General features: G+C 47.3%; 62 protein-coding genes (1 of these 62 running past the window's edge). 53 read left to right on the top strand and 9 right to left on the bottom strand.

Annotated elements, in window-relative coordinates; genetic code table 11:
• The 9 genes from EFBL_RS17805 to EFBL_RS21990 all read left to right on the top strand — a co-directional run.
• Window positions 1-522, top strand: partial view of a response regulator transcription factor gene (locus EFBL_RS17805; RefSeq protein ID WP_096183665.1) — the 3' portion only. The gene continues 186 nt to the left of window position 1, outside the view; only the last 522 of its 708 coding nucleotides appear in the window; its start codon lies off the left edge, out of view; its stop codon occupies window positions 520-522.
• The gene (locus EFBL_RS17800) at window positions 519-1,943 is read left to right on the top strand and encodes a sensor histidine kinase (RefSeq protein WP_096183663.1); all 1,425 of its coding nucleotides are present in this window, start codon (window positions 519-521) and stop codon (window positions 1,941-1,943) included. Before EFBL_RS17805 ends, EFBL_RS17800 begins: the two co-directional genes overlap by 4 nt.
• Window positions 1,940-2,146, top strand: a complete 207-nt coding sequence (locus EFBL_RS17795) for a hypothetical protein (protein ID WP_096183661.1) — start codon at window positions 1,940-1,942, stop codon at window positions 2,144-2,146. The genes EFBL_RS17800 and EFBL_RS17795 overlap by 4 nt, the downstream gene beginning before the upstream one ends.
• A 108-nt stretch (window positions 2,147-2,254) precedes the next feature.
• Complete coding sequence (locus EFBL_RS17790) at window positions 2,255-2,506, top strand: hypothetical protein (RefSeq protein ID WP_131927703.1); 252 nt, start codon at window positions 2,255-2,257, stop codon at window positions 2,504-2,506.
• A 328-nt stretch (window positions 2,507-2,834) separates the two neighbouring features.
• Window positions 2,835-3,170, top strand: a complete 336-nt coding sequence (locus EFBL_RS17785) for an ArsR/SmtB family transcription factor (RefSeq protein WP_096183657.1) — start codon at window positions 2,835-2,837, stop codon at window positions 3,168-3,170.
• 340 nt (window positions 3,171-3,510) lie between these two features.
• Window positions 3,511-3,675 carry a hypothetical protein gene (locus EFBL_RS20730; protein WP_165912540.1) on the top strand — a complete coding sequence of 55 codons (165 nt, stop codon included), beginning with the start codon at window positions 3,511-3,513 and terminating at the stop codon, window positions 3,673-3,675.
• A 12-nt stretch (window positions 3,676-3,687) separates the two neighbouring features.
• Window positions 3,688-3,855 carry a cation transporter gene (locus EFBL_RS17775; protein ID WP_096183653.1) on the top strand — a complete coding sequence of 56 codons (168 nt, stop codon included), beginning with the start codon at window positions 3,688-3,690 and terminating at the stop codon, window positions 3,853-3,855.
• 20 nt (window positions 3,856-3,875) lie between these two features.
• Window positions 3,876-4,115, top strand: coding sequence for a glutaredoxin family protein (locus EFBL_RS17770; RefSeq protein ID WP_481779601.1), 240 nt, complete (start codon window positions 3,876-3,878; stop codon window positions 4,113-4,115).
• A 145-nt stretch (window positions 4,116-4,260) separates the two neighbouring features.
• Entirely contained in the window at window positions 4,261-4,410 is a 150-nt protein-coding gene (locus tag EFBL_RS21990; protein ID WP_103143252.1) for a sulfonate ABC transporter, read from the top strand.
• A gap of 88 nt (window positions 4,411-4,498) precedes the next feature.
• Here the strand turns inward: EFBL_RS21990 and EFBL_RS17765 are convergent, their stop codons facing one another.
• The gene (locus EFBL_RS17765; protein ID WP_096183648.1) at window positions 4,499-6,094 is read right to left on the bottom strand and encodes a multicopper oxidase family protein; all 1,596 of its coding nucleotides are present in this window, start codon (window positions 6,092-6,094) and stop codon (window positions 4,499-4,501) included.
• A gap of 60 nt (window positions 6,095-6,154) precedes the next feature.
• Here EFBL_RS17765 and EFBL_RS17760 point away from each other — a divergent pair, with 60 nt between their 5' ends.
• Window positions 6,155-6,751 carry a response regulator gene (locus tag EFBL_RS17760; RefSeq protein ID WP_231705865.1) on the top strand — a complete coding sequence of 199 codons (597 nt, stop codon included), beginning with the start codon at window positions 6,155-6,157 and terminating at the stop codon, window positions 6,749-6,751.
• 65 nt (window positions 6,752-6,816) lie between these two features.
• Here EFBL_RS17760 and EFBL_RS22135 read toward each other — a convergent pair whose 3' ends face one another.
• Window positions 6,817-7,158, bottom strand: coding sequence for a four-helix bundle copper-binding protein (locus EFBL_RS22135; protein ID WP_096183646.1), 342 nt, complete (start codon window positions 7,156-7,158; stop codon window positions 6,817-6,819).
• A 286-nt stretch (window positions 7,159-7,444) separates the two neighbouring features.
• On the opposite strand from EFBL_RS22135, the gene lepB reads away from it, so the two are divergent.
• From lepB to EFBL_RS17655, 20 genes are all read left to right on the top strand, one after another.
• The gene (lepB, locus tag EFBL_RS17750) at window positions 7,445-7,972 is read left to right on the top strand and encodes a signal peptidase I (protein WP_231705864.1); all 528 of its coding nucleotides are present in this window, start codon (window positions 7,445-7,447) and stop codon (window positions 7,970-7,972) included.
• Window positions 7,973-7,989: 17 nt separating this feature from the next.
• A complete protein-coding gene (lgt, locus tag EFBL_RS17745) occupies window positions 7,990-8,772 on the top strand; it encodes a prolipoprotein diacylglyceryl transferase (RefSeq protein WP_096183644.1) in 783 nt (260 codons plus the stop codon).
• Window positions 8,756-9,373, top strand: a complete 618-nt coding sequence (locus tag EFBL_RS17740) for a DUF1405 domain-containing protein (RefSeq protein WP_096183642.1) — start codon at window positions 8,756-8,758, stop codon at window positions 9,371-9,373. Before lgt ends, EFBL_RS17740 begins: the two co-directional genes overlap by 17 nt.
• 208 nt (window positions 9,374-9,581) lie before the next feature.
• Window positions 9,582-9,998, top strand: a complete 417-nt coding sequence (locus EFBL_RS17735; protein ID WP_096183640.1) for a rhodanese-like domain-containing protein — start codon at window positions 9,582-9,584, stop codon at window positions 9,996-9,998.
• 168 nt (window positions 9,999-10,166) lie between these two features.
• Complete coding sequence (locus tag EFBL_RS17730) at window positions 10,167-10,826, top strand: class I SAM-dependent methyltransferase (protein ID WP_096183638.1); 660 nt, start codon at window positions 10,167-10,169, stop codon at window positions 10,824-10,826.
• A 71-nt stretch (window positions 10,827-10,897) separates the two neighbouring features.
• A complete protein-coding gene (locus EFBL_RS17725; RefSeq protein WP_096183636.1) occupies window positions 10,898-11,518 on the top strand; it encodes an L-2-amino-thiazoline-4-carboxylic acid hydrolase in 621 nt (206 codons plus the stop codon).
• A 218-nt stretch (window positions 11,519-11,736) separates the two neighbouring features.
• Entirely contained in the window at window positions 11,737-11,949 is a 213-nt protein-coding gene (copZ, locus tag EFBL_RS17720; protein WP_096183634.1) for a copper chaperone CopZ, read from the top strand.
• Window positions 11,950-12,110: 161 nt separating this feature from the next.
• The gene (locus tag EFBL_RS17715) at window positions 12,111-14,351 is read left to right on the top strand and encodes a heavy metal translocating P-type ATPase (RefSeq protein ID WP_165912538.1); all 2,241 of its coding nucleotides are present in this window, start codon (window positions 12,111-12,113) and stop codon (window positions 14,349-14,351) included.
• A gap of 122 nt (window positions 14,352-14,473) precedes the next feature.
• On the top strand, window positions 14,474-14,758 hold the full coding sequence (locus EFBL_RS17710; protein WP_096183632.1) for a hypothetical protein: 285 nt from the start codon (window positions 14,474-14,476) through the stop codon (window positions 14,756-14,758).
• A 119-nt stretch (window positions 14,759-14,877) separates the two neighbouring features.
• Window positions 14,878-15,582: a response regulator gene (locus EFBL_RS17705; protein ID WP_096183630.1), complete on the top strand. Its 705-nt coding sequence runs from the start codon at window positions 14,878-14,880 to the stop codon at window positions 15,580-15,582.
• On the top strand, window positions 15,575-16,945 hold the full coding sequence (locus EFBL_RS17700; protein ID WP_096183628.1) for a sensor histidine kinase: 1,371 nt from the start codon (window positions 15,575-15,577) through the stop codon (window positions 16,943-16,945). Before EFBL_RS17705 ends, EFBL_RS17700 begins: the two co-directional genes overlap by 8 nt.
• Window positions 16,946-16,999: 54 nt before the next feature.
• Window positions 17,000-17,224, top strand: a complete 225-nt coding sequence (locus tag EFBL_RS17695; RefSeq protein WP_096183626.1) for an SHOCT domain-containing protein — start codon at window positions 17,000-17,002, stop codon at window positions 17,222-17,224.
• A gap of 162 nt (window positions 17,225-17,386) precedes the next feature.
• On the top strand, window positions 17,387-17,584 hold the full coding sequence (locus tag EFBL_RS17690) for a YHS domain-containing protein (protein WP_096183624.1): 198 nt from the start codon (window positions 17,387-17,389) through the stop codon (window positions 17,582-17,584).
• Window positions 17,585-17,622: 38 nt separating this feature from the next.
• Window positions 17,623-19,926, top strand: coding sequence for a heavy metal translocating P-type ATPase (locus EFBL_RS17685; protein ID WP_096183703.1), 2,304 nt, complete (start codon window positions 17,623-17,625; stop codon window positions 19,924-19,926).
• Window positions 19,927-19,929: 3 nt separating this feature from the next.
• Window positions 19,930-20,310, top strand: a complete 381-nt coding sequence (locus EFBL_RS17680) for a cupredoxin domain-containing protein (protein WP_096183622.1) — start codon at window positions 19,930-19,932, stop codon at window positions 20,308-20,310.
• A 31-nt stretch (window positions 20,311-20,341) separates the two neighbouring features.
• Entirely contained in the window at window positions 20,342-21,433 is a 1,092-nt protein-coding gene (locus EFBL_RS17675) for a multicopper oxidase family protein (RefSeq protein WP_207907583.1), read from the top strand.
• A 224-nt stretch (window positions 21,434-21,657) separates the two neighbouring features.
• Entirely contained in the window at window positions 21,658-22,608 is a 951-nt protein-coding gene (locus EFBL_RS17670) for a F510_1955 family glycosylhydrolase (RefSeq protein WP_096183620.1), read from the top strand.
• 68 nt (window positions 22,609-22,676) lie between these two features.
• Complete coding sequence (locus tag EFBL_RS17665; RefSeq protein WP_165912537.1) at window positions 22,677-23,447, top strand: urease accessory protein UreH domain-containing protein; 771 nt, start codon at window positions 22,677-22,679, stop codon at window positions 23,445-23,447.
• A 212-nt stretch (window positions 23,448-23,659) separates the two neighbouring features.
• The gene (locus tag EFBL_RS17660; protein WP_096183617.1) at window positions 23,660-24,070 is read left to right on the top strand and encodes a hypothetical protein; all 411 of its coding nucleotides are present in this window, start codon (window positions 23,660-23,662) and stop codon (window positions 24,068-24,070) included.
• A 2-nt stretch (window positions 24,071-24,072) separates the two neighbouring features.
• Complete coding sequence (locus tag EFBL_RS17655) at window positions 24,073-25,410, top strand: 4Fe-4S binding protein (RefSeq protein ID WP_231705862.1); 1,338 nt, start codon at window positions 24,073-24,075, stop codon at window positions 25,408-25,410.
• Between the two features lie 74 nt (window positions 25,411-25,484).
• On the opposite strand, the gene wrbA is transcribed toward EFBL_RS17655, so the two are convergent.
• The gene (wrbA, locus tag EFBL_RS17650; RefSeq protein WP_096183613.1) at window positions 25,485-26,099 is read right to left on the bottom strand and encodes an NAD(P)H:quinone oxidoreductase; all 615 of its coding nucleotides are present in this window, start codon (window positions 26,097-26,099) and stop codon (window positions 25,485-25,487) included.
• A gap of 214 nt (window positions 26,100-26,313) precedes the next feature.
• Between wrbA and EFBL_RS17645 the strand changes: the two genes are divergently transcribed.
• From EFBL_RS17645 to EFBL_RS17560, 18 genes are all read left to right on the top strand, one after another.
• The gene (locus EFBL_RS17645) at window positions 26,314-26,988 is read left to right on the top strand and encodes a response regulator transcription factor (RefSeq protein ID WP_096183611.1); all 675 of its coding nucleotides are present in this window, start codon (window positions 26,314-26,316) and stop codon (window positions 26,986-26,988) included.
• Window positions 26,985-28,373, top strand: a complete 1,389-nt coding sequence (locus EFBL_RS17640) for a sensor histidine kinase (RefSeq protein WP_096183609.1) — start codon at window positions 26,985-26,987, stop codon at window positions 28,371-28,373. The genes EFBL_RS17645 and EFBL_RS17640 overlap by 4 nt, the downstream gene beginning before the upstream one ends.
• Window positions 28,374-28,469: 96 nt before the next feature.
• Entirely contained in the window at window positions 28,470-28,661 is a 192-nt protein-coding gene (locus tag EFBL_RS21980) for a DUF2933 domain-containing protein (protein ID WP_096183607.1), read from the top strand.
• Window positions 28,662-28,708: 47 nt separating this feature from the next.
• A complete protein-coding gene (locus EFBL_RS17630; protein WP_096183699.1) occupies window positions 28,709-30,106 on the top strand; it encodes a YVTN family beta-propeller repeat protein in 1,398 nt (465 codons plus the stop codon).
• Window positions 30,107-30,284: 178 nt separating this feature from the next.
• Complete coding sequence (locus tag EFBL_RS17625) at window positions 30,285-30,710, top strand: DoxX family protein (RefSeq protein WP_096183605.1); 426 nt, start codon at window positions 30,285-30,287, stop codon at window positions 30,708-30,710.
• A gap of 162 nt (window positions 30,711-30,872) precedes the next feature.
• Window positions 30,873-31,400, top strand: coding sequence for a hypothetical protein (locus EFBL_RS17620; RefSeq protein WP_096183603.1), 528 nt, complete (start codon window positions 30,873-30,875; stop codon window positions 31,398-31,400).
• Window positions 31,401-31,473: 73 nt separating this feature from the next.
• Entirely contained in the window at window positions 31,474-32,163 is a 690-nt protein-coding gene (locus tag EFBL_RS17615) for a response regulator transcription factor (protein ID WP_096183601.1), read from the top strand.
• Window positions 32,144-33,556: a HAMP domain-containing sensor histidine kinase gene (locus EFBL_RS17610; RefSeq protein ID WP_096183598.1), complete on the top strand. Its 1,413-nt coding sequence runs from the start codon at window positions 32,144-32,146 to the stop codon at window positions 33,554-33,556. Before EFBL_RS17615 ends, EFBL_RS17610 begins: the two co-directional genes overlap by 20 nt.
• A 115-nt stretch (window positions 33,557-33,671) precedes the next feature.
• Window positions 33,672-35,030: an efflux RND transporter periplasmic adaptor subunit gene (locus EFBL_RS17605; protein ID WP_231705861.1), complete on the top strand. Its 1,359-nt coding sequence runs from the start codon at window positions 33,672-33,674 to the stop codon at window positions 35,028-35,030.
• A gap of 3 nt (window positions 35,031-35,033) precedes the next feature.
• A complete protein-coding gene (locus tag EFBL_RS17600; protein WP_096183594.1) occupies window positions 35,034-35,756 on the top strand; it encodes an ABC transporter ATP-binding protein in 723 nt (240 codons plus the stop codon).
• Window positions 35,753-36,970, top strand: coding sequence for an ABC transporter permease (locus EFBL_RS17595; RefSeq protein ID WP_096183592.1), 1,218 nt, complete (start codon window positions 35,753-35,755; stop codon window positions 36,968-36,970). Before EFBL_RS17600 ends, EFBL_RS17595 begins: the two co-directional genes overlap by 4 nt.
• A gap of 184 nt (window positions 36,971-37,154) precedes the next feature.
• Entirely contained in the window at window positions 37,155-38,198 is a 1,044-nt protein-coding gene (fni, locus tag EFBL_RS17590; RefSeq protein ID WP_096183590.1) for a type 2 isopentenyl-diphosphate Delta-isomerase, read from the top strand.
• Window positions 38,199-38,563: 365 nt separating this feature from the next.
• Window positions 38,564-39,001, top strand: a complete 438-nt coding sequence (locus EFBL_RS17585) for a DUF6385 domain-containing protein (RefSeq protein ID WP_165912535.1) — start codon at window positions 38,564-38,566, stop codon at window positions 38,999-39,001.
• A 187-nt stretch (window positions 39,002-39,188) separates the two neighbouring features.
• Entirely contained in the window at window positions 39,189-39,911 is a 723-nt protein-coding gene (locus tag EFBL_RS17580; RefSeq protein WP_096183587.1) for a DUF6385 domain-containing protein, read from the top strand.
• 129 nt (window positions 39,912-40,040) lie between these two features.
• Window positions 40,041-42,053, top strand: coding sequence for a tetratricopeptide repeat-containing glycosyltransferase family 2 protein (locus EFBL_RS17575; RefSeq protein WP_165912534.1), 2,013 nt, complete (start codon window positions 40,041-40,043; stop codon window positions 42,051-42,053).
• The gene (locus EFBL_RS17570; protein WP_096183583.1) at window positions 42,010-43,686 is read left to right on the top strand and encodes a glycosyltransferase; all 1,677 of its coding nucleotides are present in this window, start codon (window positions 42,010-42,012) and stop codon (window positions 43,684-43,686) included. The genes EFBL_RS17575 and EFBL_RS17570 overlap by 44 nt, the downstream gene beginning before the upstream one ends.
• Window positions 43,683-45,149: a tetratricopeptide repeat-containing glycosyltransferase family 2 protein gene (locus tag EFBL_RS17565; protein ID WP_096183581.1), complete on the top strand. Its 1,467-nt coding sequence runs from the start codon at window positions 43,683-43,685 to the stop codon at window positions 45,147-45,149. The genes EFBL_RS17570 and EFBL_RS17565 overlap by 4 nt, the downstream gene beginning before the upstream one ends.
• 14 nt (window positions 45,150-45,163) lie before the next feature.
• On the top strand, window positions 45,164-46,219 hold the full coding sequence (locus tag EFBL_RS17560; protein WP_165912533.1) for a glycosyltransferase: 1,056 nt from the start codon (window positions 45,164-45,166) through the stop codon (window positions 46,217-46,219).
• On the opposite strand, the gene EFBL_RS17555 is transcribed toward EFBL_RS17560, so the two are convergent.
• From EFBL_RS17555 to EFBL_RS17530, 6 genes are all read right to left on the bottom strand, one after another.
• Window positions 46,179-46,925: a class I SAM-dependent methyltransferase gene (locus tag EFBL_RS17555; RefSeq protein WP_096183577.1), complete on the bottom strand. Its 747-nt coding sequence runs from the start codon at window positions 46,923-46,925 to the stop codon at window positions 46,179-46,181. The two genes, EFBL_RS17560 and EFBL_RS17555, sit on opposite strands and share 41 nt — an antisense overlap.
• Window positions 46,922-48,046, bottom strand: coding sequence for a glycosyltransferase family 4 protein (locus EFBL_RS17550; protein ID WP_096183575.1), 1,125 nt, complete (start codon window positions 48,044-48,046; stop codon window positions 46,922-46,924). The genes EFBL_RS17555 and EFBL_RS17550 overlap by 4 nt, the downstream gene beginning before the upstream one ends.
• Before the next feature lies 1 nt (window position 48,047).
• Window positions 48,048-48,767, bottom strand: coding sequence for a glycosyltransferase (locus tag EFBL_RS17545; protein ID WP_096183573.1), 720 nt, complete (start codon window positions 48,765-48,767; stop codon window positions 48,048-48,050).
• Window positions 48,764-49,939, bottom strand: a complete 1,176-nt coding sequence (locus EFBL_RS17540; protein ID WP_096183571.1) for a hypothetical protein — start codon at window positions 49,937-49,939, stop codon at window positions 48,764-48,766. Before EFBL_RS17540 ends, EFBL_RS17545 begins: the two co-directional genes overlap by 4 nt.
• Window positions 49,936-51,189 carry a glycosyltransferase family protein gene (locus tag EFBL_RS17535; protein ID WP_096183569.1) on the bottom strand — a complete coding sequence of 418 codons (1,254 nt, stop codon included), beginning with the start codon at window positions 51,187-51,189 and terminating at the stop codon, window positions 49,936-49,938. The genes EFBL_RS17540 and EFBL_RS17535 overlap by 4 nt, the downstream gene beginning before the upstream one ends.
• Before the next feature lie 421 nt (window positions 51,190-51,610).
• The gene (locus tag EFBL_RS17530; RefSeq protein ID WP_096183567.1) at window positions 51,611-52,828 is read right to left on the bottom strand and encodes a hypothetical protein; all 1,218 of its coding nucleotides are present in this window, start codon (window positions 52,826-52,828) and stop codon (window positions 51,611-51,613) included.
• A gap of 129 nt (window positions 52,829-52,957) precedes the next feature.
• On the opposite strand from EFBL_RS17530, the gene EFBL_RS17525 reads away from it, so the two are divergent.
• The 5 genes from EFBL_RS17525 to EFBL_RS21975 all read left to right on the top strand — a co-directional run.
• Complete coding sequence (locus EFBL_RS17525) at window positions 52,958-53,638, top strand: L,D-transpeptidase family protein (RefSeq protein ID WP_231705860.1); 681 nt, start codon at window positions 52,958-52,960, stop codon at window positions 53,636-53,638.
• 152 nt (window positions 53,639-53,790) lie between these two features.
• On the top strand, window positions 53,791-55,512 hold the full coding sequence (locus EFBL_RS17520; protein ID WP_096183565.1) for a methyl-accepting chemotaxis protein: 1,722 nt from the start codon (window positions 53,791-53,793) through the stop codon (window positions 55,510-55,512).
• 240 nt (window positions 55,513-55,752) lie between these two features.
• Complete coding sequence (locus tag EFBL_RS17515; RefSeq protein ID WP_231705859.1) at window positions 55,753-56,556, top strand: lipid II flippase Amj family protein; 804 nt, start codon at window positions 55,753-55,755, stop codon at window positions 56,554-56,556.
• Window positions 56,557-56,671: 115 nt separating this feature from the next.
• Entirely contained in the window at window positions 56,672-57,502 is an 831-nt protein-coding gene (gene dat / locus EFBL_RS17510) for a D-amino-acid transaminase (protein WP_096183563.1), read from the top strand.
• A 22-nt stretch (window positions 57,503-57,524) separates the two neighbouring features.
• The coding region (locus EFBL_RS21975) for an RNA polymerase sigma factor (RefSeq protein ID WP_369690111.1) at window positions 57,525-57,671 on the top strand (147 nt) is incomplete at its 3' end.

Below are 57,671 nucleotides of genomic sequence, written 5' to 3'. Positions count from 1 at the left end.
TGGGAAGTTTGCGAAAGAATTCGTGAAACCAACCTGACGCCCATTTTGATGGTAACTGCGAGAACCGAAACCAAAGACAAGGTTTATGGATTAAATCTCGGGGCCGATGACTATCTGATCAAACCTTTTGATCCGGAGGAGTTAATCGCCCGTGTTTTCGCATTGATAAGAAGAGCCCATCTGTCCAAAAGAATCAGTACCGATAACAACATCATTGTACATCCTGGGATGACGATTGATCCTGAAAGGAGACAGGTCTTGATTCAAGAGCAATCCGTTGATTTTACTCCTAAGGAATTTGACCTTTTGTATCTGTTGGCGGTGAATCCGCAGAGAGTATTCAGCCGGGAAATTCTATTGGAAAGGGTTTGGGGACAGGACTATTTCGGGGATATTCGAACTGTGGATACCCATGTGAAAAATATCCGGGAGAAGTTTCGAAAGGCCGGGTTGTCCTATGTTCCCATTCAAACTGTCTGGGGAGTCGGCTATAAATTTCAGGGAACTGATGAGCGTACATGAGATGGAATCGGATTGTTGTTAAATTAATCGGCGCCATTCTTTTGCTGTTTCTTGTCGTCCTGCTGCCACTGGGGTTTGTCATCGACAGGATTTTTTCCGGATTTTATTACCGTCAGGTACAGGAAGAAATCGATGGACTGTCTTCCCGATATGCTCAATCAGTTGCAGTAACCCGGGACTTAATGACGGTTAACATGATTGAGATGATGGCCAATTTTTCCGATGTAAAACTGTACATTGCGGATGTAGATGGCAGAGTGATTGCAAGTTCCGGGGTACCGGGTATTTCTACAGGCTCCTTTATATCAGATGAGGAGATACAAGCTTTATACTCCGGAAATTCAATTTTCAAGGAATACAAAGCACCTGCTGCAGGAGAGCATTTTCTGGTGGCCGGCAAACCCATTTTAAATGGTAATGCTTTTTACGGCGGGGTATTTGTATTGTCTTCCATCGAAGGTATTAATCAATCTGTTGCCAAAATCCGTAAGTTATTGATTCTTTCCGGAATTGGCGCGTTTTTCCTTGCATTGGGGTTCACGTATGTGCTTTCAAGGAGGTTATCGGATCCCCTGCTTCAGATGGAGCGGGCAACACGACAAATCGCGAAAGGAGACCTGCATGCCAGAGTTAAGGTAGCGTCCGGGGATGAAATCGGTTCTTTGGCTAAAGCAATCAATGACCTTGCGAAGGATTTGCAAAGGTACCGTGACACCCGCAGCGAGTTTTTCGCCAACATCTCCCACGAACTCCGGACTCCCATCACCTATTTGGAAGGGTATGCAAAGGTTTTAAAAGAAGGGCTGTATCAAACAGAGAAAGAGAAGGAGCAATACCTGGATATAATTTATCAAGAATCACTGAGACTCTGCCGATTGATCCATGATTTGTTTGAACTCTCGAAAATGGAAGAAGGGAAAATCAGTCTGAATCTTGAGTGGATTGATCTTCGGGAAGTGTTGGAGAACTCCGTCCGAAAAGCATCTTTAAAGGTGAAGGCCAAAGGGATTGGAATTCACCTCACGACTGCGGAAGATTTGCCTCTGATTTGGGGAGATGGTCTGCGGATGGAGCAGATTTTTATAAATTTGATGGATAATGCAATCCGGTACACAAAACAGGGGAGGATTACTGTCGAAGCGGGGAGTGTCAATTCGGGATCCGTGCGGGTTTCAATAGAGGACACAGGAATAGGGATTCCGGAAACTGAACTTCCGTATATCTTTGAGCGCTTTTATCGTGTTGAAAAATCCCGATCCAGGGAACATGGAGGAACCGGGTTAGGACTCGCCATTGTCAAGAAGTTGGTGGAACTTCAGGGGGGAAGAATTCGGGTTATCAGTGAACTGGGAAAAGGCACCCGATTTGAAATCCAGTTTCCTGTTAAGCACGACGGAAATCCGGAGGAGGCGAGATTGTGAAATGGATTGAGTGGGTAATCGCTATATCGTTAGTGGTTATAGGTGTTTCCTGCTTGACAATGGCTGCAACCTCGATGACAAATCCAGATTCCCTTCGCTCCTATCTCACTACATTAGTAAAGATCTGTATTTGGACTGCCATTCCAGTTCTGGTTGCTGTTACGGCTTATTTGATTTTTAAGCAGAAGAGAGGTGATTCATAATTTCCTAAACTTCATAATTTCATCACAAATTCATCAAAGATTGAACAAAGTTTTTTTCTATACTGTCTTTGTCCTGATATCAGGATGAGGAAGAATGGAGTGATTCAGATGAAAAAGAAAACAATTTTCGGGGTATCATTAGCCCTTGCGGCAGCAGTGATTGCTGGACAGATGGCACTTGCTCAAGAAGAGGATAACAAATCCATCGGCAATATGAAGAAGATGATGGAAAACCAGAACATGACGAAAATGATGGAAGGCATGAACACCCCCGAAGGTCAGGAAATGATGAAAGCCTGCAGCAAATTCATGGAGTCCAATAGCAACAAAACGGGTACTAAAGAAGAACGGAAAAACTAACACTCTGGCTTAGGGGAGAGGGAAACCGGATGAAGAAATTGCTTGCACTCACTTTTGTGACAACAATGGCTTTTGGGGGAACAGCGTTTGCTGCGGGTTCGGACGTTGCGGAATGCGCTGCTTCCGATCAATGTCCCGTGATGAAGTAAAAAAATAAAGTGGCATGCTTTTAGTAATTAAGGCATGCCGTTTCTTTTTTATCTCTAAGAAAGTTGGTTTAAAGGTTGCATTAAAAAACAACATATTATAATATTTTGGTATGATATATATTAACAAATTAAAATATATAGATATTTTGATACTTTGATGAATTGGAAGGAGGACTTTTGTGACGGAACCCGGTAAAGAAATTCAACTGATTCAATCCGAATTATACGCCAAATTTTTTCACGGTTTATCAAATCCAACCCGATTCCGAATTGTAGAAAGTCTTCTTGACGGAGAGAAGAGCGTAAGTGAACTGGTAGAAATATTAGGGGCTAATCAAAGCCAGGTGTCAAATCAGTTGGCATGTTTGAAGTGGTGCGGTTATGTGACTTCCCGTCAGGAAGGCAAGTACATTTACTATCAGATTGCGGACGAGCGTGTCCGACAAATTCTGGAGTTGGCCCGCCAAGTGGTGGCCGATAACGCAGCCCATATAAACAGTTGTACAAGAATGTAACATAAGTCGCATCAGGGAGGGAGAAAATAGATGAAAGAAAAATTAGCCAGTATAGGTTCGGTACTTGCAGCTTTCTTTGCAGGTGTTTGCTGACTCGGTCCTTTAATTCTGATACCGCTTGGTCTAAGCGGTTTGGCTGGCACTTTGGCAGTAGCTTTTGCGCCGTATCGATGGTGGTTCATCGGGCTGACAATTGTTTTGCTTGGGATTGCCCATTTCATAAATTATCGCCGCAAATCAACAAGTCCGGGTTCCAAGCGACTTCTATGGATTTCAACCTATTTGGCACTTGGTATGGTACTTTTCACAATTTTAAACAAAGGGATCTAGGAGGATGTTCATGAGGGTTCCGTTTCGTACAAGCGTGTTGTTGGTGGCGGGAATCTTATTTTTTACGGGATGCAGTTCTTCATCCGGTCTGAAAAACTCCTCCCCTGTTCCCGCAACAAACGCATCAAACGCTCAACTGGCCAATACGACATTTACTGTAACGGGAATGACTTGAGCAAGCTGTCCGATCGCCGTGAAACAAGCGATCACTAAAGTGGCGGGTGTACAATCCGTAAATGTGGGTGAATTGCAAAAGGATGGAAGCGCTACTGTTGAGGTTTCCTATAACCCGGATCAAACAAAGATCGAACAGATCCATGAGGCAGTCAAGAAGCTGGGTTATGGAATTCAATAAAAACCGTGGAGGTAATGAAAATGGCAGAACAGAAAGTAAAAGTTTTCTCAAGCCCCGGCTGAGGACCTTGCAAAATGGCGAAAGAGTTTCTTTCGTCCAAAGGAGTCGAGTTTGAAGTTGTCGACGTTACGGAAGATCCGCAAGCAATGGATGAAATGCTTAAGATTTCAGGTGCCATGGCGACACCTGTGATAGTCATAGGGGATGAAGTGATTGTCGGATGGGACCGCGGCAAAGTGGAGAGAGCCTTAAAGTTATAAAGAAAGCGGTGCAAGGATGGAAACTATTTATTGTCCGGTTTGTGAGAGGAATATCCCGATTCCGCAGGGGAGTAAAGCAGGCGATATTGTACTTTGCCCAAACTGAGCGGGAGTCTCTCTCCGGCTCGTAGAGCAGGATAGCAAATTGCACGGAAAGATCATAAAAAAAGCGTCTTGTCCGATTTGCGATCAAGAGGTTGAGTTGCCTGATGATGTGCAACCGGGAAACAAAATAAACTGTTGCGGAAAAGAGTTTATCGTTACTTACGAATGGGGTTCGTACGCGTTGGAATAAAGAAAGTATGGTATGGAACAAGATTGTTAAAATACCCTTGCGTCAAAATGTACGCAAGGGTATTTTTAATGGTACGCCCAGTTTGCATTTATTCCGGTTTATCATTTGGGTCCGGAGTAAAGTTGGGTTTATATCCTTCATAGTTCACCAAGGTTACCATACCGGCAGCCGCGTGGTGCAGATCGTGGCAGTGGAACATCCAGTTCCCCTCATTGTCGGCCAAGAATTCCACCTCATATTCCTCACTGGGACGAATATTTAAGGTGTCCTTGGAGGGAATAGAACCTTTAACCGGTTGGCCGTTTTTCGTCAACACCTGGAAGAAGTGACCGTGTAAGTGCATCGGATGGTCAACTGTTCCGCGATTCACAAACTTCACCTTGACCCAGTCTCCTTTTTTGACAGAAAGGGGTTGGGTATTTGGGAATGTGAGTCCGTTGATTGTATAAATTTCATTACCCGATTTGTCTTTCACGTTATCCAGGACCATTGTGTATTCCAGATTATACTTGTGCTCAGCGGGTTGGGTTTTCTGACCGTATGCCATAATGTCAAAAGTCGGAAGATCCCCTTTGTTCTTGTGTTCCAGAGTTACAGAGTTTTTGCTGGACAGCACTTTAACCGGAATCTGAATGTCACCTGCAGCGGGGGAATCCGCATGGTCATCAATCAGAAAACCGCCTTCCGTTGCGATAAATTCCAAATCGTAGCGTTCACCCGGAGCCACAGCCACTAATTGATCCGTTACCAATACTGGATCTTGAACTGGCTGACCATCTGTATTTGTCACTATAAAAGGTTGATTGCCCAAATGGATTTTATGGGTTTGGAAACCGGCGTTCACCAACCGGAGTTTGATGCGTTCACCTGCTTTCACTTCAATAGGTTGAATCAGCTTGCCTGCGGTTCCGTTGACAGTAAACACATTGTACATTTGCTTCATCATGTCCTCATGGGATTCTTCCTTTTTATCAGAAGCGGTTTGATTGGAACCTCCCATGTTACTGTGGTCCATACCTGATATGTTGTTGTTTCCGTTGCCCATATTCATCTTGCTATGGTCCATTCCGGACATGCCGCCGCTTCCCATGTTCATGTTGCCGTGATCCATTCCCGCCATCCATTCGTCAAAGGCAAGTGTAATGTCACGGTCGTATTTAACGGTTGCATTTTTGGGTACTACAATGAAAGTGCCGTATAACCCCTTGTCAACCTGTTCCACACTCTTCTGATGCGAATGGTACCAGTAAGTTCCCGGTGTTGTTACAGTAAACTCATAGGTAAAGGATTCGCCCGGTTTGACGGCGTTCTGAGTAACTCCAGGAATTCCGTCCATTGCATTTGGAACGGGGAGTCCGTGCCAATGGATACTTGTCGGTTCGGGAAGCTTGTTAGCCAGTGTGATTCGTACTCTGTCGCCTTCCGTCACACGAATTTGGGTGCCCGGGACGCTTCCACCGAAAGTCCAAGCGTCAACCGAAGTCCCGTCCTTGAGTTTGATATTTTTCGTTTCAGCGGTAATCTCAAACTGTTTCACTGTTTGACCGTTTTCTTCGACCACTTTTGGTTGTGCCACAGTTTGTTTATTTGACGATGTCATGGAAGAACCGGCAAAGTAGTAGATGCCTCCGGCAATGGCTAATACGCCAAGTCCTCCAAGAATCAGCTTCGATTGTTTATTCATTCTCATTGACCTCCATGTTGTTATCTAATAGTAAGTTTAAAACACAATTATGGAGGTTTGATGAAGATAACGATGATTCCTTACGCTTCTTGGTTTGGCTGGACAATTGGAGTTGGGTATTTTGTATTCAAATTTCGCAAACATCCCATCCCTATTTTTACGTTGCTGGACGTTCTGGTACCGGCTGCCCTTGCCGGATGGGGCGCGTACTCCATACTAGTGGCGGACTATGGGACTAGAACTGAACTGATTTGGGGAACCAGTCTGTCGGATGGAACTTACCATCCTGTCAACATCTATAAAGCTGTCCTATTTGCCCTACACGTATGGATATTGGTTAGAAAAGTTAACGTAGAAAAAATTGCCGAAGTGGTACAATCGTATCTTCAGCGGGAAGGATATGAGGTTGACATCGTGGGCAGCGGAGAAGAAGGAATCAGTAGTCATGAGGAAAAACCGTATGACCTGATCCTCTTGGACCTTATGCTGCCTGGCATTCCGGGGGAAGAAACATGCAAACGCCTCCGTTCTCTGTCGCGTGTCAGCATTATCATGCTTACTGCCAAAACATCTGAGCAAGACAAAATAGAAGGTCTCTGCCTCGGAGCGGACGACTATGTTACAAAACCGTTCTCCCTAGGAAATACAATCATCTAATTTTTTGCATAGAAAAAGGGCAGGTAGAGGTTGACCTTTACCTACCCCAGTCACTTCGCTTTGGATTAGGCGACCATTTTGCGGCATTCTTCCGCACATTTACGACACATTTCTGCGCATTTTTGGCAGTGCTCATCCTTGAACATTTCGCAATGTTTGGCGCAAGCGTCACAAATGTTGGCGCAAAGCCCACAGATTTGTTTTGAGTACTCACTGGTTCGAGACATATAGCGGGAAGCGAGTGCGCAAATATCCCCGCAGTCCCGAAGAGTTTGAACACATTTTGTCCGGTCATGAACATCCGGTTCATGTAGACAAGCCGTTAGGCACTCCTCGCAGGCTTGCATACATCGGTTACAGGCTTCGATACAGGCTTGAAGTGCGGTTGTGGAAAGTGCTCCTATCATGTGAATCCCTCCTGCTATAAGTTGTAAAGTCATACAATTCTTGGGTTACTATTGCCGAAACGAAAAGCTTTTATTCGAAAAAGCTATTAGAGAACCGGGGAGAATCTTGGAACCAGTGGTAAGATACAGCAAACCGACCGCGTTGGAAGGCGCGGTTTTTCAATTTGGATTTCTTCAATGAAACTACACATTTCTCTGCTATGGTAAAAAAGAAATTCTTATTCTTCTGATAGGTCAAGTTCCTTTTTGCCAAACTGGCCAAGGAAAAGTCTTGTGGGGGATAATTGTGAGCAAAGTCCAGAAAGACAAAAGTACCACTTTGGGTTGGCTTCTGGATACAGCACTTGCGATTTCTATAGTATTTATCATTTATAAATTTTTTGCCTTACCGGTTGTTATAGAAGGTATATCCATGGTGCCCACATTGGAACACCGTGAACGCGCTTTGGTTAATCGGATTATTTATCAGTTCGGAATGCCCGAATCCGGTGACATCGTGGTGTTCAAATTTCCAGCGGATCCGAAAATGGATTTCATAAAACGCGTGATCGGTCTTCCGGGAGATGTCATCGAGATTAAAAACGAACAAGTTGTTCGAAACGGAGTTCCCCTTGAGGAGCCCTATGTTATGGGAACAACAAATGCAAATTTTGAAAAGGTGATAGTTCCAGAAGGTACAATTTTTGTATTGGGAGATAACCGCAATCTGAGCACGGACAGCCGTGATCAAAAGATTGGATTTATCGAATTAAATGACGTGGTGGGACGTGTGGATTTTGTGTGGTGGCCGCTGACAAAAATTCGTTCGCTATAGGTTGAGGAGGGGGAAATATGCGAGTTATATTGTTTGAGTTTTTGGGGTTTCCAGTTCGTTCATACGGATTGGTTGTAGCTTTGGCAATTTTGATTGGAATTGGCGTAACTTTGTATTTTGCTAAACAAGCCGGGAAAGACCGGGAACAGATACTGAATCTGTCTTTGTATTCCGTTATAGGCGGGTTAATAGGTGCCCGGCTTTGGGAAGTGCTGTTTTTCCAGCCAGGATATTATTTGCAGAACCCTGTTGATATATTTGCTGTCTGGAAGGGCGGTATGTCCATTCAAGGCGGCCTGGTCGGAGGGGTTGCAACAGCCATTTGGTACATGCGAAGGCTTAAGTGGAGCTTCTGGGAAACGGCCGACTTGTTTGCGCCCGGAATGATTCTGGGGCAAGCGGTGGGACGCGTCGCCTGTTTCCTAAATGGAGACGCGTATGGTTCTCCGACCGGCAGTTCATTTGGAATTGTTTACCCGCCCGGCACGAGTGCTTATGCCGAATATGGGGCTCAGCCCTTGTGGCCGGCAGAAGTGTGGGAAGGCCAGTGGAACCTGATTGTATTTGCTTTATTACTAATACTGAAAAACAGACCGCTCCCGCAAGGTACTCTCTTTTTGTCTTATGTTTCTTTGTATTCGGCGGGACGATTTGCCCTTGAATTTTTAAGAGGAGATACTCCTCAATACTTGTTTGGGTGGACGGCTGCCCAATGGACGAGTCTGGCTGTTGTAATCGTTACAGGTATCCTGTTGTTGGTGACCAGAAAGGGAGTCAAGAACCATGAGGCGACTGCTTGAGATCCTGACTCGTCCCCAAATATTGATGACCTTGATTTGGGTAAACGGATTGGGAACCTTATATGGCTACTACTGGTACAAAGATCAATTGCTCACCACTCCGCCAATTTTTTTACCTTTAGTGCCTGACAGTCCAACTTCCAGCCTGTTTTTTACTTTGTTTCTCATCCTTTTGTGGTACAACAAACGGAATCCATATATTGAGGCGTTTGGTGCTTTGCTGTCAGTGAAATATGGTTTTTGGGCAGTCGGTATTATCTTTTTCTTTGGATATCTGTACGGAGAGATTCACTGGTCGAGTTGGATGCTGGTAGTGTCCCATTTTGGGATGGCAATTGAAGCGTTCCTGTTCTTACGATTCTATACCTTTAAAGGCAAGCATTTACTGGCCGCCGGCAGCTGGATTCTCTTTAACGACTGGGTCGATTACACGTTCGACGTCCATCCTTGGCTGCAGAGCGACGAATTTGATATTCCAATCAGCTGGTTGACCGTGTTACTATCGATTATTGTTATTTCGATTTTTGCATTCCTTCGCAATAGAAAAAGTGAGAGCAACAAGTTTGTTGGGATTAAAAGTGAAACGGAATACATTCCGTAAATACGAATACCTGTTTCTGAGCTTGGCAATTGGAGCACTCGGCTTGGCCTATTTCATGGCGTGGAAGTCCAGGGCTTGGAGAACGGCATCAGGAGTTATCACATTAGGTGTGTCAACAGTCATGACTCTTTTTTCTGTTGTTTACCTTATCTACGTAAACTACGGATTCTAAGAAGACGAAGATCAAGACTGCTTAGGGGGTATTGGGATGAAACGTTGGTTGATTGTGCTTTCACTTACCCTTTTTCTCGCCGCGATAGCCGCGCTTTTGTGGAATAAATTAGGTGATCCTCGCGAAGCAACCGGCGGTACGGGGAAAGGGTATTCTCTGATTACTTCTTCACAAGTGACTGCTCTCTTAAAGGATCAGAAGGATCTTCAGATTGTCGACCTCCGGGAACCCTCACTCTTTAAAAAGGGTCATATACCCGGGGCGATTAACATCCCATTTGATGATTTTAAGAAGAGAATGAACGAGCTTTCCACGTCAAAAACGATCATCTTTGTTTGCCACACGGGTCCGATGGGAGATGTAACCAGCCAGATGATGGTCGAGAAAGGGGCCAAAAAAGTCTTCAATCTTGAAGGTGGAATGGGTAGATGGAATGGTCCTCTAACACAGTGATTTACCGAATACTATTTCAGCCCTGCAACCGCAATCTCTGTGATTTGGAGCCTCCCTTAAATTAAGCAAATAATTCTTGTGAAGTGGATTGCAAGATTTTGTAAACAGAAATATAATTACTGTAACTACCTTGGGGGGGTAAGGTATTTCTGATCTGGAGGTGTGGCGATGGAAAAGAACTCCGATAAGTATAAACCTGCGCTGAACTATGACTGGCTAACCAGATTTTATGATCCATTGATTCAGTGGACAATGCGGGAAGAAACCTTCAAATCTCAACTAATACGACAAGCACAGATTCAAACCGATCATCATGTCCTGGATCTTGCATGTGGCACCGCTACTTTGACAATTTTGATTAAAAACCGCTTTCCGGAAGCAACAGTCATCGGACTGGATGGAGATCCGAAAGTACTTGAAATAGCAAGAGCCAAACTGGCAAAAGAACAGCTTGACATCCCGCTTGATCTGGGTATGTCTTTCGACCTTCCTTATACAAACAATTCCTTCGACCGCGTCTTATCAAGTCTTTTCTTTCACCATTTGACTCGCGAAAACAAGAGTCGAACCTTGGCTGAAGTCCACCGGGTTCTCAAACCAGGGGGTGAAATTCATATAGCCGACTGGGGTAGACCTCGAAGTGCACTGATGCGGACAGCTTTTTTCCTTGTTCAAATGCTGGATGGTTTTGCTACGACAAAAGACAATGCAGACGGGTTAATTCCACAGTTGTTGCTTGAGTCCGGATTTATAGAGGTAAGTGAAACTGTCCAATATCCTACATTATTCGGCCCTTTATCTCTCTATAGCGCACGTAAGCCCGACTAGTATCCGCACTGCTCTCGATTCCATGTGTGCAACGCAGAAAATTCAACCTGTAGTCGCGGAGGCAACCATTTATGAGCAAAAAGAGACCGCCTGTTCTGTCCATTTTAAATAAACATCTTCTTCCGGCATTAGGATGGCGCAGATTTCTTTTTATTCCAAGTTTACTTGCAACCGTCCCCAAATATCGCCGTCAATTTGCCAGGTCGGATGACGATTACGGGCTTAGGGAATTTAAGAAAACATTTTTATTGGTTGGAGTTTTGTATCATGAACTGGTCAAAGTCACGGGAGAGGAAATTGCTCGCCAAACCACAAAGAACTTTTTGGCGGAAGTGGCTATTGCAGTCCAACGGAGCTGGTATATCCCTGCACCGGGCATCCTCCGTTCCTATGAAGCTTTCCATATCGAACACGAACATCAAATGCAACATGGGATAATTCGTCATAATGAGCATGATGAAATCATAGTCGAACCTAATCTGTACCGTTTTCACATTACACGCTGTTTGTTCCATGAAACCTTTGAGGATATGGGGATTCCATGGTTGACCGAAGTGTTTTGTCAATCCGACGAGGTAGTGTTTAACGAATATACACCGGATATGAAGTTTCACCGTGGGGATAATGAAGTGAATACAATTGCCCGAGGGGCCGCACAATGTACGTTTATTTTTGAAAAAATACAAGTGTAGCACCTTGACAGATAGAAGAGCTTATGAAATTATAATACTATAGGGGGGTAGGGTTTTGTAGGATATCGACTTTTCCCTGCTTGATTCCTATACGCGGGGATGTGTAAAGAAGGCCATTCAGGAGCAGGCTGATGGCGGAGGAAACCATATCGAAGAATTGATGAAGATTATCCGGATTTTTACGAAGTAACGAAATTAAGAGGGGAGGTGATTTGGAAATGGCAGCAACAACCGCGACCTTAAATGTAAAAGGGATGTCCTGTAATCACTGCGTGAACACGATCGAAAAGGCTCTCAAGGAACTGAAGGGTGTCCAAACGGTTAACGTTGATCTCAAAGGGAACAAGGTAACCGTATCCTTTGATGAAACAGTTGTCGGTTTGGAGATCGTAAAGGAAGCGATTGAAGAAGCAGGCTACGATGTAGCATAGTTAATGAACATTCGGAGCCGACAGTTTCCGGCTCCGAATACTTGTTTCTCCTGATATTTTGCAAAATTAATCCGATTTTGGCGCATTGCTATGCATACGCTAAGTTGCGAATTATACCTATTGAGGAATAATGATCAGCCCTTAGGGAGGGATTGAGATATATGGCAACGGAAACAAAAGTTCGTGAACAGTTGAATGCCCGAGCTAAGGAAGAACGAGTAACATTGGGGATTTCTGGAATGACCTGTGCCGCCTGTGCGACTCGGGTGGAAAAGTCGCTCAAGAAAGTAGAGGGTGTCCTCAACGCCAATGTCAACCTGGCCAATGAAAAGGCCACCGTTGAATATATTCCGGGAAAAACGAATATTGATCGACTGATTGCAGCCGTTCAAAAAGCAGGGTACGGCGCAAAATCAGCTCAGGATCTAGATGTAGATTCCGAAAAGGAAGCACGTCAACGTGACTATCAGGAACAAAAACGTATGTTTACCATCGGAGCCGTTCTCTCTTCCGTTTTCCTCTTGCAGATGATATCGGACTTTGTTATGGTTTCCTTCCCTGATTCAGCCTTCCGTTTTCATCTGCATCCCTATCTTCAGTTCCTTTTGGCATCCGTGGTTCAATTCTATGTGGGTTGGCGTTTTTACAAGGGAGCTTATAACGCGTTGCGTGGGGGAAGCGCCAATATGGATGTCCTTGTTTCCATGGGTACCTCGGCAGCATACTTCTACAGTGTAGTCAACGTGTTAACCGGGAATTGGCACCATCTTTATTTTGAAGCGGCAGCAATTATTATCACCCTGATTCTCCTCGGAAAAATGCTGGAGGCGAGGGCAAAGGGGCAAACTTCCGAGGCGATTAAGAAACTGATGGGGTTACAGGCGAAAACCGCCCGTGTCATTCGTGATGGACAGGAAATTGATATTCCTATTGAAGATGTCAGAGTGGGAGATATCATCTTTGTTCGCGCAGGGGAAAAGATCCCGGTAGATGGTGAAATTATTGAGGGAAGCAGTACCGTCGATGAATCCATGTTGACAGGGGAAAGTATGCCGGTCTCGAAAAATGTGGGGGATACAGTAATCGGCGCTACCATCAACAAACATGGTTCCTTTAAGTTTAAGGCTACCAAAGTTGGGAAAGACACCGCCTTAGCTCAGATCATCAAACTCGTTGAGGAGGCTCAAGGTTCAAAGGCACCGATTCAGCGTCTTGCTGATCAAATTTCCGGGATCTTTGTGCCCATCGTTATCGGAATTGCTCTCCTAACCTTTGCGATCAGTTACTTCCTACTTGGGTTTACTCCTGCTCTGATTAGCGCGGTTGCAGTGTTGGTCATTGCCTGCCCCTGTGCCTTGGGGCTGGCAACCCCGACGGCAGTGATGGTGGGAACCGGAAAAGGGGCAGAAAATGGAATCTTGATTAAAGGGGCTGAGCATTTGGAAAGTGCCCACCGTGTAACAACGATTGTACTGGATAAAACGGGAACCATCACCAAAGGAGAACCGGAAGTAACGGACATTGTAACGACTGGCGATTATTTTGAACTCGAATTACTCCAATTTGCTGCAATAGCTGAGAAGGGGTCTGAACATCCCTTAGGAGAAGCGATTGTAAACGCTGCAAAACAAAAGGGATTGAAACTAGGAGAGCCGTCTCGATTTACTGCCATTCCCGGCCATGGAATTGAAGCGGAAGTCACGGATAGGAAAATCATGATCGGGAATAAAAAACTGATGAGCGAAAAAGGAATTCCGATTGACCCGATCGTCAACCGGATGGAAGAGTTGGAGAGCCAAGGCAAGACAGCCATGTTGATGGCGCTTGACGGAAAATTGGCGGGGATCATTGCGGTAGCCGATACGGTAAAGGAGACTTCCGCCCAAGCCATTCGTCGGTTGAAGGATATGAACATTGAAGTGATTATGATTACGGGGGATAATCAACGAACAGCTGAAGCGATCGCCAAACAGGTAGGTGTAGACCGGGTACTGGCAGAGGTTCTGCCAGAGGACAAAGCAGTGGAAGTAGAGAAATTAAAACAAGAAGGAAAAATTGTTGCGATGGTGGGAGATGGGATCAATGACGCTCCAGCCTTAGTAGCGGCTCATATTGGGATCGCTATCGGTACGGGGACGGATGTGGCAATTGAAGCAGCGGACGTCACTTTGATGCGGGGGGATCTGATGGGAATCGTCGACAGTATTAAGCTGTCAAAGGCTACCATGCGTAAGATTCGGCAGAATCTGTTCTGGGCTTTTGCTTACAACATTGTCTTAATTCCTGTTGCTGCGTTTGGTTTTCTGACTCCGATCCTTGCCGGAGCCGCAATGGCTTTCAGTTCCGTATCCGTTGTAACTAACACCTTATTCTTGCGCCGTTGGAAACCGGTTCGAGTCTGATCCGAAAAATGCCGTACCTTTTTCAAAAGGATGGCTTACCCTTAACTTCACAACATCTTCATAACTTACAAACAGGTTTTTCATTTCGGTACTCTATCCTGTAGTCAAGGAGGTGAACCAAAATGAAAAAATGGATTGCAGGTTTGGTTGTTGCAGGATTGGCTGTTGGTGCAGGATCCATTGCGTTGGCTGCCGAGAACGGAAAGGCTGAGTTTCCTGGTGTTGAAAACTTCAAACAGATGTTGCCCTTTATGAAGAAAATGCACCCGAACCTTTCAGAGCAAGAACTCCAGGATATGTTTAACGCATGTCACGGTGCTGACAAATCAGGGAACATGATGAATCAGCAAGGACACATGATAAATCAGTCAAATAACATGATGTCAGGTAATATGATGAAGATGTAACCCCTCTGAAAGCCTCCTAAAACGGGAGGCTTTTGCATTGCACTTCGAATCTTCAATTAATCTTCATAATAATGGGTTACCCTTATACGAAGATGAGTCGGAAGAGAGAAGGTGTTAATGTGGTCAACGCAAAAATTCTTGTCGTAGACGATGAACCGGATATCCTTAATGTATTGCAGGCTTACCTTGAGAAAAACGGATATGTAGTATACGCGGCTGAGTCTGGTATGTCCGGGCTCCAGATGTTTGACATGTTAAAACCGGACCTTATAGTTTTGGATCTGATGTTACCGGACATTTCCGGAGAAGAAATATGCCGAACCATTCGGCGCAAGTCTGATGTGCCAATTCTGATGCTGACAGCCAAAAGCAACGAAGATGATAAGGTTAACGGGTTACTGATCGGGGCGGACGATTACGTTACCAAGCCCTTCAGTCCACGGGAACTGACTGCAAGAATAATAAGTCTGCTAAGACGTTCCCATGTGAATGACATCCAAGAACCGACTATACTCCGGTTTCATAATAACCGATTACTCATTGACCTGGAACGTCATGAGGTACTTCTTAACAACGAACAAGTCAGTTTGACTCCATTGGAGTTTAAATTGTTGGTGACACTAGCGAAACATCCGAAACGTGTGTTCAGCCGGATGGAGTTGATTAACCTGATTCAGGGATACACATATGAGGGGTATGAACGGACTGTGGACGTCCACATTAAGAATTTGCGCCACAAAATCGGAGATGACCCGAGAAATCCCCTGTTTATCGGCACCGTTTTTGGTGTGGGGTACAAGTTTCAGGTGGCCGCGGATGAATAAGGGCATACGCAGAAAATTACTTTTATCTTTCATGGGCGTCGCCCTGATCTCACTTCTGACTATAAATTTGCTAATGAATACTGCAATGTCTATCCTATTCTCCGATTATTTGGAAAACCAACAAACAGCGGATGCTCAAATCTTGAAGACAGAACTGGTTGCATCCTACACCTTCCACACTGGATGGACAGAAGAGTCACTTATGGTAATTTCCCATTTTGCGATGACCAGAAACCTTCAATTTCGGCTCTTTGGTTTGAACAGTGAACTGATTTGGGATTCCGGCAAAATGGTCGGAGACCAGAATAGGGGCTCTCGAACCGGAAGCAAGGTTCCTTTGCTAAAGAACGGGGTCAAGGTGGGGGAACTGGAGACTATTGCGGGCACCAGTCAATATTACGAACATGAACAACAGTTTTTGGCTCTCTTTAATAACTTGTTATGGGGTTCCTTGTTCTTTGTCCTTGTGGGGGTTTATTTCTTCAGCCGATACATTTCAAACGGGATCAGTGCTCCGTTGTTAAGTATCAAAGATGCTGCCATCCGAATCCAGAAAGGGAATTTGAAGCATCGGGTAAGCATTGAGGGAAACGACGAGGAGATCGTGGAAGTTGGAACAGCGTTAAATCATTTGGCGGAATCTTTACAGGAGCAGGAAAACCTAAGGAAGCATTTGACTGCAGACATTGCGCATGAATTGCGAACTCCTCTGGCAATTGTCCAAAGCCACATAGAAGCCATTCAGGATGGTGTGTGGGAACCGACTCCGGATAAATTGAAACTTTGTCATGAGCAGATTATGCGGCTGGTTCATCTGGTCAGTGACTTGGAAAAATTGGCTGATGCGGAAAACCCGATGCTAAAGTTAAAGCCGGAAGCTGTGGAAATCAGCCATGTAATTCATGAGGCTGCAATGTCAGTCGAGAAGCTATGGGCACACAAGAATATCCGGCTCGACCTGACAGGTGTGAAGCCTGTGATCCTTGTAGGAGATCCGAAACGACTATTGCAAGTGTTTGTCAACCTTCTGAATAACGCTTTCAAGTTCACACCAGAACCCGGGACAATTCGTGTCGCAGTATCTGAAGAAACAGATTGGGTTCTGACGGAAATTAGCGATACTGGGATCGGAATCTCCAGTGACGAATTACCCTTCATCTTTGAGCGGTTTTATCGGGGGGAGAAATCCAGGAATCGCAAAACCGGTGGCGCAGGGCTTGGATTGGCCATTGTAAAAGCGATTGTGGAGGCACATGGGGGACAAGTATCGGTAAAGAGTGAGATGCAGAAAGGTTCGACTTTTACGGTACGGCTCCCCAAAAGCTTGAAACAGTCAGCTTCTTATGTTCTTCAAAAGTCCTAAACAGGATCTTCACAAGTTCTTGCTACCCTAAAGTCAAGAAAGGAGTGATTCACCATGATGATGGGTTGGGGAATGGGCTGGATCAGTTTGTTGGTTCAATTGTTTCTGATTGCGGGAGTTATCTATTTTCTGGTCAATCTTCTGAAAAAAGACGGATACAGCAACAACAGGGGCAGTTTCCATAACGCGGAAATGATTCTAAGCGAACGGTACGCACGCGGGGAAATTTCGGAAGAAGAATACAAACGGATGAGAGAGGTTCTTCGGAATGGCAAATGAGTCGGGTGAACATCCCATTAGTAAAATCTCCTTCTTGCGGGAAGGGGATTTTTCGTATTTCAAGATTCTTATCTGATTCTCAGGTTTGACTCAGAAACAATTCAGTTGCATGCCCTACCATAAGTATGTCAAAAACAATTCGACTTTGAGGGAGGATCTCCTATGAACGCAAAAGTGAAAGACCCTGTATGCGGCATGGAAATTGAGGCACACTCTGATGCTCTGCAAAGTTCTTATGGCGGAACGGATTATTTCTTCTGTTCAGCCAATTGCAAGGATCAATTTGATAAGGATCCGGCCAAATATGCAAAGCCCAAATCGGGGTGCTGCGGTCATGGCGGGCACCGATGCTGTCACTAAATGCGGCACCAATCCAAGAGGAAGGAGGGATGATGGACATGAACAAAGCAAATGCACTCAAGCATTTTGAAACCCGTATTTGGTTAGATAACAGCTGTTCAGCTGTCATTGTGGAGAAAGCCCTCCTGTCAATGTCAGGTGTGTTGAAAGCCGTTGTCAATCCCGCCATTTCGAAGGCCTATGTTGTATTCGATCCGCAAAAGACATCTGAACAGGTAATTACCCAAAAGCTCGAGGCATTAGGGGCAAAAGTACTGGATTCTCACCAAGACCGCCAAGACTGCGAACATCATGCTCATCATCAGACACCATCCGAAGAGCAGAATCCAAACGAAGAAGGCTCCGAGTATCGGGAGCTTATGAGAAAATGGTGGTTTGCCGCAGCCATATCAATTCCCACCATTCTTGTTTCCTACCCGGATCTGTTCCCCGGCGTCAAAGATTGGCTGCCCATGGGTAGCCCAAAATTGTGGTGGGCAAGGTTCGTTGTGGCTTGGTTAACGATTCCGGTGATGGTTTGGAGTGGCGGACAGTTTTTTACCGGAATGTGGGAAGGCCTTAAACACCGTTCTGCTAACATGCACACATTGATTGCCACGGGGATCAGTGCTGCTTGGCTCTATTCCGCTGTCGCACTGTTGTGGCCCGGGATCTTCCCTGACCCCGCTATGGCAGAAGTCTACTATGATGTGACAACCGTGGTAACCGCTTTGGTAGTGTTGGGGATGGCGATGGAGGTTCGTGCCAAGGGTCGTTCGTCGGAAGCGATCAAGAAATTGATCGGCCTGCAACCGAAGACAGCCCACGTGTTGCGTGACGGACAAGAACTGGAAATCTCGGTTGATGATGTCGTAGTAGGGGATGTTGTGATTGTTCGGCCCGGCGAAAAAATTGCCGTGGACGGCATCGTGGTGGAAGGAACATCAGCGGTTGACGAATCGATGCTGACCGGGGAATCCCTGCCCGTGTCCAAAGAACCGGGTCAGGAAGTGTTCAGCGGCACATTGAACAAAACAGGAAGCTTTAAATTCAAAGCGACCAAAGTTCAACAGGATACCGCTTTGGCCAATATTGTGGAAATGGTGCGGCAAGCCCAGGGATCCAGGATCCCTGTCCAGCGCATCGTTGATAAAGTGTCTGCGATCTTTACACCAGGCGTGATCATCCTGGCAATTCTGGGATACGTGATCTGGTATGACTTCGGCCCGCAACCGTCCTATATTTACGCGATGATTGTTGCAGTCACCACACTCATTATTGCATGTCCCTGCGCATTGGGAATGGCTACTCCAATGTCATTAACCACGGGAATCGGCAAAGGGGCAGAAAACGGAATTCTCATCCGGTCGGGGGAAGCGCTGCAAATCGCGGAAAGATTGAACACGATCGTCCTTGACAAGACGGGAACCATAACGGAAGGGAAACCCTCGCTTACAGATGTGATTCCGTTGGGGCGGTTTACTGAAACCGAAATCTTGAGAATCGGTGCCTCGATTGAACAAGGTTCGGAACATCCACTGGCAGGTGCCATTTTGGACGGAGCCAAAGACCAAGGAGTCACTTTTGTTCAGGTGGTTGGATTCAATGCGATTCCCGGTCATGGTGTCGAAGGAGTGGTTGAAGGCAAACGGGTACTGTTCGGGAACTTGAAGCTGATGAGAAAAGAAGGAATCCCGTTGGCCGACTTGCAGACTCATGCAACCCGTCTGGCGGATGAAGGGAAAACTCCCATGTATTTGGCGATTGACGGAGAGGCTGCGGGGATTATCGCAGTTGCAGATACTGTCAAGGAAGATTCAGCGGATGCAATCACCCAATTGAAAAAAATGGGGCTGGAAGTCGTAATGCTTACCGGGGATAACGAGCGGACCGCCCGGGCCATAGCAAAGCAAGTTGGTGTCGACCGGGTGCTGGCAGACGTATTGCCCCAGGACAAAGCGGAAAATGTCCGCAAGTTGCAAGCGGAAGGCAAGAAAGTCGCCATGGTGGGAGACGGCATCAATGACGCTCCCGCGCTTACCCAGGCTGATGTGGGGATTGCAATCGGTACAGGTACCGACGTCGCAATTGAAGCAAGTGACATTACCTTGATCAAAGGCAGTTTGAAAGGTGTGGTAAGCGCTATTCAAATCAGCCGGGCTACGATGCGAAACGTCTATCAGAACCTGTTCGGGGCGTTCATTTACAATGCGGCGGGACTGCCGGTGGCGTTGGGAATTCTGTACCCGTTTCTTGGAATCCTGTTGTCGCCGCTGGTCGCAGCCGCAGCCATGGCTTTCAGTTCGGTAACCGTGGTGGCAAATGCCAACCGGCTGCGAAACTTCAAACCAAAGGAGTTGTAATCCATGGGGGTTTCACAATGGGTCGTAACAATTATCGGACTTCTTCTCAGTTTCGGAATTGCCTGGTTCTTCTGGGGGCCCAAAAAGGGAGGGAGTCAGGCGGAAGTGAAGGATTCCGGTTATCAAGAAGCGGACATTCTGGTCAAAGGGGGTTATACCCCTGATGTGATTGTGGTCCACAGGGGGAAACCCGTACGTCTGCAGTTTCTACGGGAAGACAAATCGTCCTGTTCCGAGATGGTGGTATTTCCTGATTTTGAGAAAAGCATGATGCTTCCTTTTGGAAAAAAAGTAACCGTAGAACTTTTGCCCAACGATGCAGGAAGTTATCCCTTTACCTGTCAGATGGGAATGTACAGAGGCACTTTGATTGTAAAGGAATGAATAAATACCCTTTTTTGAAGGAGAGAATTCTATGAAGCAAAAAGCGTTATGGATGGGACTTGCCGTTTCTGCAGCTGTTGCAGGTGTTATGGTGTATGGATGGAAGGCGGATAAAGAGGCCACGACCGCTGCTGCCAAAGAAGGTACTGAATCAATTTTGACAACTACTCAACTTCGAAATCTGCCGCCTTTAAAAGAAACCAACGAGATTAAACCGACTGGTGAAACAAAATCTTTTACACTCGAGATCAAACCGGGGAAGTGGGAGCTTGTAAAAGGGACCTCCATTGATGCCATAACCGTGAACGGTTCCATCCCGGGTCCGGAAATCCGGGTTAAAGAAGGAGACACTGTCAGGGTTACTGTAAAAAATAATTTGCAACAAGAAACTGCCATCCACTGGCACGGTCTGCACGTTCCAAACAATATGGATGGGGTTCCGCCTTTGACACAAAACGGCATCAAGCCGGGAGAATCTTTCACTTATGAGTTTCCTGCCAACCATGCGGGTACCTTTATGTATCACTCCCATTTAAACAGTGTGGAGCAGATTGACAAAGGGTTGTACGGTCCCTTTATCATTGATCCGCAAAAGCCGGAAGATCAACCAAAATACGACAAGGATATAACCTGGATGCTTAGCGGCTGGATCGTTAATGAAACGAACGGGATGGCCCATGGCGGTGGGGGAATGAATTACAATTATTGGACAATCAACGGCAAGGCGTTCCCTGACACAAAACCGTTAACAGTCAAAAAAGGTGAGAAAGTACGGATGCGCTTGATCAACATCAGCAACCTGGCACACCCCATGCACCTGCATGGACACGACTTTCGCGTGATTGCTGAGGATGGTCATCCGGTGGCACAACCTCAGGTCATGAATACAATTGATGTAGCGCCAGGAAAAATCTACGACATTGAGTTCATTGCCGATAACCCCGGAACATGGGTCTTCCACTGCCATGAATTGCATCACACAATGAATGGGGAAGTGGAACCGGGCGGTTTGATCGGAGTGATCCAGTATGAAGGGCAACCGGCTCCTTCTGCAACTGAACAGAAAGGTCAATCCCCAAACATGAACATGTCTGATCAAAACATGCCGGGTATGAAACATTAATTTGATTGTTTAAACATGATACCCTCTGCAGGTCTCAAATTTGCAGAGGGTATTTTCTGGTTACTGGTAACTATCCAATTTGACTAACAGTTCACTTTTCGGGAGAAATAAGTAACAAAACGGTCAAGTTTGAGTGCTCGTTTCTTCATTCTTTCTTCATAATCGATCTGTAAGATTACTGTATCTGATTCATATTTCAATCCATTTTTCAAAGGAGAATCCAAATGAAACTGCTTAAGTTAACAGCTGTGAGTGTTACTGTTGCATTGATTTTGACGGGGTGTGGTGCAGGCAATTCTTCGAATTCCGGGGGGGCAGCCCAGCCTTCCAACGAGCCTGTTGCAAAAATTGAACACATGCATGGATTGACGTATTCTTCGGATGGTAGTTCCTTGTATATTGCTACCCATGAAGGACTGTTAAACAGCAAAGACGGAAAGTCATGGAACAGGGTAGGAGAAAACTTGGACCTGATGGGATTTAACGTGATGCCTGATGGAACCATGATTACCAGCGGTCACCCCGGTAAGGGGGTAAGGATGCCGAATCCCCTCGGATTCATGAGCAGCAAAGATTCAGGGAAAACTTGGAAAGCCCTCTCCATGGATGGGAAAATTGATTTTCACATATTGGTCCCAAATCAGAAACAACCAAATATCATTTATGGCTTGAACCAAATGGGAGAAGGAAAGTACGGCGCAGGTATCTACAAAAGTACTGATGGAGGGAGCAAGTGGGAACAGATAAAACCCCAAGGACTGCCGAATGACCTTCATAAAGTAATAACGTTTATCTCCATGCCTGATAATCCGGACCAATTGTTGGCTGGTGTTGATGAAGCGGGCATATTGGCCTCACAAGACGGCGGAAAGACGTGGAAGTTACAGGATGACAAGGCATTGCTGACTGCATTACAAGTGATACCCGGCACAGATCAACTGATCGGCTACGTGATAGCTTCCAATAAGCAAGGGATTATGGTAAGCAAGGACAAAGGGAAAACTTGGGACAAGTTAGGATTGGATTTGGGGAATGACGCCGTTGCTTACATTACAGTTAACCCTAAAGATACAAACCAAATAGTGGCAGCTTCCTATGAAAATTCGGTGTATGAGACCCGTGATGGGGGTAAGACCTGGATTCCCTTGATGGAAAAGGGGAGTGCCAAGCAATAATCTTATCTTCACATTTGTTTGATACTCTCAATGGGAATCTAGAATTGTCTTCGTCCGGGGGAATGAGCATGCAATGGATAGATTTGTATTCCTGGTATGCACAATTGGCCAACTCATTGGCTGAGCCTATACACGAGCTGGCAAGAGGGACAGAGATTCCTATATTGGTAGCGTTGATACTTGGAGTCGCCGGTGCCACAGCTCCTTGCCAGATCTCGACTAATATGGGGGCTTTTGGGTATATTGCCCGCTATTCAGAAAACAGCGAAGCAACCTTTGGCCAAGCTTTGGGATTTGTGGCGGGTAAGATTCTGACTTACTCGATTCTTGGAGGGACTGTAATTTTCCTTGGTACACAAATGGAGTCGATATCTGAATACCTTATACCGGCGATAGAGGTTGTGCGAAAAGGAATAGGTCCTGTTTTTCTCATCAGCGGCTTGGCAATGCTGGGTGTATTTAAATTCCAATCCACAGTGGGGGAAGGACTTAAGAACCAGTTGTTAAGAATTGTACCCAAACGAGGTGCGTGGGGAGCATTTTTGTTAGGGATCGTGTTTTCTCTGGCCTTTTGCCCGACCCTTTTCCTGTTATTTTTTGGGACGCTTGTGCCCCTTGGCATGCAATCCACCGGCGGCATTTTCTTTCCTGCCGTATTTGCGGTTGGTACCGCGGTTCCCTTGCTGTTCCTGACTTACTTGTTGGTTACAGGGAGCGATGTGTTGAAGAAGAAGTTCATTCGGAGCGCAGGAAAATTTAACCGCATTGTAACCAAGGTTGTTGCAGTACTCTTTATTTTGTTGGGGATTAACGACACTTTTCTCTATTGGTTGTTATAAATCTGGAGGTGGTGAACATCCCATTTTGGCGGTGCTGTAAAGCATCGCTTTTTTGTGTTGATTTATAGAATCTCCTTCATCTTAGAATCGCTTTGTAAAGTCATTTATCCGACAAACTTTCGACACGGATTGTTTGTCGGTTTCTTCACCGGAAATCCATATTTTCTCCCTATTTTCTTAACTAAGGGCCGTAGTAGAAGGGAGTTGGATTTATGAGAAAGAGAATTGTGGCATTGACCTTTTCCATCTTGCTTTTGTCCCCTGGTTGGAGTTGGGCGGCAGAAAATGATCCGCATGGCAGCGGGCACGGAAGCGGAAGTGGGGAAAAACATGAACAGACGTCGACGGATTCTAATATGAGCCCGGATGAACATCAGAAGATGCAACCCACCGACAAACATGAACCCGATATGGAATCACACAACCCGGCAACAGAGGGGAATCACAAATCAGGCGGTAATGACCACGGCAGTGGCGATTCTGAAGGCGGGGGGCACGGAGATGGAAAAGAGGTTCGCGAAACCCCACCCAACTTTAAGGTTCTCGGGGCATTTGCCGCAGTCAATGCAGGATTTATCCTGGCAGGAATCTGGAACAAATGGATTCGGAGAAGAGGTGCTTGAGTATGCAGCAAACAAAGCGAATGAACTTGCTGGATTTTCCATTGATCAAGAAATTCATTCAAAGCCGGTGGTACCCGGGGATCTTCCAATGGATCGCCATGGCGGTGTTTGCCACGGTAGTGTACCAATTGGTGGCAGGAACCTCAAATCCCAGCAAGAACTTTGGTACATCCACCACATGGGTGTTGTGGTGGCCTATCATTCCAATTGTTTTTCTGGTTCTCGGTAGATTCTGGTGTGCTGTCTGTCCGTTCGGCAAACTCAGTGACTTGGTTCGGAAGTTTGTGGGCAGTGAACGGCCCGTTCCAAAATTCCTCAAGAAATATGGAATCTGGCTGATTGACCTTTTCTTTATTCTTATTACCTGGGCTGACCACATTTGGGGAATTGTTGAATCGCCGAGGGGATCCGGGTACCTTTTGTTGATACTGACAACGATGGTGGTCGCGACTTCCGTTTTTTATGAAAGAAGGACATTCTGCAAAACTTTATGCTTCCTGGGAGGGTTGGCCGGCAACTATTCCCGTTCCGGAATGCTCGAATTGCGCGGTACCCCTGACATATGCAAAACCTGTAAAACTCAATCCTGTTTCAAAGGGAATGAAAAAACGGAAGGATGTCCCATGTTCCAGTTTGTGCGAACGATGGACACCAGTGCGGACTGTAACCTATGCGGAAATTGTGTCAAGACTTGTCCCAACAACTCCATTCGCATATCACCACGCAAACCGACCAGTGAACTTTGGGGAATCAAAAACCCGAAGATGGAACACGCGTTTCTGGCTTCCGTGATCATGGGAATCGTGTTTGTCCAGAACATCACGATGCTTGAGATCTGGCAAGACATTTTGCAAATTATTGGCAGTCTTACAGGCACCCAAAATTACAATGTCAACTTTACGGTTGCTTTCATCATCTCCATGCTGCTTCCAATTGGAATGTTAATGCTCACCGCAAGACTGACAGCATCCAAATGGTCAAAAACAGCCATAATGGAGAATTTTGTCCGGTTTGGTTATGCAATCATTCCATTGGATCTGGCGGGGCACGTGGCGCACAACCTGTTCCACATGGTTACCGAAGGAAAAGCGGTCTGGTTCAATACTGTCTCTCTGTTTGGGGTCAATCTGACGGGTGATCCCAGCTTTGCTTCGGCAACAACCGTGCAGTTTATGCAATACGGACTGATCCTGCTCGGAATGGCAGGTTCCATTTACACCGTATATCGAATTGGCAACAAGGGTTCCTTTAGTAAACTGTTTCCCTATTATGCATTGATGGTACTGTTGGCGGCAATCAACATCTATCTGTTCTCGCTGCCAATGTCTCACCGGGTTTAGTCAAGCAAAAATTTCCTTTGAGTGAAACGAGCAGGAATTCGCCTTTGAATTCCTGCTCGTTTTATGATGCTCTCCTATCCTTGCAATCCTTGTTTTACCCATTGTGCGACTTGAACAGTCCGCTTCGCTTGATGGCGAACCGCTTCCAACGCTTCGTCCGGAATCTGTCCGTCTTCACGTGCCGTTACGCTGGTCCCGTATGGATTGCCGCCTGCCGCAAAGATCGACTGATCGGTATAACCTGGGGCTGCGATGATGGCACCCCAGTGGAACATGGTGGTGTAAAACGATAATATTGTCTGTTCCTGGCCGCCATGCGGATTGCTTGCGGTAGCCATTGCGCTTACGACTTTGTTTGCCAGTTTGCCCTGGAACCAGAGCCCGCCTGTCATATCAAGGAATTGTTTGACCTGAGATGGAACGTTTCCGAATCGGGTTGGCATGGAGAATATGTACGCGTCCGCCCATTCAAGATCTTCCAATGTGGCTACCGGGACGTCTTTGGTAGCTTCATAATGGGCTTTCCAAGCCGGATTTGCAGCAATTGCCGATTCCGGAGCCAGTTCTTGAATCCGCAGCACTTTCACTTCGGCCCCTGTGCCTTTTGCCGCTTCCGCAGCCGTTTGCGCCAGTTTGTAGTTGGTGCCGGTGGAACTGTAGTACAGAATCGCCAGTTTGACATTACTCATCTCAAATCCCCACTTTCTCATAATAGTTTTGGATCGTTGCGACGGATTCATTGTAACCGATAAACTAACTTTTGTAAAGTAACGAGAAAAATGTAGGGTCTCTATCTGGGAAATTTCTTCATAAGTTCTTCAAAACTTTTAGTTACGATAAATTCCCACGGAAAAATGCCTGAGAAGAATGAGACAAGATGAACCTTAGGAGAGGTGACCCCGAATGAGTCATAAAATCATCGTTATCGAGGACGATAAAAAAATCTCTGCGATGCTGCGAAGAGGGCTTACTTACGAAGGGTTTGACGTAATAACCGCCGAAAACGGGAGGAAAGGCCTGCTGATGGTTCTGGAGGAGATCCCGGATCTGGTTATTCTTGACGTGATGATGCCGGGAATTGACGGTTTGGAAGTATGCCGCAGGTTGCGAAAAGAGGGGAACATCCCCATACTTATGGTGACCGCCCGAGATACGGTAGAGGATCGGGTACGGGGACTTGAAACGGGAGCGGACGATTATTTGGTAAAGCCTTTTGCGTTTGAAGAATTGGTTGCACGAGTGAAGGCTCTATTAAGGCGTGCAAAGGGGGATGAAACAAAAGACAGGTTGCAATTTGCGGATTTGATTCTGGATTTAAACTCTCGTACGGCTTTTCGGGGAAAGCGATCTATTGAGCTATCGACAACCGAATTCGATCTTCTGTCCTTTTTCATGAACCATCCGCAGCGGGTTCTCACTCGGGAACTGATTATGGAAAAGGTCTGGGGATTTGATCATGAAGGGGAATCGAATGTCTTGGAAGTTTATGTTGGATATTTGCGCCGCAAACTGGAAGAACAAGGGGAATCACGCTTGATTCATACAGTTCGGGGAGCGGGGTATGTGATGAAAGAATGAAAACAATGCCGATACGCCTGCGTTTGACCCTTTGGTACTGCTTGATATTCGGATTGCTTCTGGTCACTGTAACTTCCAGCATTTATATTTCACACCGGACATCCCATTACAAAGAGATTGACCGTTCTCTGACCAGCGTCTCGACTCATTTCAAAGAAGAAGTGGAAGAAGAGATCAGGGGTGGAAAACCCTTGGAACAAATCCGTCTTTCCGCCGGGGAGTTCACATTGAGTGGCGTTTATACGGTGTTAAAAGATGCAAACGGCAAAAAGATAGTATCCAACCTCGAATCGAACCAACTTCCTCACAGTCCTTTTGCGGACATCAGCACCATGACCAAGGACACATTGCATACGGTCACTGATCCCGTTCTGGGCAGATACCGGATGTTGATCCAACCCATCCGCATCAATCAACAAATGATGGGGTATATCCAATCGGAAATATCTCTGCAGCAAATCGATATGTCTCTGAACAGACTTGGCTGGTTGATCGTCGGATTTACGTTGATTGGAATCGTTTTGGCGGCGCTTGTCGGATGGTTTCTGGCGAAGAAAGCATTAAGCAGGGTCGAATTGATCAGCGACACGGCGAAAGCGATTGCTGCTTCACAAGGGTTTCACCAACGGGTGATGCACGAAGGGCCCAAAGATGAACTGGGTGAACTGGCTGAAACATTCAACCGGATGTTGGAAAGTCTGGAAAACGCTTATGTCAGTCAGAAGAGATTTATCGCAGATGCTTCCCATGAACTTCGCGCTCCTCTCACAACAATCCGGGGAAATCTGGACATCTTGCAGAAAATGAAGGGATTGCCTGCTGCGGAGAAGGAGGAGATTCTGAGCGATATTCGCAATGAAGCGGTTCGAATGTCAAAGATGGTGGCCGATCTTCTTTCACTTGCACGTGCAGACGCCGGACAGGAAGTGAGGAAGCAGATTGCAGACCTGACCAAAATCGCCAAAGAAGTGGAAACGGAAATCCAGGCATGGAAAACAGAAGTCTCCATTAAAAGCAGATTGGAGAAGAAAGTTGCAACCTGGGGAGATCCGGATCTGCTCAAACAGCTATTGCTAATATTGGTGGAAAACGCTGTACGATATACCCGGGCTGGGGGAACGGTTACTTTAGCGATATCCGGGGATAAAGAGAATGCGACGGTTAAGGTCATTGACACCGGGATCGGTATCGATTCGAAGGATTTGCCGCATATATTTGACCGCTTTTACCGCAGTGAAGCGGCAAGAGCCCATTCGCCAGACGGAACGGGACTCGGTCTTTCCATCGCCAAATGGATCGTGGATCAACATGGAGGCAGCTTTGTTGTAACAAGCACACCGGGCAGGGGAACCGAGTTTCTCGTCAACTTTCCTAAGGTACAATGACACCTTTTCACACATGAAAAGGTGTTTTTTCTTATCCAATTCTCAGGTTTGATTCAGATTCCCTTCACGATTTCTCTGTACCATTAAGATATTAACATGGAGAAAAGGGTGGTTCGTATGTCAGTCTCATTGAAGAGACTGTTGTTGGTTGCAGTCCTGGCTGTACTTGTTGGATTTGCGATTGCAGGAAGATGGGATTGGCTCTTGTACGGTCTGTTTCTGATGTGCCCGTTAATGCATCTCTTTGGGCATAACAATCATTCAGGTCATTCCGGCCACAAACACTGAAGAAAACAACAATCCAGACCTACACTTGCAAAGGGAAGGGATGAATGATGAAAAAGAAATGGTTATTTTGGTTGGTGCCTGTGCTCGCACTTGCTGCAGCAGGAGGGTGGGGGTTCAACAAATGGTCAAACACGGGTGAGCCGGCCTCCGTATTTTACGTACCCAACGCAGGGGACGGGTCCATATCTGTTGTGAATCCAAACGATGGTAAAAAGGTCGATACGATTCCTCTTGGAACAAAACAAGCATCTCATGGAATCGCCATCAGTCCCGATGGGGGTATAATATACTCGGGTACCGGATTTGAAGGGAAATCTTTGCTTGCCATCGATACAAAAACCAAAAAGATTGTAAAGGAACTCAAGTTTACGGAAGGGGTACACGGGATTGACATTGGGCCTGACGGCAAGTACCTGTATGTTTCGTTGAATCCTGGACTCGGCAAAACCGGCGGTGGCTTGGCGGTTGTTGACACTGTCCATTTTGAACAAAAAGCGTTAATTCAAACAGGCGAGGGTCCTGCTCACGTGGCGGTCACCGCTGACGGTTCACAGGTTTGGGTCGCCAATGTGAATGGAAATACAGTTGCGGTAGTCGACGCCAGAAGCAACAAACTGTTGAAAGTTTTGCCCGTAGGTAAAGTGCCGAATGAAGTTGCCGTCAGCCCCGACGGGAAGCGGGCATTTGTTGCAAATGTCAATTCAAATACGGTATCCGTCATTGATACTCTCACATTTCAAACCGTGGCGGAGATTCAGGCCGGCGAAGCGCCGCACGGGGTTACCGTTTCGCCGGACGGCAAACAGATATGGGTAGCCAACAACAAATCAAACGATGTTTCGGTAATTGACGGCAATACCCTGAAAACAGTGGCAACCATTCCTACCGGTGCTTATGCAAACCACGTTGCCTTCTCCGTGGATGGAAAATGGGCGTTCGTGACAAACCGGCAATCAAACGACATCGTGAAGATCGATGTTGCCAAGCGAACGGTAACAGCGAGGATTCCTGTTGGCACGGAACCGCATGAAATCTCTCTTGAAGATTATGTGGCCAAGCCTTCTGAAAGCAGCAAAGCACCTCTTAATAAGATCAAGACCGGGCAATCCGGTCCCGTCCAAATCGATGCCGAAAAACTGGGGACAGAGGATCTGGATTCGAAGCAGCAGGTAAAAGACGTAACCAAAGCGGATTTCGAACAATATGAAGTGTTTCGAATCTCATTCACTACGCATTCGGGTGATTTGACTTCCTTGCCGATTGACCGGAATGTATTTCTGATTTCGGACAACAAAGCCAAAGTGGCACCGGCAAAATGGATCGTGCAAAGCAGTGATTCCCATCACCCTATATATCTGGCACTGTTTCCAAAATATCAGCCAGGCAAGGTTTCATTGGAAGTTGGAGGAATCGGAGACAAACCGGTAACTTTTACGTGGGAATAATATCCTTTCATCTTGAATTGAGGGGTAAGACTTCTAACAGAGTCTTACCCTTTAATTGATGTGTTTGATTATCTTGGTCTTTACTCACGAAATATTGCACACTTGATTTTTGTATATAACTATTATATATTTACTTACGAAACGTAATTAAAATAAAATAATATTGGAGGATGACAAGATGTCAAAAAAGAATGAATGGGGCGCACTGATTTTGCGTGTTGTGCTAGGTATTACATTTTTGGCCCATGGCATTTCCAAATTTCAGATGGGAGTCGGAAATATTGCAGGATGGTTTGGCAGCATTGGACTTCCGGGATTTCTGGCTTATGTAGTGGCCACTTTGGAATTGGTTGGAGGAATCGCCTTAATCATAGGTCTTGGCACTCGTTTTGTTTCAGCATTACTGGGAATTGTAATGATCGGGGCAATTTTTAAAGTGAAATTGTCTGCCGGCTTGTTGGGAAGTGGACAATCGGCAGGGTATGAACTGGATTTGGCCCTGTTAGCGATGGCGTCATATCTTTTCATGAACGGAAGCATCCTGTATTCATTCGATTCACTCTTTCATCGTTCCGGAAAAAACGAGATTGATGCGTCCGTTTGAAAAAATTCCGTTAAATCAACGGCCTTCTTGATCCGCTTGGACATCAGGAAGGCCTTTTCTTGTCTGAAAATGAAAGTATGATTTGGACATCCGCCTGACACATTCGGGAGCTAAGCTATTCTTGCAAGCAACGCAAAACATTTTTAACGGAGGAGATTGATAATGAAGAAAAAATCTTTTGGGCTTTTACTTGCAGGAGCGATGACAGTTGGTGTGTTGGGAGGGGTCCAGGCATTCGCGGCGAATGATACAACAGGGAATTCTTCTGTCGAAGACAAAACGCAAACTTTAGAAAGGCAAGGGAAACATAGTTGGGGACATCATGGCAAGCAATCTCAGGAACAACTCGTTCAAGAAGCTCAAGAACTGGGGATTGCAACAGACGGCAAAGATACCCGGACTTTACGCAAAGAAGTAATGGAAGCCAAAATCAAAAAAGAAGCGCAAGAACTCGGAATTGCCGCTGATGGGAAAGAGCTTCGCGATTTGGCAAAGGAAGTGCATGATACAAAGGTTTTAAACGCGGCCAAGGAACTTGGGATTTCGACTGAAAACAAAAGTACAAAAGAAATTAGGAAGGAAATCTTTGAGAACTACCCTGACAAAGCGAAAGAATTATTTTCTCGAAAAGGGTTCCCGGGTGGATTCGGGTTTGATTCGCATCATAAACATAGAGGCCCCAGCAGATAACACAGTCAAGTAAATCCTCGATTTAGTATCGGGGATTTTCGTTTATAATAACGGATAAGAAAGGAGTCCGGAGATGAAAACTATTTTAATTGTTGAAGACGAATTGGTGATTTCCCGGGTTCTTAAAGTCTATCTGCAGAAAGCAAATTTCAATGTGGAACAGGCTTTTACCGGGCAAGAAGCAATTGAAAAATTCGATTTCATAAAACCGTCCCTGGTGGTATTGGATGTCATGCTCCCGGACTTGGACGGATGGAGCATCCTGAAATATATTCGCGAAAGAAGTTCTTGTCCGGTGATCATGCTGACGGCTCTTGGGGAAATTGATCAAAAATTGTCCGGATTGAACCAGGGGGCTGACGATTATATGACGAAGCCCTTTATTGCAGATGAAGTTGTGGCAAGAGTAAATGCTGTGCTAAGGAGATCTGCCCAGATTATTGAAAGCAATGAAACCATATACTATGGCAGTTTAAAGATTGATTTCAAAGGACACTCCGTCTCACTGAATGGAATAGAACTCAACTTTACTCCCCGCGACCTTTCTTTGTTTTTGTTTCTCGCTCAGCATCCAAATCAAACGTTTACCAGAGAACAATTGATTGAACACATTTGGGGGTATGATTATGAAGGAAGTGACCGGGCTGTTGACCTGGCAATCAAAAGAATCAGAAAGATGTTGAAAAACTGGCCATCATCCGAAGGGGAAATAAAAACATTACGAGGATTGGGGTATCAATTCTGTGTCTCCGAAAAGCGATAAGCGGATCTCTTTGCTTAGGTATTGGACGACCCGTTATCTTGTCACTCTTTTTATCGGACTGCTGATCATCGGAATCATCTCTACGCTTTGGATAAGATATTCAACCATCGAAAACCGGTTGGATACGATAAGATTGATGGCGGAAGAAATCACTGACAGGGTTGTTGACACCGAGGGCAATCTCCATATTGGTCCTTTCTTGCCAAGAATTATCGAGAAGAGGCAGAGGTTCTTGCACTTGGAAGGTGAATTGCTGCTCATTATTACCGATAAATATGGAATACCGCTATACAGCAGGCCCGACTTGCCACCAACCGCACTAAGGCAAATTCTTTCTTTCTCAAAAGCGAATGGAGAGACTGTAGACAAGATTACCATAGGACCTGATCAAAAACTGTACCTTGTCAAGAACAGGATTGAATACAATCAAGAAACTCTCGGATGGGTTCATCTCGTGTATCCTGAAAAAGACATACCCAGGAATACAGAGGAGCTGCAGTTGCTGGGGATTATGCTGGGAAGCCTGGCATTGCTCGGATGGGCTGTCATCTATCTGCTTACAAGTAAACTCTCAAAACCGATCCAAGAGGTAGCAGGCGCAGCCAAACAGATTGTGGCCGGGAACTACGAGATTCGTTTGGAAAAAACCGTAAAGGAAAAGGAAGTCTACGAGTTAATCCACTCCTTTAAAGAAATGGCCGAACGTCTGCAGCAATTGGAATCCTTGCGTACAGAACTTTTGGCTGGAGTCACGCACGAATTGAAAACCCCTGTTGCCTCTATCAGCGGCCTTATTCAAGCGGTCAAGGATGGGGTTGTGACGGGAGAAGAAGCTAAAGAATTTTTGAATATATCTTTAAATGAAACAGGCAGACTGCAGAAAATGGTGGAAGACTTACTCCATTTCAACTCGTTTGCGGTAGGAGCCATGACGGTTCAAAAAGATACGCAAAACATGAATCGATTGATACAAGAAATCATTCACCAGTGGTTAGTCGTACAAGATGACAATGGGATCGACCTTCATACATGGGTGCCGGAAAATACTATTTATGCAACCACTGATGCCATGCGTATTCAGCAGATCTTGATCAATTTGTTGAATAACGCCAAGCAGGCGACCGGCATCGGAGGAAAAATCGATGTTATCTTATATCAAGAAGGTGAAGAAATCAGGATTGATGTAAAGGACAATGGCATTGGAATACCGGAAGAGGAACAACCCTTAATATTTGAGCGTTTCTTTAGGGGAAAGGACAAAAAATACAAAGTGCGGGGCTTGGGTCTGGGCTTGCCGTTAAGCAAAATGATTGCCAAAACCCTGGGCGGCGACCTTGTGTTAAAAGAAAGCTCAGAGACAGGAACCACATTTTCATTCAGCTTGCCAAAATAAAAATGTATTGCCTGACTGTCTTGGACATATGCCTGACACATTCAACAGCCATAATATTTTGGATGAAACGCAATGGACGTGTCCAAATCAGGAAACGGGTCAGGAGGAAAGAAACGTGAGCGAAATCGTTCTAAACGAAACTAAGCCTTCGTTTGGCAGAAAGAACAGAAAAAAAACTGCGATTCTCTCAATCGTCGGGTTGCTGCTTGCCGGGACCGGGTATTGGATGTATCAAAAATCTGCAGCCCAGCCTAACGCATCCCCCATGATCCAATGGGTGGCTGTAAAACGGGGAGATGTGACGGAAACCGTTTCTGCGTCGGGCATCGTGCAGGCGCCAAAACAGATTTCGTTAAATTTCTCGGGGACTGGCAACGAAGTTGTTACATCGGTCAATGTTAAAATCGGAGATCAGGTTAATGCGGGCCAAGTGCTGGCAACGGTTGAAGATGCCAACGCCAGAGCTGAGGTCGCTAACGCGAAAGCCAACCTTCTGGCGGCACAAGCACGTTTGTCGGAAGTGAAGCAGGGGGCGACTCAGGAAGAGATTGCGATACAGGAAGAAAACCTGAACAAAGCCAAGTTAACTCTTGAAGGAGCCAAGACTACATACGAATACACAAAAAAGCAATTCGATTTCGGCGGCGTACCCAAGATGCAATTGGATCAGGCCAAGCTCGACCTGGATCAGGCACAGGCCTCATACAATGTGGCTGTGGCACAGTACAATCAGGTTAAGGCCCCGCCGCAAGCGTCTTCGATTCAATCGGCCGAGGCGGCGGTTCTGCAGGCAGAAGCCCAATTGCAGAAACAAGAAGTTGCACTGCAAAAATACACGCTAAAAGCACCGATGGATGGGGTAATTGTGCAGGTCAATGGTAACGTGGGCGAAATACCCGACAACAATTCCGCATTTATCGTTATGGACAATTCGAATACGGAAGGACTGGAGGTCTTGGCGCAGGTCAGCCAAAGTGACATCGGAAAAATCAAAGTGGGCATGCAGGCGACAGTTACTTCCAGTTCTTTTGCGGACAAAAAATTTCAGGCTAAGGTGACAACCATTTATCCGGAAGCTACCACGGAATCCGGGGTTACCTCCTATAAGGTGCTTCTTTCCGTTGATAATCAGGAGAATCTGTTGAAAACCGGAATGACTACAAATGTTACCATTGAAATAGGAACTCATAAAAATGTCCTTTATGTTCCGGTTGCCGCGTTAAAATATCAAAACGGATCCGATGGCGTTTACGTTGCAGGTCAAGCGCCGCAAGAAAAGTCTCCACTTCGCTTCCAGCCGGTAAAAGTCGGTTATTATAGTTCGGATCGGGTTGAAATCGTCTCCGGACTGCAGGAAGGAGAGCAAGTTGCATTGCAGATGGGTACTTCTGGCTCCTCTGCAACGAGACCCGCCGGTGGACTTGGCATCCCGGGGATGGGTGGGCCCGGTGGCGGCGTGAGGGGAGTCCGGTAACCCATGAAGTCGGTCATTCAAATTGAGAACCTGAGAAAGATTTATCAAGTTGGAGACCAAGAGATTCAAGCGCTTCGCGGGGTTAACCTGACGATCGACGAAGGAGACTTCGTAGCCATCATGGGCCCCTCAGGATCGGGAAAGTCAACCATGATGAATGTGATCGGGTGTTTGGATCAACCCACTTCCGGTGAATTTTATTTGGATGGATACCCGATTTCAAAGGCGCATGATGACGAATTGGCTTTCATCCGAAACCAGAAGATCGGGTTCGTCTTTCAAAATTTCAATCTGCTTCCTCGAACAACGGCATTGGAAAACGTGGAGCTGCCATTATTATATGCGGGAGTTTCTGGAAAAGAGCGGCGTCAAAAAGCCATTGAAGCCCTGAAAAGTGTGGGCTTGGGAAACCGTTTGAACAACAAGCCGAACGAATTGTCCGGTGGACAGCAGCAACGGGTCTCCATAGCCCGGGCCTTGGTGAACCAGCCGGTGATCCTGTTGGCCGATGAACCGACAGGGGCGCTGGACACCCAGACCAGCATCGAAATTATGAGTATCTTCCAAAAGCTTAATGACGAAGGAAAAACAGTCATACTGGTTACGCACGAACCCGATATTGCCAACTATGCAAAACGGATTGTCCGTTTCCGGGACGGACAGGTGATTTCAAATGAACCGGTCATGCAGCGAAAAACGGCGAATTCGGAGGACATGGTGTTATGAAATTGTGGGAAAGTATGCGGGTCGCTTTGCGGAGTATCAAAGCCAATACCCTGCGGGCCATTTTGACCATGCTTGGCATTATCATTGGTGTTTCCGCAGTGATTGTGATGGTAGCCATTGGGGAAGGGGCATCCACCAGTGTGGCATCCCAGATCAACAGCCTGGGCAGCAACCTGTTAATTGTCTCCCCGGGACAGGCCAGACAAGGCGGTGTCAGTCTGGGGGCGGGCTCCTTAAATACCTTGACCCTTGAGGACGCCCAAGCCATTTCCACGCGGGAGTCCATCGCCCGTGTGGCGCCCTCCCTGAGCAGGCAGGCCCAGATTGTGTGGGGGAACCAGAACTACTCTACTTCAGTGGAAGGTACGAACGATGCCTATCCGGAAGTCCGAAACATAAACATTACCCAAGGACGGTTCTTTAACCGGTTTGAAGTAGAGGGACAAGCAAATGTGGCTGTTGTGGGACCTCAAGTGGTCAGCAACCTGTTTGGGAGTCGAATCTCAAATCCTGTGGGGCAAACGATTCAAATCAACCAGCTTCCCTTTACGATAATTGGAATCTTGCCAAGCCAGGGAAGTTCCGGCCCGAACAACAACGATGACAAAATTATGATTCCTGTAACCACGGCCATGAACCGGTTGTTCGGGCAGACAAGAGTCAGAACGATTTACGTGTCGGCCAAATCGGCTGCTGTCATGAACCAGGCCCAATTTGAAATTCAGCAGACGCTTCGCTCTCAACATCGTCTGTCTCCGCGGGATCAGGACGATTTTCAGATCAGTTCCCAGGCGCAAATTCTTAGTACGGCCCAGGGAGTGACCGATGTCATGACGACCTTGCTTACAGGGATTGCAGCCATTTCCCTGGTGGTTGGGGGAATCGGGATTATGAACATCATGTTGGTGTCTGTGACGGAACGAACACGGGAGATTGGGATCCGGAAAGCGCTTGGGGCAACACGCGGAGCCATCTTGCAGCAATTTCTGATAGAGTCTGTGGTGTTGAGCTTATTGGGGGGAATCATCGGGATCTTTCTGGGAATCGGGGGAACCAAGCTGATAAGCCAGTTGTCCAGTATAACGACAACCATCAGTCTGACACCGATTTTGTACGCTTTTTTGTCTTCGATGTTTGTTGGTATTGTGTTTGGGGTGTATCCTGCCCGGAAGGCGGCGCGATTAAAGCCCATCGATGCATTGCGCTACGAATAATACAGCTAATTTGGTGCTTCTCCAAACGTTTGCTGGAGAGGCTTTTTTGTCTTTGTTTCGTCCGGCAGGAAGATTGTTGGCACAGGGGTTGTATCCTCAATAGGACTATCAAGTACAGGACTAAGGACATAATAAGGAGATAGGGTATTCTGGAAAAAGATACTGGAACATAACGGGGGAACCAATGAAGGACATTAAATTTTCAACTGAAGCAAGAAAAGCGGAACACATTGAGATCTGTCTGAACGAAAAAGTTACCGGGGATCAGATTACCACCGGTTTTGAACGCTATAGATTCAAGCATTTGGCCCTGCCGGAAGTGGATTTCTCAGAAATTTCCACAGTCACTGAGTTCCTAAGGAAGCGTCTGAAGGGACCATTTCTGGTCAGCTCCATGACCGGCGGTACCGAAACGGCTCATGGAATCAACAGCCGCTTGGCGTCCGTTGCCGAGAGGCGGGGCTGGGCCATCGGGGTGGGATCGGTAAGGGCAGCTCTGGAGAACCCTGATCTGGCCTATTCCTTCCAGATTCGAAAGTCGGCTCCTTCCGTTCCCATTATAGCCAACCTGGGAGCGGTACAGTTCAACTATGGGATCGGTGCGGACCATTGTCGTCGGGCTGTGGACCTCCTGGAAGCGGATGGTCTGGTGCTTCATCTGAACAGCCTGCAGGAGATCTTCCAGACGGAGGGGAACATGAACTTCAAAGATCTTCTGGTCAAAATTGAAAAGGTGTGCCGGAGTCTGGAGGTTCCCGTGGGCGTGAAGGAAGTGGGTTGGGGGATTGACGGGGTGACTGCCCGACGATTGCAGGATGCAGGGGTGAGTTTCATAGATGTGGCGGGGGCTGGAGGAACGTCTTGGAGTCAGGTGGAAAAGCACCGGTCCAAAGACCCGATGAAGAAGCGGGCGGCGGAGGCATTCAGGGACTGGGGCAACCCGACGGCGGAATGCATACGGGAGGTTCATGAGTATGTTGAGAAAGTTGTCATTATTGCCAGCGGAGGCATTCAGAATGGACATGAAGCTGCCAAAGCGATGGCCTTGGGAGCAGACCTGGTTGGCTTCGGTCGTACACTGCTGAAAGCGGCAACCGAATCGGAAGAACAGTTGGACCTGCGGTTTGAGCAGGTTGAATATGAATTCCGGGCGGCCATGTTTGGGATCGGGGCCGGAACCCTGCAGGCGTTGAAAAACACCGACCGGTTGGTAGCGGTCCGAGCTTGAGGAATGAATTCATTACGGGTATCGCTGCAAATTTTGAAAAACCGGGCATCTCCGATGTGGGGATGCCCGGTTTCTTTTCTTGATACACCATGATAGGAGTCGTGTCAGCATGCATATCGGCAAACGTATATTATCCCAGTAGAAGGAGGTAAAGTCAGGTGAGCAAGCAACATAAAACCCAGATGTCGAAAAGAATGAAAGCGACCTGTTGTAAAAAACTCTCGGTGTCTTGCCAATCTCCGGCCCTTTGTATCTGTATGTGCAAAAGGACTGGCAAACGGAAAAAGAAAGGTATCGAACAAGTGATTATAAAAAAAGTTTTGAACCCTGTTCGTGTGAAAGGACACCGATTGGATATCCGTAGTTTGAAAGCAAAACGGGACGGCATTCAAATATTTGGTTTTGACGGAAAACATGTAAGACCTATTCGAACAGATGCTGAGGGAAGGGTAAAAGTGGTGCAAAGCAGTTCTTTCCCTGCACGAAAATTTCACGAGAAGAAATTTTTGGGTATTTTCACACAAGATGATTGGATCCTGTTGAAGCCGCAAAATACCTCGAGGCAAGTGACCTATTCCTACGCGATTGTCAACAGGGGACACAATCCTGTGATCGTGAAGGTCGAAGTGAGTCCCAATTCCCTTGATTTTGCAATCGACCGGGAAGAGGAGGTTATTTCTGACGAGACAGTTGTCATCGTCCCTACCCGATTTCTTCGTTATACCCGAATTTCTTTACGATCAAAAGAACCGGGCAAGCCAACCCTTGTAGATGTTTATTTTCAGTCACAATCGATTGGATAACCGAGTTCTTTTCCAAGATGGACAAGCATCCAATCTTAGGTAAACATATATTTTTTCCAACAGCGACTCGTGCACAGACAAACAGTGTAAGGCGTTCGTAATATGATTCAGGCAGTTGACAAGAAATCCGCCGCTGCCTGCAACGCCTTTTTTGGGTAGATCCATTTGATAAAAAGGGGAGAGTGGAATGCCAAATTTTGCGACGTTTAATACCAACCCCGACGACCTGCGCACCCTGATATTCGGCAGAGACAGCAGTGCCACAAGCCGTGCGCTGGCGACCGACACCAGCGGACGGTTGACAAACATCGCTTTGGACGGAACACTGACGAGTGTGCTGGGGGCCACCCTTACCGCCGGTACGTTGACCAACCTGTTGAACGGGACGATCACCAGCGTACTGGGAACCACAATCACCGCCGGTACGTTGACCAACCTGTTGAACGGGACGATCACCAGCGTATTGGGAACCACAATCACCGCCGGTACGTTGACCAACCTGTTGAACGGGACGATCACCAGCGTATTGGGAACCACGATAACAGCCGGTACCCTCAGCAGTGTTACCTCAATTTCACAGAAGAGTTTTCAGGAACAAGAAACACTCAATATCCTTACCGCTGACACATTTACTGCGCTGTCTGCCGTAACAACGAGTGTGTTCGGCACCTACTCCTTTTTTATCTATAACAAAGGTCCCGGCACAAACAAGGTAGACGCGCGGGTAGAAATCAGCGCCAACGGAACAAACTGGTTCGCCAACGTTGACACCGTAACCGGGATCGCTGTAGGTTCCGTCGATGTGTTGGTTCCGTCCAAGTTTTTGAAATATACGCGCCTGGCTTACCGATCCTCTGCGGCTGGAGCTGCCACCACCATTGACGTATTCTTTAACGGGCAAGGAACCTAGATTGTCCGGAGATGCCATTCCAAAAGTGTACATTCGCACATGAGTACATGGAATCCATGTACTCTTTTCTCTAGGGATACACCTGAGCCGGAGGTTTGGCGGAGCCAAGTTTTCTATAGGAGGAGTCATATGAGCGATTTGCTGCTTGGTGTACATGTGGTTGCCTGTAACGAAGAAGAACTGTTGTCGCGATGTCTGGAGAGCGTAAAGGACATTGCGGATGAAATCATTCTGGTGGATACGGGGTCTGTTGACCGCACCCTGGAAGTTGCAGCCTCTTATGGGGCAACCATCGTTCAAACAAATTGGGAGGATGACTTTTCAAAAATCAGAAATCTGGCTCTTTCCCATGCGCAAACCCAATGGGTGTTCTACCTGGATGCGGACGAAGCGCTGGTAAAGGGAAAAGATCAGATTCGTGAAATTTTGCGGACCACGAATGCGGAGGCATTTTTTGTAGAAATTGACAATATTCTGGGGAGCCGCACCGAAGAGCGGCTCAGGCATCAAACAGTCCGTATGTTCCGAAGAGATCCGGACTATCGATTCCGTGGTCGTATTCACGAGCAAATCATTCCTTGCATTTTGGAGAAGCATCCGATTGCAAAAATTGAAAATTCCCCACTGCAAATCGTTCACCGTGGATACCTTCCAGAGCTTCTTGGCCGGAAAGACAAAATTCGCCGCAATCTTCGAATCCTTGAACTTTCTTTGCAGGAAAACCCTGAGGACCCATTCCATCTCTACAATATGGGAGTCACCCATTGTCAGTTGGGAAACCTTCAGGAAGCTGAACGTTATATGAAAAGGGCTTTTGAACTGGCCCCGGCGGGGGCGGCCTACCGTCCCACTTTGATTCGCGACCGGACGAAAATTCTGATCGAACGGAAGGATTGGACAGCAGCGGAACAATTGCTTCGCTGTGAAATTGCCCGCTACGCGGATTATCCTGACCTGTACCATTTACTGGGTGAAACCTTGAAACAGAAAGGGTATTTGCGGGAAGCTTTGCAGACTTTTCAAAAGGCGGCGCATAATGGGGCTGCGCCAAGCAAATACGTGACCGAAGCGGGAATGGGAACGTTTCGTTCATATTATGAAATGGCGGCTTTGGCAAAAGAATTAGGGGCCCATGCGGAAGCTCTCCAGTTTTATCGGCAGGCCTTAGCGTTTCATCCGAGATATCTGCCGGCGCTGATCGGATGGGCGGAAACCCTGCACCTTTTGGGGCAATCTGATGAACAGATCCGCCAACAACTTCAATCACTGACCCGTGATGCGCTTCTGCTAGCTGCCGTTCTGTTCGGGATAGGTGCGTACGCCGAGGCATTGGCACTGATAAAAACGACAGAATCGTTATCGTTTGAAGGAGAACGGTTTCTGTGTGAGTGTTTGATGCAGACGGGGCAATTTCCCGAGGCGTATGAAAAATTGGGAAAATTGCTTGCATCGGCGGACCAATCCAGGAGAGAAACTTTCATTATGGAACAGGCGTTGTGCCGTTGGAGCGAAGAACGAAGTTTGCCGTTCAGTTTTTATAAGACTCTGACACGGGCGGAACAACAAATGTATGAACGGGTGGATCGTTGGCTGATTGAGAATGTTTGGCCGGATCCGGTTCCGTATGACCTTGTAGAAAGATTGATGGAACGTGCGATTCAACTCCGGTTGATTCGAATGGCCGAGAATTTTTCCCGATTGAGCTCCCATCTGTTCTTGAAGTATTCGAAAAGTCTGTACCGGAACGGATTTGTCCTCATGGCGGCGGATGGTTTGCTGCAGGCAATGAAAAATCAACAACTGGACAGCGAAGGACTGTTTATGCTTGCGGAAATTCTTTATGACAAGGGACATTTCAGACACGCTTGCGCATTGTTTGAGCCAATCTTAGCTGAAACGCCGGGGAATGAAAAAGCAAGAATTGCCGTTTCCCTGTGCTATTTGGAAATGGCACAAGATACGGCCATCGAAATCCTGAACCGGTTTCCGAGTCATCCGGTAATTCAAAAAGATCTGGAACGGATTCAAAACAGCAAACAATTGCTTGGCGGAATCAGATGGCACACAACGTGGAACAGTGCACAAAGGAGGAATCTCCATGCGTCAGCCCACGATTTCGCTGTGTATGATCGTCAAAAATGAAGAAGAACATCTTCCGCGATGCTTAAAAAGCGTCAAAGGAGCTGTGGACGAAATCATCGTGGTGGACACGGGGTCTACAGATGGCACGGTAGAGGTTGCCCGTCAATGGGGTGCGCATGTCATCCGTTCTTCCTGGCAAAATGACTTTGCCTATGCCCGCAATGTGGGGATTGAACAAGCCAAAGGAGACTGGATTCTGTGGCTGGATGCGGATGAAGAACTGGAGGCGGCGGATCGGAAAAAGCTTCGTGAATATGCCAAACATCAGGAATATGAAGCATTCCTGCTGCAGATTCACAACTATGTGGGCGACGGGTCCCAAGGAGCCACGATCAATCCGGTTCTTCGCATGTTCAGGAATCGTCCGACATACCGGTTTGAAGGACGGATTCATGAGCAGATTGCGGCCAGCATTTACAGACACAAACCGGAGGCCGCTTTTCACATTGCCGAGATCAAAATTCACCATTACGGGTACCAACAGGAAATTGTCACAAAAAAAGATAAAATTCGCCGCAATCTGAATCTGTTGCGACAAATGGCGGCCGAACAACCCGAAGATCCGTTCACCCAGTATAACCTTGGGGTTGAATACCTGCGAAGTTCAGATGTAAAGCAGGCGCTGGATGCCTTCAGGATGGCGAAATCCCTTCTGGACCCGGCGGCAACGAGTTATGCCCATTTGTTGTTTAAGTATGAAATCTGGTGTTTGCTGGCACTTGGCCGTGTTGAAGAAGCGAACCGGATTTGTGACGAGGGAATCGATCTTTACCCCCAATATACTGACTTGCATCATCTAAAAGGGGTCTGTTTGACACAATTGGGGAAACCGGAGGAAGCAAAAAACAGCTTTCTGCATGCCATTGAGCTGGGACCTGCTCCCAGCGGATACCACACGGAAGAAGGGATGGGCACTTATCAGACGTGTTATGCTCTGGGGATGCTTTATGAAGCGGTACGCGAGTACAACAACGCGGTGGAATGGTACTTGCAGGCCGTCCATTTTAAGTCAAGCCTGAATCCTCCCTTGTACCGGATTTTTCATCTTATGAGATGCACCGGAGCCCAGTCAAGAATCGTTTCATTTATCGACGAACGTTTTCATCTTCGAACAGAAAATGCCGTAGCGAAAATAATAGATATTTTGTTTGAAACAGATTGCCTGGAACCGATTCCGGCGCTGGCCGAGCAATTGCAAAAAGGAAATTTCAAGGAATTCAAATTGATGGTTCAAATCAAAAGCCTGTTATTGGCGGGAAATCTGAAAGGCGTCAGAAACGCGATGGGGCAGCTTCGTTTTAAGGATAAAGCAAAATTCAAGAAATGGCTGGCATGGGCGGAACACGGGAGCGATCCGGCAGAGGACGATTCCCTCTCTACCGAGGAACTCTCACTGGCTGTGAAAATTGCATTTAAAAACGGAAGATTTGACGATACATTAAGGATGATCAGTAAGTGGCTGCAACGGTTGGACGAACCGGAATCGGGCAAACGAATCATCCGAACTCTTTCAAGCCTGGCGGATTCCCATTTGGGAGTACTCGGCCAATCCCCCAGATTTGGTGATTTGGTGCGGGATGCAAGACTGGCTGCTCCCTGCGAGGATGGTTTTTCAGGAGGGACTTTACAATGAAGTTAAACCTGTCGTTATGCATGCTCGTCCAAAATGAAGAGGATTGTCTTGAACGATGTCTCTCCTCTGTCGTCAACATTGTTTCGGAGATCATTGTTGTGGACGCCGGATCCACAGATCAAAGCCAGAAAATCGCAAAACGCTACGGAGCTTCCGTTGTCACGGTTCCTTGGGAAGATGATTTTGCCAAAGCCCGAAACGAAGGACTCAAACAGGCCACAAAGGAATGGATTCTGGTTCTGGACGCGGACGAAGAACTGGAAGAACCGAACTTATCTTATCTGAATCACTTGCTGCAGCAGGAAGAGGTGTACGGCTATTTTGTGAAAATGAAAAATTACGTGGGCCACTTATCAACAGGGGAGTATGTAACCGACTCGGTGTGCCGTTTGTTTCGCAACCATCCGGAGATTCGTTTCATAGGCAGCATTCATGAAGAAGTGAGCCCCGTCATCCAGGCCATTCCCGGCGTCCGGCTCGAATTTGCCGATATTACTGTCCGACATTACGGGTATCTTGACGAAATTATTCGCCGCAAAAAAAAGAACGAAAGAAATTTGAGAATTATTCAGGGGGCTCTCAAACGCCATCCGGATGACCTTCGTCTGCAATATGCCCTGGGCACGGAGTATTTTCAACGGGAAGACTATCGGAATGCACTGGCTGTCTTTGAATCCATACTGCCCCGTGTGCCGGTTTTCAGCGGGTATGATTCGGATCTGTTCTTAAAAATGGCGTATGCCATGCGAGAAACGGGGCGCCACCAGGATGCGGAGCATGCAATTGAGAAAGCACTGCTTTTCTATCCCGATTTTACGGATTTGCTTGAACTGAAAGCGATGCTTCTGATGGATCGGGAAAATTATCAGGATGCTTATTTGATTCTTCTGCAGGCGATCGAATTGGGAGATGTATCCTGCCAATACACGTCGTCTTCCGGTTCCGGGACTTACCGTTCCCACTATTTGGCAGGTTTGACCTGTGAGTATCTGTATCTGTGGCAGGAGGCCAAAAATCATTATCTGAAAGCGTTGCTTTCTCATCCAGGGTATCTGTCAGCCTGGAAGCGCCTGGCCCCCATCTCCGTCTTGTTGCAGGAGACGGGAGAGTTGGTAAACTTCCTTGCGGAATACCGGGATCGAATCCCGGAAACCGCATGGAACCTTGTTATTCAAACGATCAGGAAGGACAATACCGATAAAAAGCAACTTCCTGCACTGTATAAAACCGATCCGGACGCATTGACTTATCCCGAAAAACTGGTTGCGGGAATGCTTGCCTATAACTGTGGTGAATATGAAGGGGCTTTTTCCTGGTTTTCCAAAGCCTGCAGTCAATTTCCCAATCGAATTGCGCCTTTTGTCGGGCTTTTACATTGTTATGTGGCGAAGGCACGATCCATCAGCGGGCAGCCGATTGATCCACCGGCAAGCGATCTCCGGTTTCTTGCACTTTGTGAATGAATGGAGGAATCCTTATGAATCTCAGTCTGCCTCCGATTTTGTACCTCCCTTGTTTTGATTTTCATAATCATCGGCAGCGTCCCCAGCAGCTCCTTTATCATTTGAGCCAGCTAGGGTTGGATGTGATTTACTGCAATGTCACACAGGAAAAACGTGAACCTTTTCTCCGATTGAACGATCATTTTATAATCTGCCAAGACATAGATGCCTTGGACTGGGATCGGGAATATATCATGTGGCTTACGCATGGTCCTTATGTCGAATTGCTGTCCCGGTTTCAATTGCCGTTGGTGGTGGGCGATATTGCAGACGCCAGCACCGAGGAGTTTGCCGCTTTTGCCGAATGGCACGATTCAAAAATCGCAGCGGCTGACATGGTTCTCTGCGCATCTGAGATGATTTATCAAGACACGAAAGGGAAACATCCGTATGTCAGGTTGATCCGGAATGCAGCGGACTACGACCACTTTGCCGCAGCCTGCAACCCGGAAATCGAATATCTGCCTCATGAAACAACTGCCAAATCCTTGTGTGGAAACACCGCTCCCGTAATCGGATTCTGGGGGGCGGTAGCCAGTTGGCTCGACTATGATTTGATTGCCTATCTGGCCAAACAACGGCCGAACTACCTGTTTGCCTTTGTCGGGCAAATCACCACCTCCATCCCTCACCCCCTTCTTCAGACAAGCAATGTCCTTTGGATAGGCAACCGTGACTATTCCGAACTGCCTGCTTTTGCCCGTCAGTTTGACGCGGCGGTGATTCCTTTCCAGATCCGTGAGGTTACCAGGGCCGCCAATCCCGTCAAGCTTTATGAATATCTGGCTGCAGGTCTTCCAGTTATTTCAACCGACCTGCCGGAAGTTCGCTGTTACCCGCATGTTCGGATCGGAAGAACGAAAGAAGAGTTTCTACAGCAGATCGACGAAGCCCTGATGAACGATCGTACTACGGAAAAAATTGTGAAAAGGCAATCTGTTGCAAAGAAGGAGAGCTGGCGGGTTCGAGCGGAACAGATTGCCAGAGAGATCAGTTTCCTTTATGGAAAGAAGCGGGGGAACCGGCGCTGACCAACAAATACCCGGGAAAAATGCTTTGTTCCTCTTTGGTCAGTTTCTCGTACCACTGTTGAATCCATCGTTTTACCGGTTGAGACCCTGGAATAAAATCCAGAAAATCCAGGCTGTTGACAAATCCATCATCAAACTCTTCAAGCAGAGTGATGCCGCTTGCAGCGAATTCGTGTTTTAATGAATGAACGGGTTCCTCCTGTCCGTACATCCAACTCCCATATGTTTCGGCAAACGCTTTTCCGACCCTATAGGGAAGACATTTGGCAAAAGGAGTGAACACGAGTACAATTCCTTCAGGTTTTGTGATCCGTGCCATTTCCTGAAGAACTGACACTTTGCCCGAAAAATCAAAATGTTCAAGGACTCCCGCGTTCCAGACCAAATCGTAACTGTTATCCGGCACCTCCATATTGCGAATATCGGACAGGAGAAAGTTTCCCTGGCGGTTCTTCTGGCGAAAGGCCAACTGGCTGTTTTCCAGCGCTTTTTTTGAATAGTCCACCAATGTCACGTCCGCTCCTTCCATGGCAAGGCGCAATGAGATTTTGCCGGTTCCCGATCCTGCTTCCAGTAACGCTTTCCCCTTTACATCACGGATGAACCGGCAAATCGTTCCATAAATGGTTTCACTCAGCGAATCCCAATGGTAGGAGACTCTTTGCGACCAAAGTGTATCCCATATCTCTTTTTGTGAATCGGTCAAAGGTTACCCCCCGTTTCCAAATATTCCTGCAGTAATCCTGTCCAACGTTTTTTCCAGACAGTTTTGTCGAATGCCAATGCTGTTTTTCGGGCGTTGGCTCCCAGCTCTTTCCGAAATTCCACGTCTTCGATTACCCGGATGATCGCTTCCGTGATGCGCTCTTCCGTCGGAGCAACCAACAACCCGTTGAACCCGTCAATAAGAATGTCATTGAGTCCCCCGACATTGCTTGCCACAACCGGAACGCCGCAACTGATGGCTTCCAGGCAGGAATAGGACGTCCCTTCCGAAAAAATGCTGGGGATCACCGCAACGTCTGCTTGCTGATACGCTTGAACGATTTTGTCAAACGGATAAGTGCGATGGAGAATCCGGTTCCGGTGAGGATGTTCCTTCATCCAAATCTCAAACGTGTCGCCAATCGGGCTGTCTTTCACCACTTCGCCCGCAAATTCGACAATCAGGTTTGAATAGAGGTCCAAAAGCCGGTCGGTTGCCAGCATCATGGGGATAATGCCGCGTTCAAAGCTGATCCGGCGGGGGAACAGAACTCGAACGGGATCGGAAGGGTTTTTTTGTTGGGACGGTTTGAAATGATTTGTATCAACCGAATTAGGCACCAGTATAACCTGCTCCGGATCCGTGTAGGTGCAAACCGAACGGCAGAACGTAAGGAATTGGGAATCCACCGAAACGATGCGAAACAGTTGATCAAGGGCCATCTGAACGGATTTGGCAACGTAAATTTTGTCTGACTGCGGCAAATCATGCCGATCCCAATTGATTCCATGGCTGATGCCGAGGCTGTTTTTTCGATACGGGATCGGATGCCAGATGCAACTTGCGTAGATTAAGGCTCCACGTGCCTGGGAAGCCATTTTTTCAAACGCTTCGGGAATTTCGTCAAAGTCGTAGGTATATCCGAATACCTCAATCGTTTTTACGCTGGTTCGAAAGGGCTCAAAAAAGGAGAGTTGATGCACTTCCGGTTGATATCCCATCTCTTTGATGACACCGCACAAGTCGTAAATATAGCGTTCAAGCCCTCCCCCAAAAATGCGGGAAAAACGGCGATTGTACGCATCCAGAAAGCTGTGTGTCAAAATGCTTACCCGTTTCATCTTATTCCTCTTCTTTCCATTCGACGAGATTTGGATCGGGGTCGAGAATTGACCGGTACTGATCAAGATTTCCCCAGATTCCGTTCGGGTCGATTGTCAAATAACGGAGATACTTTTGATACCGTTCTTCTTCGTTTCCCGCCCATCCCAAATGTTTGACCCGAAGATCGGACAGATGCCCCGGAAGCACCTGGTACGACAAGGGAAGCCGGGGGCAGTGATGATCGAAGCGGGGATAAAAGTAATGATAGCCGGGCAAATAACGCACCAGTGTCATCGTGTGCCGGTGGTGGAGATTCCAGAACTCGTCGTCCCGGTAATGGGTTAATCCCCCCCAGAAGTCATAAAAACGGAACCCCACCCAATCGAACTCATCCTGGTCGATCAGATTGCGAATTTGTTCCTTCGCTTTGTCTTCGTACACTTCATCGGCATCCACCGCCAACAGCCAATCCGGACTTGTTGTCTCCACCGACTTCCACAAGGTGGTGCGTAGCTCCCATTCCCGGTCAAAACGGGACTCCGGCAGTTCAATGACACGAACCACCTTTTTGTAAGATTTGCAGATTTGCACCGTATTGTCCGTACTGGCATCATCAACTATCACAATTTCATCCACAAATTGCGAAAGATTCTCCAGCACCAGTTCCAGGTACCGGTTCGCTTCATTTCGCATTTGCATCATGGCCGTCAGACGGTTCTTGCGGGATTTTCGAATCAATCTTCCATTCCCCCCTTGACTAGGGATAACAGACCTTCATCCATCGCCTGCAGTTCCAATACGTGCGCAATCGCATCATAGTCGTAGCTGGCGGCTTTCAGAAAACAGTGAATGGCTTCATGCCGATCCCCGTGGATGGATCGAACTGTGCCCTGCAGCAGGAAATAATCCCGGCGGTCACGTACAGAAACAAGATCGGCAGGCTGAATCAACTTCAGCGATTTTTCCATTTGCCCCGTATGAAGATACACTTGAATCAGAATGCGCCGTGCTTTATCTGAAGAAATCCTGCTCAAAACCGATGCGGCCGATTTGTAATCTTCATTCAAACGAAAAAGTTCAGCCTGCACCAGGTCTTGCTGTCCCTGTTGCAACAGGGACAGCAGGAAATTATAAGTTTCCCGTTCATTCGGTGACAGGGCGGTTATACCATAGGTGTTCACCGCACGCTCCAGATCCCCGGATTGCGTTTCAATGGCGGACAAAAAACGATAGTGTGTCGTCAGGCATTCTTTGTTTCCCTCAAGCAGGGACTGTTCAAAGGATTGCAGCAAACTGTCGCGGGCGTCTGGTTTTCCCAAAAGGTACTGATAAACGGACAACAAAAAACGCACGGCGGCGTGCATTCCCACTTGATCGGCCAGGCCTTGGTAGTAGCGCATCCGCAAACGCCATTGTTTTCTGACCAAATCTTCCACCGAAAGATTTTGCAGGATTCTTTCCAGGGCAGCACGGAAAATCATTTCGAAATCGCGCAGAAACAGGGTCTCTCCGTTTGCCCGGTGGACATCAAACGGTTTTTGTTCTTCACCCGTAAGCAACAGGACGGCGTCTCGGCGAAAACATTGTTCCAGATAGATCCTTTCGGATTGTGTGCAAACAAGTGCCGATTGGCCCGCCAGATAACTCCAAAGTTTCTCCCATAAGCCTGAATCGGACGCTTCCGGGCAAGGTTCAATGAACGAAACGATGGATTTGGGGGCAAAACGGTTGACAACCTGTATCCAGTAGGGATGAAAGACGAACGCCACTGTCTCGTCCGGGTTGAGGGAATCGAGCACCGAAGGCGAAAGAGTGGGAATGGAATAAACGTTTTCGCAGTCAGGCAGTAACTTTGATAGTCTGTTTTGCGAGAAATCCTGTGATGAGGCGGCGAAGCAGACATAATTCATGATTTCACCCTTCGTTTCACCGTTTTTTCGAAAATTTTCACAATCTCGAGAGAAGGCGCCCGGTTCATCAAAAGTATGACATTATTCTCCTGCGAAATCCGAATGTCAAAGTCAATAGGAACGGATGCCGGGTTTCGGTGCATGACAAAGGAAAGAGGAATTTCCTTGTCATCATCCGGATAAACCGCCCCGACAAGAGCGCGGTTTTTGTGAATTGAATCCACCAAACGACTGATATGATCTGTTTCAAACTCGTATCCTGTTTCCAGATAGGCGATGTATAGCCCTTTGGCAAGACGCCAGATGCTTTCTAACGCTTTTTTGATCGGGATTTCTCCATCCATCCAGATTCCCGCCGCAGGGGTGTGAGCGGATCGCGGGCGATGGGGAGGCGAACCTTGGCGTATCAGAAGGACTTCAATGTTTGGGTAGATCTGCCGGGCAACGTTGGTCAAAGCATCATGTAGAAAATGGGAAGACGGGTGCAAAGACACAACGACTACGGAAACAAGAGGAGGAGCAAGCGCTTCAGGCGTCAGAGGGACGAACGGGGAATGACTCGTTTGGAATTGCATCCGTTGCTCTTTTTTTTCTTCCGGATCTGTATAAACGGTCTGCAGTTCATATACATAGCTGTCTTTAGCCAGGGCAAGCAAGTGTCCTTTTGTTTGAACCCGCAAAATCCAATCCAGAATGCGGGCTGCATGGCCTTTCAGAGTATAATCGAGTCCCCCGACCTCGTTCAATAAAGAGGTCCGACAGACTATGCATCTTCCCTGAAGATTTTGCACGGTTTCCCAACTTCCGCTGTTTTGTTTTGCGATTGCTTCCGATAAAGCAAACAATTCGTCCAAAGTGGAGCAAAAAGGGGAGTTGTACTCGCTATTTGTGGAAGGGGCCACGATCCCGATCCGTGGATCATCGTAAAAAGCCCAGAGCAATCGTGTTAACCAGTCTGGGGTGACGATGACGCCGTCGTCCAATAGAACGAAATATTTTGTATCCACTTGCGAGAGCGCCAAATTGAACCGGTCAATCCCTGCAAATTGCGGCTCATAGGAATGGACGGGAATGACCTGAACCTGGAGGCGCTCCCTCGTACATTTTTCCAGGGCGTCCAGACAAAAAGCCGTCCAATCGGACCGGGTGCTGCAGAGAATGATTGTGACTGTTGCGTGCTCCGGCAAAGGCAGGAAACCTTCCGCCAGCAACCGTGTCGAACGGGAAGCCAGACGTTCCAAACGGGACATGCCGAATCAACCTCCCGACTTCTTCTGAACAAGGATATTGATGATTTTTTCGCTTGCACCGGTTGTTCCATAGGGGTGGGGGTCCAACTTTTTGGGAAACGCAGCACGTCGTCAATGGTTTTTAAAAATTTTGTCGGTTTCGAATCCGGCAAGAACATTGGACCTACAGGAAAGCGTTTCAGGGGATGATTTTTGGATGTTGAAGGATTTCAAACAAATTATATTGCAGTAGTTTTCTTTTCGTTCTTGGGTGAAGCGACAAAATCACTTTATAAAGGGTTTCTTCTGCATGGGATCCCGAACCAACCCGCAAATTGTAATCAGGGCCATTTTGATCAATTCAGGTCTATTCCTCCAACAATAGCAAGTTTCATACTTCCCCCCCCATCTTATTTATTTATTCATTTGTTGCTGATTCTTGTTACACCCATTTGGAAGGGGGGGTCTCGCGAGTGGGGAGGGCCTGTTTTTGTTTTGTTTGCTTATCCTCGCCAAACAGTTCAAGAAGGGAAACAGCGTCTATTTTCCAGCGGGAGATCAAGGAATTCCTCCTGATCAGGATTGTTGCGTCTTTTCTTACCTTCCCTTTATCGGTTACCATGGATACTTTTACAGGCAATTCAACCCAAAGCGGACCGTTGACTTTTGGCACTTCTCCCTTTTTTCCTGCATGCATCCATAAACTGATCGCTTCGATTCCCTTTGCTTGCTCAAGAAACAGTTGAACCGCTTCCGAATTGGAAAGATCCAATGCCATTCGTGCTGTCTCCCAATCCTGTTCGTGCAAGGCGGTACTGAAAAATTGAATCAGTTGTTGAGGCGAGTACTGCACAATGTCTCCCGTCAACAGACCTGACGCCTTGCGTACCATCAGATAATGAGCGGGGTCGGGCGTCCGCTTGCCATGGGTGGTGCTTGCTTCAAAATGAATGCAAAAGTGTCCGGGGAAATCGTTTCCGTATATGGCACCTGCACCGTGAGGCATCCCGTTCATGGAGGCGGCAATTGTTTTGTCGTCCGTTTTTACAAGGATGGCTCTCCGCCGCCAACTCCACTTGCCGTTATAGATCTCTTTCATGACGTGGCTGTCCTGCTCCGTCAGGGGCTGAACATCCGCATGCCGGCTTCCGGCCCGCCTCTGAACCATAAAGGACTTGCCGGTTTCCAGATCCACCACTTGCGCATTTCCTTTACGTGGAAGAAGCTCTTTTGCCTGGGTCCATGGAATGGGCTGCCCGAAATGCTGTTCCCTCAAAGTTTGAATGTATTGATTCAGCATGGTTTTGGCTTCCGGCGACAGGACAAATTTGCTGTTGCCGTTTTCTGGATAGACAGCAAACGAATAGTCCACCACGCATTGAACTTGCCGCCTTCCCTTTACCAGTGTGAGATAGGCATAGGGCAATTCTGGCACGGTTGTCGTAGGTTCCACGCGGCTTCCGGCAAATGATTTCAGAAATCGGCGTTCCTTGACTTCCAACTGGGATGCATGTTGGGAAGAAGGGGAGGCTTTCACTGTGATGACAATCTTGGACGGAGTCCCCACTTCCGACGCAAACCCCTTCCCGGCGGGGAGAATCCCCCAAACCGTAACCAAACACAAAGCAGCCAGCAGCCAAGATCTTGAAAGTTGCTTCATATCCACTGCTCCTTGGCGGTTTCTACAGGTTTACTATCACCAAAAACCGATGTGTCATGCAGTCAAAGGAGTGGGGTTGTCATAACTTGGGGATACTCCCGATTGACCACAAAATGCATGGGTGAAAATATGAAAACGACAAGAATGAGCAAGATTTTTCCATTGTTTTTGGCCTGTTTTCTTATGTTTTATTGTGCACTTACTGAAGCTTCTCCCAATGCACCTGTTCCAACCGGGGAGATCTCCCTTCAGATTGATCCCTTACGGAACCGGTTAACAGTTCTCATTGACGGCGTTGTGTACAAGCAATTCCCGATCGCTCTGGGCAAGCCGGAAACTCCAACACCGGCAGGGGAATGGATGGTTCTAAACAAATACAAAAATTGGGGGTCCGGATTTGGCACCCGTTGGATCGGACTCAACGTTCCCTGGGGGATCTACGGGATCCACGGCACAAACAAACCCGGATCCATCGGGCACGATGCAAGCCATGGATGCGTTCGCATGCTGAACCGGCATGTAGAGGAGTTGTATGAATGGGTCGAGCCCGGAACTCCGGTGACCATACTCGGCCACCCTCTCAGGGAGCCGCAACTGGAGCCCAGAAGGCTTGCCGCAGGGGATAGTGGATCGGATGTTTTGCTGATTCAGAGCAGGTTGCGGAGCGCAGGTTTCTATAAAGGCATTCCTGACGGTCGATTCGGGTTGTCCACGGAAAAGGCGCTCAAATCCTTCGAAGAAGCAAACGGGTTGCCGGTGGACGGTGTCATGAGCCTGCATGATTACCGGGGAATGGGGTTGCTCGAGTGATTTCCAAAGCATGCGGGAAACATCTCGCATTGAAAGGGGAAATGGCTCGTTTGTCCAACGGGGTGTATCTGATTGTGGATTGAAGGAAAATGTCAAAAAACGTCGAAATACTTTAACAACCTGTTTTTGGCATAAATATTGGAGGTACAAGAATGAAAGGTTTAAAAGGGATGTACTTTTTTTATTCTCTGCCAGTGAGGGCGAAACTGATTGGCCTTTTGCTGCTGGTGTTAATCCCAGCGTTTGCCTACACTGGCTATCGGGAAATTGACTTGATAACCAAAATAATTAAGCAGGAAGCAATCGAGAAGGCAAAGTCCGACTTAAATACCAGTTTTGCGATCCTGGACGCCATGTATCCCGGGGATTGGGATACCAAAGGCGGCAAGCTTTACAAGGGCGAACAGGTAATGAATGAGAACTTTGCGATTGTAGACAAAATCGGGGAATTAACCAATGGAGATACAGTGACGATCTTCCATGGCGACACCCGGGTTGCAACCAATGTGAAGAAGGCGGATGGCAGCCGGGCAGTCGGCACCAAAGTGTCCGATGCGGTGAAACAAACGGTTATTGATAAAGGCCAGCCTTATTACGGAGAAGCGAACGTGGTAGGAAAAACATACCAAAGCGCGTACATGCCAATTAAAGACGCCAGCGGGAAAATTATCGGCATCTGGTATGTGGGAGCCCCCGATGAACGAATTCAGGCAGAGGTCCGGAAATCCATCCGGAAAACAATGGTTGACTCCGTGATCATCCTGGCTGTTGTCACTGCTTTCCTTTTTGTATTCTTGATTCCGATTGGCCGCCGAATCAAAGAATTGTTGGCAGGTTTTGAACGGATTGAAACAGGGGACTTTACAGCCCGAATTGCGGTGAGAGGCGGCGATGAGTTTGGCAAACTGGCCAAGTCGATGAATCGCATGACGGAACAACTGCAAGACCTGATCGGACAGGTGAAAACCAGTGCGGTATCGGTGGCAGGCACCGTTAAACAGGTTTCGGAAACGGTTCGGGAGTCTGCAAGGGCGTCCGAGGAAGTCGCAATAAGCATCCAGCAAGTTGCGGCAGGCGCCGAACAGCAGACCCAAGGCGTGGAGCAGGCAAGCGCCATCGTGGAAGAAACTTCCGCCGGTTTGCAGGAAATGGCTGCCTCCACGCAAAAAGTGGCGGATCTTTCCGGTAAAGTCATTGATCTGGCCAATGAGGGCGGTTCCATTATCCAAAAATCGATTGCGCAAATGGGCGAGATAACGGAAACCGTGGACAGCGTTGCGGAAGTGATCGGGGTGCTGCAGGAACATGCTACGCAAATAACCGCCATTACAGACCTGATTACCAACATCGCCAACCAAACCAACCTGTTGGCGTTAAATGCGGCAATCGAAGCGGCCCGGGCTGGAGAGCATGGGCGGGGCTTCTCCGTAGTGGCGGACGAGGTGCGCAAACTCGCGGAAGAAACGACACGTTCCGCCCAGGAAATCCGCGATATGATTCAACTGGTCAACGAGAAAACCTTGCAGGCGGTACAAGCAGTACAAAACAGCAAGCATGCGGCGGAATCCGGCCAGGAGATGTCAAAACTGGCGGAGGAGTCCTTTAAAGCGATTCAAACGTCCGTATTCGAAGTCTCTGACAACATTCAAGCGGTGACGGCGGCCATTGAAGAGATTGCGGCGGGCAGCCAGGAAATGGTGAACGCCATGGAACAGATTGCGCACATTGCCGAAACCAACTCCCAGCAAAGCCAGGGGGTTGCCGCAGCCACCGAACAACAGACGGCAGGCATGGAAGAAGTGGCAAGGGCAGCCGATCATCTGATGAAGATATCGAAAGAGTTGGAGACGGCGGTGGCAAGAATCAAGATTTAGCGGTTTGGCAAGAACCATAATTGATAAAGCAACGGGGGGCTGTCCCATAAGCAGAACATATGCTTTCGGGCACAGCCTCTTGTTTTGATACATCACATACCCTTTCCAAATAAGTGGTTATGAGTGTTTCCGGAAGTACAGTATAAATACAGGGATGATAGAAAACCTTGTGATAGAATAAGGTCACAACGCCGCTGTCCTGATGTTTCCCTAATGTGTCGACTGTAACGAGGTGATAGATTGACCGAAAAACTTCTCTTGATCTGTCTGTTCACCATGACTATCCATATGATCGAAACGTTGTCCCATGCTGTCCGTTTGGCGGGTGTACGGGTAGCCAAACTGGCCGTAGCAATTTCTCTATTTAATATGGCGGTAATCGTTTCCCGGACGGCGAACACATTTCAAGCCACTTTAACAGGCAGTTTGGTGGATGCCGCAAGGGGTAACCAACAGATTGAGATGCTGAAAGATCAATTTCATATCATTTTGGGCTCGGCTTCTCTGGGAACGGTTGTCGGCATGATCTTGCTGCCTACGTTTGTGGGGCTGTTCTCCCGTGCGATCATTCAACTGGAACATGCGGGATCAATTCCTCAACTCGTTAGAAATACAATGACAATTCATCATCTAACTCTTGCCAAAAAGCATCTTCGGTGGCCCAAGTGGGAAATGGTGTCCCGAATGCGGATTGGCGGCATCCCCAAGCGCTTGCTTCTGTTGAACATTGTGGGCACTGCTGTCTATACAGTGGGTGTTCTGGCGGCATTGTATGCTTCGGTGCTGGCTCCTGAATTCAGTGCCACCGCCCAGTCCGCCTCCGGGTGGATCAACGGGCTTGCGGTAATCGTGCTGCTGATTTTTGTGGATCCAAAGATTGCTTTATTGACGGAACAGGTGATGCAGGGGAAACAAGAGCTTTGGACGATTGACAAGATTGTAGGACTCCTCATGGTTACGAGACTGTTGGGAACTCTTTTGGCTCAAATCCTGTTGCTGCCGGCGGCGCATTGGGTTGCTTGGGTAAGTTCAATCTTTGGTTAGAACTGACCAAGTATTCATTTGTTACAGATTGTTTGTAAATGAGGTAGAATAGTACGATAAGAACATATCAACCCGAATTCAGGGTTCAAAACCACAAGGAGAGGACGGATGGGCAATGATTGTGTATGTGAATGGTCAATGGCTGGAGGATACGGAAGCGACAGTATCGTTTCAGGATCGGGCGTTTGTTTTTGCCGACGCGGTTTATGAAGTCTTACATATTTATAACGGGGCTCTGTTCAAGTTGGATCTCCATCAGGAACGGCTGCAGAAAGGTCTGGATACACTCCGTATTCCTTACCGGGCAAATGACCTGAAGCCTGTGTTTGATGAACTGCTGAAACGGAACCCGGGTGTGCAAAGAGGGTCTCTGTATGTGCAAGTGTCACGCGGTGCGGCCCCCCGTGCTCACGGTCTTCCCAAGTTGAAGGAGCCGACCATTGTGGCATACGTGAAGCCTTTCCAACCGGACCTGCGGATCTGGGAACAAGGGGGACGTGCCGTGTTGGTGGAAGATTTGCGCTGGCAGATGTGTCATGTCAAGACAACCGGCCTGCTGCTCAACTGCATGGCGAAGGAAGAAGCGCTGGAACGCGGCTGTGACGATGCGATCTTTCATCGGGGAGAGATTGTTACGGAAGCATCTGCCTCCAATCTGTTCATTGTAAAAAACGGCACCCTGCTGACCCATCCCAACGGTCCCTGGATCCTGCCCGGCATTACCCGCCATGTGGTGATTGAACTGGCCCGCAAAGAGGGGATCCCGGTTGAGGAAGTGCAATTTACAAAAGCGGACCTGCTGGCGGCTGATGAACTGTTCCTGACAGGAACTTTGAGCGAGGTGGCTCCTTACGTCGAGGTGGATGGACAGAAAATCGGCAATGGTCAAGTAGGACCCGTTACCCGAAGAATTCAGGAAGCGTTCAGAAGCGAAACGGGCGTATAAACTTGCCGAAAGGAGGGCCGGTATGCAACAGGAGCAATTCCAACACATCTATTCTGCTCATTTTCGTGATATATACAGTTATATCGCATACTCGGTGGGATCTCAATCCGATGCGGAAGATCTCACACAGGATGTGTTCCTGAAAGCATACCGCGCCTTGGGTTCATTT

Origin of the sequence: Effusibacillus lacus, assembly GCF_002335525.1 — a bacterium.
In the GTDB taxonomy this organism is placed as follows: Bacteria; Bacillota; Bacilli; order Tumebacillales; family Effusibacillaceae; genus Effusibacillus; species Effusibacillus lacus.
Note: the sequence above shows the minus strand (reverse complement) of the source record. Positions and strands in the feature narration are given on the sequence as shown.

Excerpts from the sequence above, each read along its gene's own strand:
- EFBL_RS17800 (WP_096183663.1), top strand. The coding sequence starts at position 519 with ATGAGATGGAATCGGATTGTTGTTAAATTAATCGGCGCCATTCTTTTG.
- EFBL_RS17790 (WP_131927703.1), top strand. The coding sequence starts at position 2,255 with ATGAAAAAGAAAACAATTTTCGGGGTATCATTAGCCCTTGCGGCAGCA.
- EFBL_RS20730 (WP_165912540.1), top strand. The coding sequence starts at position 3,511 with ATGAGGGTTCCGTTTCGTACAAGCGTGTTGTTGGTGGCGGGAATCTTA.
- EFBL_RS17765 (WP_096183648.1), bottom strand. The coding sequence starts at position 6,094 with ATGAATAAACAATCGAAGCTGATTCTTGGAGGACTTGGCGTATTAGCC.
- EFBL_RS17760 (WP_231705865.1), top strand. The coding sequence starts at position 6,155 with ATGAAGATAACGATGATTCCTTACGCTTCTTGGTTTGGCTGGACAATT.
- EFBL_RS22135 (WP_096183646.1), bottom strand. The coding sequence starts at position 7,158 with ATGATAGGAGCACTTTCCACAACCGCACTTCAAGCCTGTATCGAAGCC.
- lgt (WP_096183644.1), top strand. The coding sequence starts at position 7,990 with ATGCGAGTTATATTGTTTGAGTTTTTGGGGTTTCCAGTTCGTTCATAC.
- EFBL_RS17740 (WP_096183642.1), top strand. The coding sequence starts at position 8,756 with ATGAGGCGACTGCTTGAGATCCTGACTCGTCCCCAAATATTGATGACC.
- EFBL_RS17735 (WP_096183640.1), top strand. The coding sequence starts at position 9,582 with ATGAAACGTTGGTTGATTGTGCTTTCACTTACCCTTTTTCTCGCCGCG.
- EFBL_RS17730 (WP_096183638.1), top strand. The coding sequence starts at position 10,167 with ATGGAAAAGAACTCCGATAAGTATAAACCTGCGCTGAACTATGACTGG.
- EFBL_RS17725 (WP_096183636.1), top strand. The coding sequence starts at position 10,898 with ATGAGCAAAAAGAGACCGCCTGTTCTGTCCATTTTAAATAAACATCTT.
- copZ (WP_096183634.1), top strand. The coding sequence starts at position 11,737 with ATGGCAGCAACAACCGCGACCTTAAATGTAAAAGGGATGTCCTGTAAT.
- EFBL_RS17715 (WP_165912538.1), top strand. The coding sequence starts at position 12,111 with ATGGCAACGGAAACAAAAGTTCGTGAACAGTTGAATGCCCGAGCTAAG.
- EFBL_RS17710 (WP_096183632.1), top strand. The coding sequence starts at position 14,474 with ATGAAAAAATGGATTGCAGGTTTGGTTGTTGCAGGATTGGCTGTTGGT.
- EFBL_RS17700 (WP_096183628.1), top strand. The coding sequence starts at position 15,575 with ATGAATAAGGGCATACGCAGAAAATTACTTTTATCTTTCATGGGCGTC.
- EFBL_RS17695 (WP_096183626.1), top strand. The coding sequence starts at position 17,000 with ATGATGATGGGTTGGGGAATGGGCTGGATCAGTTTGTTGGTTCAATTG.
- EFBL_RS17690 (WP_096183624.1), top strand. The coding sequence starts at position 17,387 with ATGAACGCAAAAGTGAAAGACCCTGTATGCGGCATGGAAATTGAGGCA.
- EFBL_RS17685 (WP_096183703.1), top strand. The coding sequence starts at position 17,623 with ATGAACAAAGCAAATGCACTCAAGCATTTTGAAACCCGTATTTGGTTA.
- EFBL_RS17680 (WP_096183622.1), top strand. The coding sequence starts at position 19,930 with ATGGGGGTTTCACAATGGGTCGTAACAATTATCGGACTTCTTCTCAGT.
- EFBL_RS17675 (WP_207907583.1), top strand. The coding sequence starts at position 20,342 with ATGAAGCAAAAAGCGTTATGGATGGGACTTGCCGTTTCTGCAGCTGTT.
- EFBL_RS17670 (WP_096183620.1), top strand. The coding sequence starts at position 21,658 with ATGAAACTGCTTAAGTTAACAGCTGTGAGTGTTACTGTTGCATTGATT.
- EFBL_RS17665 (WP_165912537.1), top strand. The coding sequence starts at position 22,677 with ATGCAATGGATAGATTTGTATTCCTGGTATGCACAATTGGCCAACTCA.
- EFBL_RS17660 (WP_096183617.1), top strand. The coding sequence starts at position 23,660 with ATGAGAAAGAGAATTGTGGCATTGACCTTTTCCATCTTGCTTTTGTCC.
- EFBL_RS17655 (WP_231705862.1), top strand. The coding sequence starts at position 24,073 with ATGCAGCAAACAAAGCGAATGAACTTGCTGGATTTTCCATTGATCAAG.
- wrbA (WP_096183613.1), bottom strand. The coding sequence starts at position 26,099 with ATGAGTAATGTCAAACTGGCGATTCTGTACTACAGTTCCACCGGCACC.
- EFBL_RS17645 (WP_096183611.1), top strand. The coding sequence starts at position 26,314 with ATGAGTCATAAAATCATCGTTATCGAGGACGATAAAAAAATCTCTGCG.
- EFBL_RS17640 (WP_096183609.1), top strand. The coding sequence starts at position 26,985 with ATGAAAACAATGCCGATACGCCTGCGTTTGACCCTTTGGTACTGCTTG.
- EFBL_RS21980 (WP_096183607.1), top strand. The coding sequence starts at position 28,470 with ATGGAGAAAAGGGTGGTTCGTATGTCAGTCTCATTGAAGAGACTGTTG.
- EFBL_RS17630 (WP_096183699.1), top strand. The coding sequence starts at position 28,709 with ATGAAAAAGAAATGGTTATTTTGGTTGGTGCCTGTGCTCGCACTTGCT.
- EFBL_RS17625 (WP_096183605.1), top strand. The coding sequence starts at position 30,285 with ATGTCAAAAAAGAATGAATGGGGCGCACTGATTTTGCGTGTTGTGCTA.
- EFBL_RS17620 (WP_096183603.1), top strand. The coding sequence starts at position 30,873 with ATGAAGAAAAAATCTTTTGGGCTTTTACTTGCAGGAGCGATGACAGTT.
- EFBL_RS17615 (WP_096183601.1), top strand. The coding sequence starts at position 31,474 with ATGAAAACTATTTTAATTGTTGAAGACGAATTGGTGATTTCCCGGGTT.
- EFBL_RS17600 (WP_096183594.1), top strand. The coding sequence starts at position 35,034 with ATGAAGTCGGTCATTCAAATTGAGAACCTGAGAAAGATTTATCAAGTT.
- EFBL_RS17595 (WP_096183592.1), top strand. The coding sequence starts at position 35,753 with ATGAAATTGTGGGAAAGTATGCGGGTCGCTTTGCGGAGTATCAAAGCC.
- fni (WP_096183590.1), top strand. The coding sequence starts at position 37,155 with ATGAAGGACATTAAATTTTCAACTGAAGCAAGAAAAGCGGAACACATT.
- EFBL_RS17580 (WP_096183587.1), top strand. The coding sequence starts at position 39,189 with ATGCCAAATTTTGCGACGTTTAATACCAACCCCGACGACCTGCGCACC.
- EFBL_RS17575 (WP_165912534.1), top strand. The coding sequence starts at position 40,041 with ATGAGCGATTTGCTGCTTGGTGTACATGTGGTTGCCTGTAACGAAGAA.
- EFBL_RS17570 (WP_096183583.1), top strand. The coding sequence starts at position 42,010 with ATGCGTCAGCCCACGATTTCGCTGTGTATGATCGTCAAAAATGAAGAA.
- EFBL_RS17565 (WP_096183581.1), top strand. The coding sequence starts at position 43,683 with ATGAAGTTAAACCTGTCGTTATGCATGCTCGTCCAAAATGAAGAGGAT.
- EFBL_RS17560 (WP_165912533.1), top strand. The coding sequence starts at position 45,164 with ATGAATCTCAGTCTGCCTCCGATTTTGTACCTCCCTTGTTTTGATTTT.
- EFBL_RS17550 (WP_096183575.1), bottom strand. The coding sequence starts at position 48,046 with ATGAAACGGGTAAGCATTTTGACACACAGCTTTCTGGATGCGTACAAT.
- EFBL_RS17540 (WP_096183571.1), bottom strand. The coding sequence starts at position 49,939 with ATGAATTATGTCTGCTTCGCCGCCTCATCACAGGATTTCTCGCAAAAC.
- EFBL_RS17535 (WP_096183569.1), bottom strand. The coding sequence starts at position 51,189 with ATGTCCCGTTTGGAACGTCTGGCTTCCCGTTCGACACGGTTGCTGGCG.
- EFBL_RS17530 (WP_096183567.1), bottom strand. The coding sequence starts at position 52,828 with ATGAAGCAACTTTCAAGATCTTGGCTGCTGGCTGCTTTGTGTTTGGTT.
- EFBL_RS17525 (WP_231705860.1), top strand. The coding sequence starts at position 52,958 with ATGAAAACGACAAGAATGAGCAAGATTTTTCCATTGTTTTTGGCCTGT.
- EFBL_RS17520 (WP_096183565.1), top strand. The coding sequence starts at position 53,791 with ATGAAAGGTTTAAAAGGGATGTACTTTTTTTATTCTCTGCCAGTGAGG.
- dat (WP_096183563.1), top strand. The coding sequence starts at position 56,672 with ATGATTGTGTATGTGAATGGTCAATGGCTGGAGGATACGGAAGCGACA.